The following is a 56746-nucleotide window of genomic DNA, read 5'->3' as shown; positions in this document are numbered from 1 at the left end:
ACTCGACGACTACGAGCGCAAGGCCCTGGTGAAGGACCTGACCGTGGCGTTCTACACGGGGCGGCGCGAAGCGTCACCGTGAACCGCCCTCCCGGAACAGCTTCCCTGGAGCAGCCCCCTGGAGCAGCCCTCTGATTGGTATGGACATGTCTTTGATATGGACACGGTCAACTGCCGCTCATAATCTGTGACTTGGTCTAGACCTGGAAACACCCCCACGTCCTCCAGGGAGCGGCAGCATGCGTAAAAAGACCAAGTGGTACGCGGCCGGCATCGGCCTCGCCACCACCGGCGCCCTCGTGCTCTCCAGTGGCGGCGCCACCGGCCACGGCTACACCGACCTCCCCGTCAGCAGGCAGAAGCTCTGCCAGAACGGCACCGTCACCAACTGCGGCGACATCCAGTGGGAGCCGCAGAGCGTCGAGGGCCCCAAGGGCTTCCCGTCGACCGGACCCGCCGACGGCCGACTCTGCTCGGGCGGCAACAGCAGGTTCGGCCGGCTCGACGCGGCCACCGCGCCGGGCGGCGGCGCCTGGCCCACCACCAGGGTGACGGGTGGCCAGAACTACACGTTCCGCTGGCAGTTCACGGCCATGCACGCCACCACCGACTTCAAGTACTACGTCACCAAGGCGGGCTGGAACCAGAACCACGCCCTGGCCCGCTCCGACCTCAACCTCACCCCGTTCTTCACCGTCCCCTACAACGGCCAGCGCCCACCCTCCACGCTCTCCCACACCGGACGCCTCCCGTCCGGGCTGAGCGGCCGCCACGTGATCCTCGCGGTATGGACGATCGCGGACACCGGCAACGCGTTCTACGCCTGCTCGGATGTCTCGTTCTGATCGCCCGAGGGTAGGTCCCGCGTACGTCACACGGGTTCCCCGGGAGACTCCGGCACCTGTCGTGACGTACGTGGGCTCCACGGTCCGATTTCTGAGCTTCCCTTGAGCTGAGCATGGCATCGGCCCGGGTAGAGTCCCCACGCGCCCCGACCAGGGCGCTTACCGGACTCGGGGGAGCACCCATGGACTTGATGTTCTACGCACTTCCTGGCGCGATCGCGATCGCGATCCTCTTCGCCGCCGCGCATGTGGTCCGTGGCTCGCTGCGGCTCAGGAGTGCCTGGAACAGCGGGCAGACTGCCGAGGGGCGCTGCCTGCGGACGTTCACCACGACCAGGGGCGGTGGCGAGACGCGGGTGTACACGGTCCGGCACCATGTCTTCGAGTTCACGGCGCAGGACGGCCGTCCCGTCCGTTTCGAGGAGGAGGGCTGTCCGGCGACGATCCTCGAGGGCGACTTCGTCACCGTGTACTACAAGGACGGCCAGGAGGCGGACGCGACGGCCAAGGCGCCGAGCCCGGTGGGGAACGCCACGAGCACGGTGGGGCAGCTGGCCTTCCTCGGGCTCGTCCTCGTCTTCTGTGTCGGCTTCATGATCACGTACCACCAGATGTCCACGGACACCACGTTCCAGATGCCGTAGCCCTCCATATTTGACGCTCAGTCAGCTACCTTGCGCCCCATGGACTCCAGGGGGCGTACCGTCGCCGAGCTGGTCGCCGCCCGTCGGCACGACCACCGGCCCGGGCTGTGGTTCGAGGACCGAGTGCTGACCCATCACGAGGTCGCAGGCGGGGCCGCCGCCCGCGCGGCGCTGCTTGCCGACCTGCTGCCGCCGGGCACCACGCCCCACCTCGGCGTCCTGCTCGACAACACGCCCGAATACCCCCTGTGGCTGAGCGCGGCCGCCCTCGCGGGTGCCGCGGTCGCCGGGATCAACCCCACCCGCCGGGGCCCGGAGCTGGCCCGTGACATCCTGCACACCGAGTGCCGGGTCCTGGTCACGGAACGGACCCACCTCCCGCTCCTCGACGGCCTCGAACTGCCCGGCATACGACTGCTGGTGACCGACACCCCGGCGTACGACGACCTCCTCGCCCCTTACGTGGGCGCCGAGCCCGACCCCACCCGGGCCACCCCCTCCCACCACCTCCTCCTCTATTTCACCTCCGGTTCCACCGGCGCCCCCAAGGCCGCGATCTGCACCCAGGGGCGGCTCGCGGCGGCCGGGCGGGCGCTGATGGACCGTTTCGGGGTGGGGCGCGAGGACGTGCACTACATCTGTATGCCGATGTTCCACGGCAACGCGGTGATCGCCGACTGGGCGCCCGCCCTGGCCGCCGGCGCCGGGACAGCCCTGCGCCGCCGCTTCTCCGCCACCCGCTTCCTGGACGACGTACGGGCGTACCGGGCCACGTACTTCACCTACGTCGGACGTGCCGTGCAGTACGTCCTGGCCACCGAGCCCCGCCCCGACGACCGTGACAACCCGCTGCGCATGGGCTTCGGCACGGAGGCCGGGGCCGTGGACGCGGCGGCGTTCGAGCAGCGGTTCGGGGTGCGGCTGGTGGAGGGGTACGGCTCGTCGGAGGGTGGGGCGGCGATCCAGTGGGCGCCCGGGACCCCGCCGGGCGCGATCGGCCGGGCGGCACCCGGCGACGACCTCGCGGTGCTCGACCCCCGGACGCGGGCCGAGTGCCCACCGGCCGTGTTCGCCCCCGACGGCCGCCTACTCAACGGCACCGAGGCGATAGGGGAGTTGGTGAACCGGGGACCCAACCCCTTCGAGGGCTACTGGCGCAACCCGGCCGCCGACGCGGCCCGCCGCCACGACGGCTGGTACTGGACCGGCGACCTCTTCTACCGCGACACCGACGGCTTCCTCTACTTCGCGGGCCGCACCGACGACCGACTGCGCGTCGACAGCGAGAACCTCGCCGCCGCCGTCGTCGAGAACATCCTCGCCCGCTACGGGCCCGCCGAGGCCGTGGCGGTGTACGCGGTGCCGGACCCGGTGGCCGGCGACCAGGTGATGGCGACGATCGCCGGTACCGCCTTCGATCCTCTGGACTTCGCCGCGTTCCTGTCCGCCCAGCCAGACTTGGGCACGAAGATGGCCCCCAGGTTCATCCGGCTCGTACGGCACATGCCCGTCACCGCCACCAGCAAGATCCAGCGAGCCGCCCTCCGGCGCGAGGGCTTCCGCTGCGCCGACCCGGTGTGGTGGCGACCGCCGGGCGAGACCACGTATCGCAGGCTCACCGAGCCGGACCTCGCGGGCCTGATCGCGCAGTACCTGGCCCGGGGCCGGGAGGAACTGCTAACCGGTTAAAGCGGTTACCAGTAGGGCTGACCATACCCCCGGGACGCCCCCTGAGCGGATGGCCGTCGCTCGCCGCCCCCGCCTACCGTGAGCGCATGATCCGAACGGTCGTACGTGACGTGCCGCGCTCGGTGGCGTATCTGCTGAGCGGTGTGCTGGTCGGCGCGCCCCTGATGGCGGCGCTCCTGGTGATGGGCACCCTCGGCCTCGCGCTGACCCCGGTCCTCGTGGGCCTGCCGCTGCTCGCCCTGGTCGCCCTCTCCGGCGTACCCGTCGGCGCCCTGGAACGACTGCGGCTCCGCCTCCTGGGCTCGGGGACCCCCACAGCCCCGCACACCACCCCGGCCGAACCCGGCCTCGCCGCCTGGGCCCGGCTGCGGCTGACCGAACGGGCGACCTGGCGGGAACTGGCGTACACCTTCCTGCTCGGCTTCCTGCTCTGGCCGCTCGATGTGCTCGTGCTGGTCGGGGCGTTGGGCGTGCCCGGGGCGCTGATGGGGGCGCCGCTGCAGCTGTCGGTCTCCGGCGGCGACACGAAGATCGCCAAGCTCTGGCTGATCGACACCTACGGCCAGGCCCTGCTGTGCACGGCCACCGGCACCGTCCTCCTCCTCGCCCTGCTGTGGCCGCTCGCCCTCTACGCTCGGGCCCGCGCTGCCCTTGCCCGGCTGCTGCTCGCCCCGAACGAGGCCGAGGACAGGCGGCGGCTCGCCGAGGTGACCAGGTCGCGGGCCCGGCTGGTGGCCGCCTTCGAGGCGGAGCGGCGCCGTATCGAACGCGATCTGCACGACGGGGCCCAGCAGCGGCTGGTCTCCCTGAGCATGACGCTGGGCCTGCTACGGCTGGACGCCCCGCCCGAACTGGCGGACCGTCTCGCGTCCGCCCATCGCGAGGCCGACCAGGTACTGGTCGAGTTGCGGGAGTTGATCCACGGCATCCACCCCCAGGTCCTCGCCGACTACGGCCTCACGGACGCCCTCGCCGACGCGGCCGACCGTTCCGCCGTACCGGTGGAGGTCGATGTGGACCTTCCGCGCTTCCCGGAATCCGTGGAGTCCGCCGCGTACTTCGCGGTCCGCGAGGCCCTCGCCAACATCGGCAGGCACAGCGGGGCCGAGCGGGCGTGGCTCGGCGGCCGGTACGAGGACGGGCGGCTGCGGGTTCAGGTGCGGGACGACGGGCTGGGCGGCGCCGACCCGTCCGCCGGGACGGGCCTCACCGGTCTCGCCGACCGGCTCGCCGTGCTCGATGGCACACTGTCCGTCCACAGCCCGGCCGGCGGCCCGACCGTCCTGTCCCTGGAGATCCCGTGCCCCACGCGCTGAAGATCGTGCTCGCCGAGGACAGCGTGCTGCTGCGGGAGGGGCTCGTCGGGGTGCTGGCCCGGTTCGGGCACGAGGTGGTCGCGGCGGTCGGGGACGCGGAGGCCCTCAAGTCGGCGGTGGAGTCGTACGGCCCCGATCTCGTCGTCACCGACGTACGCATGCCGCCCGGCCTGACCGACGAGGGGCTGCGCGCCGCCCTCGACCTGCGTGCCGCGAACCCGGCGCTGCCCGTGCTCGTCCTCAGTCAGTACGTCCAACGGGCCTACGCCGCCGAGCTGTTGGACACCGGCGACGGCGCCGGCGTCGGCTACCTCCTCAAGGACCGCATCGGTCAGGTCGAACAGTTCGCGGAGGCGGTGGAACGGGTCGCGGCCGGCGGCACGGTCGTGGACCCCGAGGTCGTACGACAGCTGCTGCGGCGCCGACGCGATCCGCTGGCGGCGCTCACCCCGCGCGAGCGGGAGGTGCTCGGACTGGTGGCGGAGGGCAGGTCGAACGGGTCGATCGCCCGCGAACTGGTCGTCACCGAGGCCGCCGTCGGCAAACACATCGGCAACATCCTGGGAAAGCTCGACCTGCCACCGGCCCAGGAGTCACATCGACGGGTACTGGCGGTGCTGGCCTACCTGAGGGCATAAGCAGAAGGCCCCTCGCCGAAGCGAGGGGCCTTCTTTCTGTGCGCCGCCAGGGACTCGAACCCCGGACCCGCTGATTAAGAGTCAGCTGCTCTAACCAACTGAGCTAGCGGCGCAGACTCTGTCGCTTTTCGCTTTCGCGGCTGGCGACAGAGAAAATACTACCTGGTCCGGAGGCGTGCCTTCGACCACCTAAACGTGATGTGGATCTCCGGACGGGCTCGGGCCTAGATCGCCAAGGAGAGCAGTACCGGCGCCGCTCCCCGGTTCAGCGTGTCCGCGGCCTCACGGAGCCTGTGCGCGTGTTCGAGCGGGAGGGAAAGGGCGAGGCAGCCCACGGAGGCGCCGGCCGTGATGGGGACGGCCGCGCAGACCGTGCCCGCCGCGTACTCCTGGAGGTCGAGCACCGGAACCGTCGGCGACTGGGCGTCGAGTTTGCTCAGCAGGACCCTCTCGTTGGTGATCGTACGGGCCGTGAGCCGGGCGGGCCGGTGGCGCGAGAGGTGATCGCGGCGGCCGTTCAGGTCGAGCTGGCCCAGCAGGCCCTTGCCGAAGGCGGTGGCGTGGGCGGAGGAGCGGAAGTCGACCCATTCGTGGACGGCCGGGGTCGCCGGGCTGTCGGCGCAGCCGGTGACATGGATCTCGCCGTCCACATAGCGGGTGATGTACACGGCGGCGCCCAGCGAGTCCCGCAGCCGGTCGAGCGTCCGCTGGAGCTGCTCGCGCAGGGCCTGGTCACGGCCGTGCGAGGAACCCAGACGGGTGAGGGCGGCTCCGGTGACGTAGGCGCCGTCGGCGGTCTGTTCGACGTATCCCTCCCGGCGCAGCATGCGCAGGAGCGCGGTCAACCGCTCGCTGCCGACGCCGGTCCGGCGGGCGATCTCGGCGTCGGTGACGCCACCTGCGTGCCGCGCCACCGTCTCCAGGACGCGCAGGGCGTCCTGGGCCGAGTGGTACGGCGCGGTCGGCTCGTGCTTGAGCGCCACGGTTTCCCCCTGCGCTTCTCGGGCCGTTTTTCGGACAGCTTGCCGTGTCCCACGATACGGGCCAAGAGGCGTAGGGGGAGGGGTTGTTCGCGAGAAAAACCGGACAGCTTCGAGCCCCTCAGCAGGTGGACCAGCACTCTGGCATATGCCAAAGGCATGAATTGGCGGGTGGACCTGGGGCGTTCCGGCCCGCCCGGGAGTATTCCTCCGTGTTAGGGCGACCACTTGGCGTAGTCGAACGCTCAGAGAACCGCGCCGAGGAATTCGCGGGTGCGTTCGTGCTCCGGCTCGCCGAAGATCTTCTCGGGGCTGCCCGACTCGATGACCTGGCCAGAATCGAACATCAGAACCTGATCCGAGATGTCCCGGGCGAAGTTCATCTCATGGGTCACGCAGAGCATGGTGATGTCGGTGGTGCGGGCGATGTCCCTGAGCAGGTCGAGGACACCGGCGACCAGCTCGGGGTCGAGCGCGGAGGTCACCTCGTCGAGCAACAGCACCTGCGGCCGCATCGCCAGGGCCCGGGCTATCGCCACCCGCTGCTGCTGCCCGCCGGAGAGCTGGGTCGGGTAGGCGTCGCACTTGTCGGCCAGTCCGACCAGGTCGAGCAGTTCGCGGGCGCGCGCCTCGGCCTCGTCCTTGCCGAGGCCGAGCACGGTGACCGGGGCCTCGGTGAGGTTGCGCAGCACGCTCATGTTCGGGAAGAGGTTGAACTGCTGGAAGACCATCCCGATGTTCCTGCGGACCTCACGGACCTGCTTCTCGTCGGCCGGGAAGAGCTTCTGCCCGCCGACCGTGATCGTGCCCTCGTCGGGCTTCGTCAGGGTCATCAGCAGCCGCAGGATCGTGGTCTTGCCGGACCCGGAGGGGCCGATGAGGGTGACGTGCCGACCCGTGTCGACCGAGAAGTCGAGGCCGTCGAGGACCGTCTGCTCGCCGAACCGCTTCGTCACGTTCTCGAAGCGGATCAGCTCGGTACGGTCCAGGGGACGGCCGGCGGGTTCTTTGATGAGAGAGGTGTCAGCGGACAAGACGTCGCTCCAGGGTTCGCAGAAGAAGGGAGGCCAGATAGGAGACGAGGACGAAGGCCACGCCGATGACCGTGAGCGGCTCGGTGAACCGGAAGGTCTGCTGGCCGAAGAGGCGGGCCTCGCCGAGCATCTCCAGGACCGTGATCACCATCAGCATCGGTGTGTCCTTGAGCATCGCGATCACGTAGTTGCCGAGGGCCGGTACGACCCGGCGGACCGCCTGCGGCAGGATCACCACCCGCCAGGTCCTGACGACCGGCAGGTTCAGCGCGGTGGCCGCCTCCCACTGACCGGCGGGCACGGCCTCGATACCGGCCCGGTAGACCTGCATCGTGTACGTCGAGTAGTGCAGCCCGAGGGCGAGTACACCGGTGGTCAGCGCGTCGAAGGCCAGCCCCCACTCGGGCAGCACATAGAAGAGGAAGAACAGCTGGACGAGCAGAGGCGTGTTCCGCACGAACTCGGTGACCGCCCCTACCGGCCAGCGCACCCAGCGGGACGGCGTGCGCATCAGCAGCGCCCACACCAGCCCGAGCACGAACGACACGACCGAGCCGAGGGCCAGCGCCTGGAGGGAGACCAGCAGGCCGTCCCGGAAGTGCGGCATGAAGTCGGAGACGGCGTTCCAGTCCCAGCTCATCACGCACCACCTCCGCCGCTCACGGCCCCTTCGGGCACGCGTACGGGCACCGTGGTCGCCCTCGACGGCACCTTGCCGACGCGGGCCTTCAGCCGGCGCTCCAGCCGCCGCATCCCCCGAGTGATCACGAACGCGATCGCAAAGTAGATGATCAGCACGTACGTGTAGATCTCCACGCTCTCCTGCAACGCCAGCCGGACCAGATGCGCGCTGAACGCCAGGTCACCCATGCCCATGACCGACACCAGGGCGGTGCCCTTGAGGAGTTCGACGAGCAGGTTGCAGAAGGACGGGATCATCTCCGGCACCGCCTGCGGCAGCAGGATCAGCCGCAGCCGCTGCCACGGGGTGAAGCTCAGCGCGATCCCGCCCTCGCGCTGCGCCGGATCCACCGCGTTGAGCGCCCCGCGCACGATCTCCGCGCCGTACGCCCCGTACGTCAGCCCGAGCGCCAGCGTGCCGGCCCACAGCGGCACCAGCTGCCAGCCGAAGGCGAGCGGCAGCACGAAGAACACCCAGAAGATCATGATCAGGGCCGAGGTCCCGCGGAACACCTCGGTGTAGAGCCCCGCGAGGAAGCGCACGACCCACAGCCGGTGGGTGCGCGCCACCCCGACGGCGAAGGAGACGGCGACGGCCAGCAAGGCGCCGAGGACGAGCAGTTGGAGGGTGGCCCAGACACCCCGCAGTACGAGTTCCCACAAGCCGGACGTCATGATCCGCACAACTCCTTCGCGGTCATGTCGGTCATCTCCGACCGGCTGAACCCGAAGGGCCGCAGCACACGGAACAGCTCCCCGCTCCGCTTCATCTTCCGCAGCTCGGCGTTGAAGGCGTCCCGCAGCCTTCTCTCGGTCCGCCGGAACGCGAACCCCCCGCCGTCCACATGCGGTTTCCCGTCGACGAGCGGCGCGAACGGCTTGGTCGCCTCCGCCTTGGCCGACTTCTTCACCACCTCCCGGACGGTCAGCGCCGTACCCGCGAACACATCGACCCGCCCCGCCTCGACGGCGTTCAGCCCGGCCACCTGGTCCTGCACGATGACGAGGTCGCCCTCGTCGTACCCCGCCTCGACGGCGTACGCGATCTCCGCGTACCCGGTCCCGGTGGCCAACCGGGCCTTGGCCCGCACGGCGTCGGCGTAGTCCCGTATCCCCTTGGGATTGCCCTTCTTCACGATGAACGCGTCGAGCATCTGATAATCCGGGTCGGCGAAGAGGACCTGCGCACAGCGCTCGGGGTTGATGTACATCCCGGCGGACACGACGTCGAACTGCTGGGAGTCCAGCCCCGGGATGAGCGATCCGAACTCGGTCGGCACGGGCTGGACGCGCGGGACGCCGAGCCGTTTGAAGATGACCTTGGCGAGTTCGGGCCCCTCGCCGGTCAGCTCGCCGTTCCGGTCGATGTACCCGAACGGAATCTCCCCCGCGATCCCGAGCCGCGCCACGCCCTGCGCCCTGAGTCTCTCCAGCAGATCACCCCCGCTCACGCCGGACGCGGTGGCCACGCGACTGCACCCACTGGCCCCGAGCAAACCGGCGGCGAGCACCGTGCGCCGCCCAACTGTTCCCTTTGGTGAAGTCATGGGCGCGCGGCTACCCGACACCATGCGATGTATTCACGCCAGGGGTCTGTTGTGAGGTTGGGCGCCCAAGCGGCCGGGGACGCAAAACACGGGGTGGCGCCCGGTTTTCAGGGGCGCGGGAAACTGCGCGAGCTACCACATCGAACCCGCACCCGCCACATCACCCGCGCCCCCGAGCCCTCCCGCGTCGGGGTCGAAGGGGCAGCGCCCCCGGAGGACGGGACGGGTAGGTGCGGCGGGGAGATAAGCCCCTCCCCCCACTCACCGCCCCGGCACATACCCCCGCCCCTTGTCCACCACGTTCGGCAACGCTCCCCCCGCCTCCCACACCCCGTACAACTCCACGAACTGCGCCGCGAGCTCATCCCGCCACCCCACCGTCCCCCCGCCCATGTGCGGCGAGACGATCAACCCGGGCACACCCCACAACGCATCGCCCACCCCCAACGGCTCGTCGACGAACCCATCGACCGCGGCCCCCGCGATCCACCGCTTCGACAACGCCTCCACCAGCGCCCCCTCCACAACCAGCGCCCCCCGCCCCACACTGACGAACCGCGCGGACGGCTGCATGACCCCGAACCGCCGGGCGTCGAACATGCCGTACGTCGCCTCCGTCAACGGCGCCGCCGCGACCACCCAGTCCGCACGCGCCATCAGCCGGTCGAGATCCTCGGGCCCGTGGACCCCGGGCCCCGCCACCCGCCCCACGACGGCGGTACGCAGTCCGAGCGCCCCGAGACTCCCGGCGATCGCATGCCCGACCGGCCCGGACCCCACCACGCACACCCGCCCGCCCGCCACCCGCAGCCCCTCCCGGGGCCACCACTCCCGCCGCCCCTGCGCCTCCCAGGTCCGAGGCAGATCCTTGGCCATGGCGAGGACGAGCGCGGCGACGTACTCGGCGACCGGCTGCTCGAAGACCCCGCGCGCGTTGGTCACCACCGTGTCGGACGCCGTCAGCTCGGGGCACAGCAGATGGTCCACGCCCACGCTCGCCGTGTGCACCCAACGCGGCCGGGGCCCCTCCCCGGGCCAGGCGTCCCGTACGGCGTGCGAGGCGAAGTCCCACACCAGCAGCACATCGGCGTACGGCAGCCGCTCCGCCAGCGTCGACGCGTCGGCATGCTCGACACGGGCCCGCCCGGTGAGCCGGCCGAGACGGGGGAGGGGCTCGGCGTCGAGAACGAGCAGCGTCGGTGGCATCGTTGCGGAAACCGCCCCTCGTACGCGTCGGGGATGTCGTCCGGGACATGGCCTGAGATGCGCCGATTGCCCACGCTCGCACCCGAACCCACCGTCGTCAACACGGAGTTGCGTACGTTCTGTGCCGCGTCACTCTCTCTGCGTGAGTCCGGCGGCGGTTCGCGCACGCCTCCGAGGCTTCCGGCCCACGTCCTGTCGGCCAACCAGGTGACCGATGGGGGCGGTACTGCGTCGGGTGGGTACCCGGGCGTCGGCCCGTATCAGGCTCTTGTGGACGGCCGGGGCTGTGGGCCGCCCGTACCGCCGTCCGTACCGCCGCCGGTACTGCCGGAAGAACAGGAAGGTTGCGCATGACCGCACTCGGATTCCTCTACCCGGGCCACTCGGCCGAGGACGACTATCCGCGCATCGAGCAGCTGCTGGGCAGCGACATCCGGGTCGACCTCGTGCACACGGAGCTCGGCGCGGACGCCCACCGCGTCGACGCCCTGGACGTGGCCGCCCTGCGCGAACTGGGCTCGCCCGAGCGCTTCGCGGCCGGCTGCGAGGCGTTGCGGCTGACCGGCGCGGAGGCCGTGGTGTGGGCGAGCGCCGGCGGCAGCTTCGTCCACGGTCACACCGGCGCCCGGAACCAGATCCGCGCCCTCGCCCAGGCCGCCGGCATGCCCGCCTCCTCCTCCGCCTTCGCCTTCGTGCACGCGGCCCGGGAGATCGGCGCGGACCGGGTGGCGGTGGCGTCGACTTACCCGGAGGAGGTGGCGCTTCTGTTCGCGGACTTCCTCGGCGAGGCAGGAGTCCCGGTGACCGCCGTACGCTCCGCACCACCCCCCACGGCGTCGACGGACCTGGCGACCTGGGGCACCGACGACATCCTCACACTCGCCCGCGCCGCCGACACCCCCGAGGCCGAGGCGATCCTCCTCCCCGACACGGCCCTCCACACGGCGGCCCACATCCCGACCCTGGAGAAGGAACTGTCCAAGCCGGTCCTCACCGCCAGCCAGGTCACGGTCTGGGAGGCGCTACGGCTGACGGACAGAAGGGTGAACGCCCCGACCCTGGGCGCGCTGTTCACAAGGGAGCCGCTGGTGCAGGTCTGACCAGGGGGTTCCAGGGGGTTCCAGGGGGGTTCCTCACCGCCATCGGATGAGCCCCGCGCCCCGTGCTTTTTCAGGGGCGCGGGGAACTGCGCGATCAACCCCGATGAACCGCAGCCGCCAACCCACCCGCACCCCGAGCCCGTCCCGCGGAATAAACCGGAGCCACCCTCCTGTTACCCCTGAGACGCACCCGGCACCCATCAGGAGGCACCCCCGTGGCCACAGACGAGATACGAGGCGAGGACGGAATCCGAGGCGAGACACAGGGCACCGCCCCCGTCCCCCTGTCCATCCTGGACCTGGTCACCGTGGGCTCCGGCCGCACCGCCACAGACGCCCTCCGTACCAGCGTCACCCTCTCCCGCCTGGCCGAGCGCCGCGGATTCCACCGCTACTGGGTCGCCGAGCACCACTCCATGCCGGGCGTGGCCTCCTCCTCCCCGGCCGTGATCCTGGCCCACCTCGCCGCCCACACCACCCGCATCCGCCTCGGCTCAGGCGGCGTGATGCTCCCCAACCACGCCCCCCTGGTCATCGCGGAGCAGTTCGGCACCCTCGAGGCCATGGCCCCGGGCCGCGTGGACCTGGGCCTCGGCCGCGCCCCCGGCACGGACGGCCCCACCGCCGCCGCCCTCCGCCGCACCCAGCGCCTCCACGAGGGTGCCGACGACTTCCCCGACCAGCTCGCGGAACTGACCCGTTTCCTGGACGACGACTTCCCCGACGCCCACCCCTACAGCCGTATCCACGCGGTCCCGGGCCCCATCCAGGCCACCTCGCCCGGCGGCGTCCAGTCCCGCCACCGCCCCCCGATCTGGCTGCTCGGCTCCTCCGGCTTCAGCGCCCGCCTCGCCGGAAGCCTCGGCCTCCCCTTCGCCTTCGCGCACCACTTCTCGGCCCGCAACACCATCCCGGCCCTCGACCTGTACCGCGAGTCGTTCCGCCCCTCCGCCGTCCTCGACGCCCCGTACGCGCTGATCGGCGTCTCGGCCCTCGCCGCGGACGACGAGAAGGAGGCCCGCCGCCAGATCATGGCCGCCGCCCTGAACATGGTCCGGCTGCGCACCGGCCGCCCGGGACTCGTCCCGACCCCGGAGGAGGCGGAGGCGTACGAGTTCAGCGTGGTCGAGCGGGACTTCATCGACTCCTGGAACGCCGACGTCATCCACGGCACCGTCGACGAGGTCCGCACCCGCCTCGACGATCTGCAGAAGCGCACGGGCGCCGACGAGTTGATGCTCACCACCCACGCCCACAGCCCGGACCTGCGCCTGCGCTCGTACGAACTGATCGCGGACGCCTACGACTTGCCCGACAGCGGTGGTGTTCAGGCCTGAGGGCAGGCCGCGGCCCCCAGCATCTCCGCGATCCGCTCCGGCGACACCGCGCGGGAGTACAGCCACCCCTGCCCGGTGTCGCATCCGAGCCGCCGCAGCCGGGAGGCCTGCGTGTCGGTCTCCACGCCCTCGGCGGTGACGCTCAGCCCGAGCCGGTGGGCGAGCTGGACGAGCGCCTCGACGATGATCTCGTCGGCGGCGTTCGGCTGCCCGTCGTCACCGGCGCCCTCCGCCGAGTCCTCGTACTGGAACCCCCGTACGAACGCCCCGTCCAGCTTCAGCACCGACACCGGCAGCCGGCTCAGATACGCCAGGTTCGAGTACCCCGTGCCGAAGTCGTCGATGGCGATGCGTACGCCCATGTCGCTGAGGGCCCTCAGCGCCTGCAGCGGCCGGCCGGCCGAGCCCATGAGTGCGGACTCGGTGAGTTCCAGCTGGAGCAGGTGCGGGGCGAGGCCCGTCTCCGCGAGGATCTCCGCGACGTCCGCGACCAGGTCGGAGTCCCAGACCTGGCGCACGGCCACGTTCACGCTGACGAAGATCGGCGCCCGGTCGGGATGGTCGATCTGCCAGCGCCGCGCCTGACGGCAGGCGGTGGCGAGGATCCACCGGCCGAGCTGGACGATCGAGCCGTCCTCCTCGGCCAGTGAGATGAACCGATTCGGCGCCAGGAGGCCGAACTGCGGATGATGCCAGCGGACCAGCGCCTCGACCCCGCGCACCTCGCCGTTCACCATGCGGACGAGCGGCTGGTAGTCCAGCTTGAACTCGCCCCGCCCGATGGCCGACCGCAGCGTGGAGGACAGCGCCTGACGGGTCATCCGGTGGGCGTTGCGCTCCGGGTCGAACAGCGTCCAGCGGGCCTTGCCGTCGGCCTTCGCCCAGTACAGCGTGGTGTCGGCGGCCTGCATCAGTCCGGTGGCCGTCGTGCTCGCCGACTGCCGCTCCACCACTCCGATCGAGGCGGAGAGGGTGAGCCGCTGCCCGGCCAGGTCGAACGGCGCCTGCAAGGCCCCCAGCACGGACTCGGCCAGATCGGCGAGCTGCTCGGTGCCGGTGGAGTCCTCGACCAGCAGCGCGAACTCGTCACCGCCGAGCCGCGCCACCAGCGGCGCCCCGGCCGCCGCGCCACCGGCCGTACGGCAGTGGCCCGCCTCGTCGGCGCACCGGGTGAGCCGCTCGGCGACGGCCGCGAGCAGCCGGTCGCCGACCCGGTGCCCGAGTGTGTCGTTGACCGCCTTGAACCCGTCGAGGTCCAGATAGACGAGCCCGATCCGGCCCGTCCCCGACTCCTCGTACGCGTCCCGCTCCAGCGCCGCCGCGAGCCGCTCGAAGAAGAGGGCGCGGTTGGGCAGCCGGGTCACCGGGTCGTGCATCTGCAAGTGGTGGAGCCTGGCCTGAAGTTGCCGCTGGCCGCTGATGTCGGTGACCGAAACCAGCACCGCCCGCTCCTCCTCGGGCAGCGGCGCCACCGAGACCTGGACCCACAGCGAGGTCCCGTCGGGATGTTTCAGCCGACGCGTACAGCGCAGCCGGGCCTGCCGGCCACGCAGCACCTCGCGGTACGCGTGCCAGGTGCGGTTGTCCGACGCGAGGTCCACCAGCTCGGCGGCGACCCGCCCCACCAGCGCCTCGGCTCCGCTCGCGCCCCCGGCGCCGAGCAGCGTGCCCATCGCCGCGTTGGCGCTGACGACCAGCCCCTCCCGGTCCACGACGGCCATGGCCAGCGGCGCGGCGGCGAAGGCGGCCGGACTTCGGGTGTCATCGGAGGAGGACAGTACCGGCACACGAACCGACACATCCATGTCACGCTCTGTAGTGTTCGGCCGGACGAGGTCTGCCGCGGGCGCCGGCCCTTGGGACGTTCCGCTCACCGTTCGCTCCCGCAGTGCACTCGTTCTTACGGATCTCATCTGTCTCGTCGGAGCGGCCGAACGAAGTATGTACGGCCGCTCAAGCCGTGTCCGTGCAGGAAAGTGTGCCGATCATAGAGGCTGGTCTCAGACCCTTCTAGCCACTCTCCAGTCTCCCTGAACAACGACCTGTTCCGACAGATCGTTTCTGCCCCGAGCTGGACGGCTTCCCTCCATCGCCGATCGCTTGTGACGTTCCGTGAGTGTCCGGGGTGTCGCCGTCCGGGTGTCCTCTGATCTCCCCCCACTCTTCTGGCGTAGGCAAACAGGGCAAAGTAATACAAGTTCACACAGTCTGGACGCGGTGTCTCCATGATCCCCAAGACCCGTATCCGGAGGTCTCCGTGCCGCGTCCGCTCCCCTGGAAGGGGCTCCTCGGTGACCGGGCGGCGCCCTCTCTGCGCAGCACAGCGGCCATGTTCACCTCCCTGACCGCCCTCGCCGCGACCTCCCTGATCGCGGCCCCCTCGGTCGCCGTACCCCTGTCCGCGGCGTGCGCGCTGAAGCGGACCGACGCCCACCATTCGGAGGGCGTCGACACCTGGAACGCGGCCTATCCGCGCCCCACGCGCACGCTCGACGCCGTGCTGGTGTTCCTTTCTTTCCCGGACGCGAGCCCGCTCACCACTCCGGCCGAGCTGACCGCCGATCACTTTCCGGCCACCAGTCGTTTTTTCGACCGCGCCTCGTACGGAAAGTTCGCGCTCCGTCCGCATCCCCGCACGGGCTGGCTGCGGATGCCGCGGCCGTCCACGGCGTACGCGATAAAGCGCGACTGGAACGGGGCGGACCGAGCCGCCTACCTCCGGGACGCGCTCGCGACGGCGGACCCCCATGTCGACTTCTCCCGTTTCGACATCGTGTACTTCGTCGCCGACCCGCACGCGCCGGGTGTCGACTCGGACGCCACGAAGGTGGTGAACCTCGACACCCCGCTGCGGGTCGACGGCACGGACCTGCGCCGGATCGTCACCGTGTTCGAGCGACACCCCCCGGACCGCCTCGTCCTCGCCCATGAGACGGGCCACGTCTTCGACCTCCCCGACCTCTACAACCGCCCCGTCGACGGCAAGGGCGACTGGGACACCCATGTGGGCGACTGGGACCTCATGGGCAGCCAGTTCGGCCTGGCCCCGGACCTGTTCGCCTGGCACAAGTGGAAGCTGGGGTGGCTGGAGGGGCGACAGGTGGCGTGTGTACGGGGGGCGGGGAGCACGCGGTTGACGTTGGAGGCGGTGGGGGTGGGGCCGGCGGCAGCGGGGTCGGATTCCGGGGCAGGGTCAGGGCCGGGGTCAGGGCCGGTGGTGGCCGGGGCGGGGGAGGCGTCTGTTGTGGGGGTTGCGGGGATGGGGGGCGGATCGGGGATGGGGGGCGGGTCGAGGTTGGAGGGTGGGCCGGGGATGGAGGGTGGCCCGGGAGAAGGACGGGGCCCGGGAGAAGGACGGGGCCCGGGAGAAGGACGGGGCCCGGGAGAAGGAGGGGGCTCGGACCTGGAAAGGGCTCCGGTCTTGGAAGAGGTTCCGGGCCTGGAAAAGCCCGCTGGGCTGGAAAGCGGCGCGGAGGCGGTAAGCGGAGCGGAGGCGGTAAGCGGAGCGGGGATGCAGAGCGGCCCGAGGCTTGCGAGCGGAGCGGGGTTGGCGAGCGGATCGGGGTTGGCAAGTGGTCCCGGGGTGGAAAGTGGCCCGGGGTCGGCAAGCGGGCCCGGGCTGGCAAGCGGCGCGAGGCTGGAAAGGGGCCTGGGACTGGAAAGGGGCCCGGGTCTGGAGGAGGGCGCGGCGTCTGTGTGGGCCCCCGGCTCGGAGTGGGGCACGGCCGACACCGGGGCCGGGGCCGGGGCCGGGGCCTGGGCGGCGGCCGGGGCGCAGACCTTCGGCGCCGGGAGCGGTACGAAACTGGCGGTCGTCCGCACCGGGCGGGACACCGTCCTCGCCGTCGAGGCGCGGGGCGCGGTCGGCAACGACAGGTCCGTCTGCACGGAGGGCGTCCTCGTCTACCGGATCCGCGGCGGCGCCGAGTCCGGTGACGGCCCCATCGAGGTCCTCGACGCCCACCCGAACACCGAGGCCTGCTGGGAGGAGTCGGTCTACCCGCCCCTCGCGGACGCGCCGGTCGCGGTCGGCGAGAGCTTCACGGTGCCGGGCGAGGGCGTACGGGTGACGGTCGAGGGTCGTACGGGATCGGGTGCGTGGACCGTGAAGATCACGACGGGCGCGTAGACGCGGACAAGCGAGAAGCCCCTCGCTTCCGCGAGGGGCTTCCCGTGTCGTGCGCCGCCAGGGACTCGAACCCCGGACCCGCTGATTAAGAGTCAGCTGCTCTAACCAACTGAGCTAGCGGCGCCTGCTGACGTCGTAGACCTTAGCACCCTGATCGGCGGGAGGAAAAATCGATATCCGCACGGTCGCGGACGCCCTCTCGCGGGCCGCCCGGACGGCCGCCCAGAGCAGAACCTCGGGCCCCGGAAGCCAGGGCCGACGGGTGTCGGGGGCGACGAGCCAGCGGGAGTCGAGCCGCGCGAAGGGCTCCGGCGGGCCGCCGGGGGTGTCGTCGACGCCGCTCGTGTCGCTCACGGCCGGGACGGTGACCGCGTCGCCGACGCCGTGACAGAGCAGCGGGGGAACGGCGCCGGCGCGGCCCGGTGCGCCCCACTCCTCCCACGCCAGCAGTGTGGGGAGGCGCTGGGCGGTGCCGGGGGCGGCGAAGAGCAGCATTCGCCCGCGGTACACGGCCACGGGCCCCGACCCGGGGCCCTCGTCCCAGAGGTGATCGAGCATCCGCCGCCCGAAGATCCCGGGAACGCTCACGACATCGAACACGGCTCCGCAAGGCAGCACGACCGGCGCCGTCGGCTGCTCCTCCCATAAGGCCCTGGTACTCCGCGGATACGTTCCTGCCGAGGCCAGCCAGGCGGCCCCCTCCGGGGTGAGCCGGTCGTGCGGACAGGTACTCGGATGACTTCCACCGCTGCTCATGCACCTAGATCTACAGTCCGTGAGCACCCGATTCCCATGGGTTGCGAGAATTTGGGACACCAGGGAGGCAAGTGGGGTATCTTGCCGCCCGGCATATGCCATCCGCACGCGCGAGACAGTGAAACGGGCGCCCAGCAGCTCGGGCCGCCGTCCTCTTCGTCCTAGCCGCAGGCATTCGTGCCGCTCGTGCCGCTCGTGCGGCACGGGTGGGTACGGCGGCACCCCATGAGCGCCGGGCCGCCCGACCCACCCCCCGGCCGGCACCAGCCGCCGGGTCACTCGAAGCTGAGGCTCGCTTCCGCCCCGCCCCGCTCAGCCCCGGCGCCGGGCGCCCAGCAGCCAAAAAGACCAACGTCGCAGCCAGAAGACCAACGTCGCAGCCAGAAGCCCAACGTCGCAGCCAAAAGACCGGCGCTCCAGCCAAAGGACCGGCGTCTCAGCCAAAGACCGCCGCCGGAGCCAAAAGACCGGCGTCGGCCCAACTACAGCTCAGGCCCACTGCCCTCCCGCCCCCGCAGAAGATCCCGACCGAACTCGACCATCTTCTTCGCGTAGTCCTCGGTCCACTCCGCGCGCTCGCCGATGTCCGCCGCGGTCAACCGATCGAACCGCCGAGGATCGGCCAACTGCGCCGCGGCCATCGCCTGGAACTCCACCGCACGGTCCGCCGCCGCCCGAAACGCCTGCGTCAACTCCGTCGCCCGGGCCAGCAGCGCCCGAGGGTCGTCTATCGACTCCAGATCGAAGAAGTGCTCGGGATCGGCGGCCACCTCCGTGGGCTCGAAGAGCAGGGGCGCGGGGCGTAGCCGCGGTTCGTTCCGACGCGGCGTGTGCTCCGCCATGTCTTCTCCTCCTCGTACGACGGTTCTGTGGACCCGCCTCCCGAGGGCGCCCAGGCTGCCGGGGCTTTCGGCGGAAGGTCCACCGTCCATTGTCTCGTGGCCGCGCAAGTGGGCATCGGCCCTGTGACCGACACCACCGGCCACCACCCGACACCCCCCAAGAGATCCACGCCCCCACAACGCCCCTCACGCCCCCGGTACTCCCGCACCCGGGGACCCACACGCCCGGGGACCCAGACGCCCGCTACGCCCGCCCCCACACCACCCGATGCTTCGCCAACTCCGCCAGCACCGCGTGATTCGCCTCCCAGCCGTCCGGGAACTTCACGGTCACCCCCAGCTGCACCGGCTCCGTCGACGGATGGTCGTCGAGCAGCTCGGTCACACCCGCCCGGCACACCACGATGCACGCGTGCCGATGCCGGGACGCGAGCACGCACAGCCGACCGGTCTCCAGGTGGAACGCCGTCGCGTCGGGGCGCCCGGACAGCGGGTGCAGGACGACCGTGACGTCGTACTCCCGCCCCTGCAACCGGTTCGCCGTGTCCACGACCACATCCGCGACCCCCAGCTCGGCCAGCGCGGAGCGCACCGCGGCGGCCTGGTCCCGGTGTGCCGTGCCGACGGCGATCCGGTCGGCCGTCAGCGGCACGGGCTCCTCCGACCGCTCGGAGGTCGCCGCCCCACCACGGTCCACGAGCCGCCGTACGACCTGCGCGACCGCCCGTACCGCCTCGGGGTCCGTCCGGGGTGTGTGCCGCGCGGGCAGCTCCAGCAGGCCCCACCCCGACTCCGCCGCCTCGTCGATCACCCGGTCCGGGCCCGAGCCGTCCGACGGCACCGCGAAGGCCAGCCGCCGGTCCCCGTGTCCCGTACCGCTGCGGAACGGCGTGAACGGATAGAACGCGTCCGAGACCAGCGGCGCCGCCGATGCCGGGAGCCGCCACGACACCGGCAGCCGGTGCTGCGGCAGCTCGGGATTGTGGGCCAGCAGCGTCGTCACCGCCGAGGCCGACGGGTCGTACGACAGCCCTGCCCACTGCTCGCTGCCCACGATCGCGAACGGGTCCAGCTGCCCGGGGTCGCCCACGAACAGCGCCCGCTCGAACAGCCCGGCCACGGCCAGCAGCGCGTCCGACCGCATCTGGTACGCCTCGTCGACGATCGCGTGCCGCCACGGCTCGACGCCCTTGACGTGCGCCCACTTCGCGGCCGTGGAGATCACGACGTCCAACCCGGCCAGATCGCCCGCCTTCGTCGACTTCCGTACGTTCGCCAGTGCGTCCAGCGCCTTGTCGTACGGGTCGCTGTCGCTGCTGTGCAGTCGGCCGACCGGCAGGTCCGGGTCCTTCTCCGCGAGGCGGATCACCAGGTCGTCGACCTGCGCGTTCGTCTGCGCGATGACCATCAACGGGCGTCCGGCGGAGGCCAGTTCGAGCGCCGCGCGCACGACGAGGGTCGACTTCCCCGCACCGGGCGGCGAATCGACGACGACGCCCCGCGCGTCGCCGTGCAGCGTGTCGCGCAGGATCGCGTCGGTGGCGCGGCCGGCCGCTGCCCCGGGATCGAGCACGGCCTCGGCGGTGGTCACAACACGTCCTCCTCGGTCACCGGGTCCGGCAGCGGTACGGCGTCGGACTCACCCGGCGGCCCGCCGTGCGTCCACGGGGTCTCCTCCGGATCGGGCAGCTTCGCCCCACCCCGCTGGTCGTGCTCGAAGAGGGTGAAGCAGAGCAGATCCCCCTTCTCGGGCACGGACCCCGCCTCCGGCTCCTTGCCGCGCCCCATCTTGTCCATGATCCGCAGCACCAGCAGCCCGCCGTCCGGGCCGTCGCCGTCAGCGGCCTCGTACCCGACGAACTCCGCCGTCTGCGGCTTCCCGCCCAGCGAGCGGAACACCTTCGCCCGCTCCCCGAGATGCGGCCGGTCCTGCGTCCGTACGGTGACCAGCGGCCGGGGGCTCGGCCGCTTGCCCTCGCTGTACGCCATCACGACATCCGTGACCTCGCCCGCGAAGGCCTCCCCGGTGAGCCGCCGCCCGGCCATCACCAGCGGGTCGTCCAGGGCCTCCTGGGCGTCCAGCCGGGCCTGTTCGCGCTCCCGCGCGGCCAGTTTGTTCGCGGCGGTGACCGCGTCGTCGAGGCGCGGCTGCGGCGGCTCCCCGGCGACGATCCGGTCCCGGTGGCCGGTGAACGACCAGCGGTCGCGGGTCCACCGGTCGGCCGCGTGCGCACCCTCGGGCAGGGCGCGCAGCAGGTCCAAACCGTGCCAGACCGCGTCCCAGGTGGGCCGGGTGCGGCTCTCCACCAGGGCGCGGATCTCCCGCTCGGCGGCGGTGAGTTCACCGAACCGGTCGTCGGCCTCCAGACCGTCCTCGGCCGCTGCCAGGGCGAGCCGCGCGCGGTCGTAGCGCTCGATGGCCGGGGCCAGCAGCTTGTTGTCGAACGCCGGGTCGGTGGCGGGACCGGCCGGGGGCCACAGCAACTGGCCCTCGGCGTCCCGCGCCAGCTCGGCCCGGCGCGCCGCGGCCTCGCCCGATTCCCCCTCCGGGGGGTCGATCCAGGCGAGCAGCGACCCCAGGTGCTGGTCCTCCACCCCGGACTGCCCGGTCGCCCAGTGCCGCGACAGCAGGTCGGTCAGGGCGAGCAGCAGCGAGGAACCCGGCACCCGTGCCCGCTCCCCGAAGTGCGTGAGCCACCGCCCGAGCAACGGCACCCGGGGCGGCGCCGGATGGGGCGCCTCCGGGTCCTGCTCGGCGGTGCGCCGAAACCGCATGGAGCGCCCGAGCAGCCGTACCAGGTCGACGCCCGTGCGGCTGGGCACGATCAACTGCGGGGCGTCCGCGCACAGTTCGACCTCGACCTTGACGCGCTTGCCGGTCTCCGGATCGGTCTCGTTGCGCTCGGCGGCCTCCACCGCGTCCGCGTACCCGTCCACGTACGGCAGCACGATGTCCGCCAGCTCGGCCAGGAACGCGAACCGCAGGTCACGGTCCCGGGGCTGCGGCACGACCAGCAGGCGCGGCGCGTCCCGGTCGGTGCCGACGAGCGCGCCGAGCGGGGCGCCGGCCTCACCGGCGGTCGTGAGCGGCACGAACACGAGCGGGTGGTCGGACAGATGGCGGTGCCGGACCGTGGCGGCGGGCTGCGCACGGCCCGTACTGACGGCTTCGAGCCGGGCGAGGGTGGCGATCAGCGACACGGGACACCCTCCAGGACCTCGCCGGCCGTGCCCAGCGCCTCCGCGCGCAGCTCGGCCGCCCTTCTGAGCGCCGCGACCGCCGGATCCTCCGGGTCACCGGCCCTGCCGTGGGCCGCCGCCAGGACGTCCTCGACGGTGGTCAGCCCGCCCAGCTCGGCCCGCGCGGCCCGCCCCAGGGACGTCACCGCGCCCTCCGCGCGCGACCGCGTCCGGCAGTGGAAGGCCAGCTCGCAGGCGGCCAGGCACTCGGGGGCGTAGGCGGCGGGCAGCGCCTCGACGGCCGTGGTCAGCTCCTCCTGCGGGAGGTCCGGGGCGAAGCAGGTGCCCTCGGGCAGGGCGTCCGCGATCTCCTCGATACGCGTGAGCCGCGTCAACTGCCGACGCGTCACCGCCCGCTGCTTACGGACGTCCACGGCGGCGGCCGTCGGGAGGTTGGTGAAGTCCTTGGGGCAGACGAGCAGCACCCGATGCCGCACCTCGGGCGCCGGGTCGAGCCTGGCGGCGACCTCCTCCAGCGCCAGCACGTACACGGCGGACTGCCGGGCCGCCGCGCCGACCTTCGCCGGGTCCGCCGAACCGTCCAGCATCGGGAAGGACTTGATCTCCACGACCGTCCAGGTGCCGTCGGGGTGCACCACCACCGCGTCCGGCTCCAGGAACGCGGGGGAGCCCGCGACGTCCAGCGCCAGCATGGGGTGGTCGAGCAGCGCCCAGCCGCCGGCCTGCGAGGCCTCCCGCAACGCCAGCGCCGTACGGGCCGCGCGGCCCTCGGGGCCGACGGCGGCCAGGTCGGGCACCGAGGCCCCGACCGGTGGCTCGGCGCCCGGGTCCAGCCGCTCGTGCACCAGGCGCAGCAGCTCCGCGCCGCCGTCCGCCTTGACCCGGGCCTCGAAGGCGTTGCCCCGCATGAAGGCGAACTGTGACTGGCCGAAGGCGGAGGGCGAGCCGATGGCGCTCGCCAGCACCGCCTTGTTCACCCCCGCGCCGTCCAGCAGCGCACGCCGCTCGCAACCCGGGTTCGCCGCGAGCGCGGCGAGGGCGCGCGCGTCCAGCGCCTTCGGCGCGACATCGGGTCCGCGCAGCTCAGCGAGCCGGTGCCGGAGCGCCGTCCCCCGCGTCCGTGGGGGCGGCACCCGGCTCGGTTGCTGTTGCGCGCTGCCGTGGAATTCGCTCACCCGGGGAAGTCTGGCACCCACCACTGACAATTGGGGAAACCGTGCCCACAGAGGCACCTGCGACCGGGGTGACCGGAGCCGCCGCACGCCCCCCGGCCGCGGTGCCGGCCGACACCCCGAGCCCGAGCCCGAGCGCGACCCGGCACCGGTCCGCGATCCGCAGCACCACCGGCGTCAGCAGCAGACCCACGCCCATCACGGCCGCGCCCGCCGCCGCGTCGAGGAAGTAGTGGTTCGCCGTGCCCATCACCACGAGCGTGGTGATCAGCGGGTACGCGACGGCCGCGATCTTGGCGAGCCGTGTGCCGCCGTACCGCCAGAGCATCACGCCGCACCACAGCGCCCAGCCGACGTGCAGGCTCGGCATCGCCGCGTACTGGTTCGTCATGCCGCCGAGGCCCCGGGGAGCGCTCGCCTCGCCGCCCCACCAGCCCCACGAGCTGTAGTGGGCCATCGTGTCGACGAAGCCGTACGCCGGGTCGAGGAGCCGGGGCGGGCAGGTCGGGAGCAGGGTGAAGCCGATCAGGCCGATGAACGTGGAGGTCATCAGCCAGGTGCGGGCGGCCCGGTAGCGCACGGTGTGGGACCTGAAGAGCCACACCAGGAGCACGGGCGTCACCAGGTAGTGCAGTGACGCGTACCAGAAGTCGGCGGGTATCCCTATCCAGGGTTCACGCGTGAACAGGCGGTTGAGCGGATGCTCGGCGTTGAGCCACAGGGCCTTCTCCACGCGCAGGATCGCGAGTCCATGGTCGATGGCGCTCGACGTGTCGCCGCGGGCGAGCAGTCGGCCGCCCGAGTACGCCCCGTACACCAGCAGGATCAGCGGCAGCTCGGTCCACCAGCGGAGCCGCGTCCGTGGCGCCTGTGGCGCTGCCTCGGTAACCGGTGCGTCTATCGCATCGGCTGCCTCGGTCTGCGGCATCCGATCGCCCCCCTATACGTGTTGTGTGTAGCGCGTGTGACGTGTGTGGTGCTTGTGCAGGACGTTGTCCAAGACGCCGAGATCGCCTCTCGGGTTGCCACAGGACAGCGTGCGCGATGATGGACACATCCGCCCCCGAATTCTCCCTTCTCTCAGAAGGCTCCTGAAAGGCCCCCCATGGCACCGCGCATCCTGCTGGCCCGACACGGACAGACGGAATGGTCTCTGCTCGGGAAGCACACCGGCAGGACGGACGTCCCTCTCATCGAAGAGGGCCGTCGTGGCGCGAAACTGCTCGGCGAGCGCCTGCACCGGGCGCCGCTGGACGGCCTCCTCGGGGTCGAGATCCGCACGAGCCCGCTCTCACGCGCGCGTGAGACCTGCGCACTGGCGGGCTTCGGCGACCGGGCGACCGAGTGGGACACGCTGATGGAGGTGGACTACGGCGCGTACGAGGGCCTCACCCCGGCCGAGATCCAGGCCGTCCGCCCCGGCTGGCTGATGTGGCGCGACGGCGTCCCCGAAGGGGAGACCCTCCAGCAGCTCACCACGCGCGCGGACGAGGTGGTCGCGTGGGCGCGCAGCGAGGAGCGTGACGTACTGGTGTTCGCCCATGGGCACATCCTGCGGTCGATAGCCGCGCGCTGGCTGGGCCTGGGGATCGACTTCGCGGCCCGCGTGCGACTGAACCCGACGTCGCTGTCGGTACTGGGCTGGGCGTACGGCGACCCGGCGATCGAGTCGTGGAACGACACGGGGCATCTCGCGTAACTGCGGGCATCGTGCCGCTGGGGCGGCTCCCGTCCCAGAGAGAGCGGCACCCGGCAGGCGCCGGTGAGCGAAGCCGCCTGAGCGAAGCCGCCCCGAGCTCGGCGCAGCCGCCGGGCACCCGGAAACCAGGGCTACGTGCTCCGCGCAACCCCCGCATGCCGCTCCAGGAACGCCGACACCCCGGACGCCCGCCGATGCGGCAGCAACACCCGCGCGGTCCCCGCCAGCATCGTCTGCACCCGCGACGACTGGACCTCGTCCAGCAGATCGAGCACCCGCATCCCGGCCGCCGCCGCCTCGTCCGGCCGCCCCCCGCGCGCGAGATCGTCGGCGAGCTCGGCGGTGTACAGCGCGATGTTCCGCGTGAAGTGCGGATCCTGGAGCCCGGCCGCGCGACGGGCGTGCCGCGCCGCCCGCGGCCAGTCGCCCAGCGTGGACCAGCACTGCGCCTCCAGGCCCTCCAGCTCGGCCTCCCCGTAGAAGCTCATCCACTCCGGATCGGCGTCGGAGACACCCCGCCCGTACAGCGCCTTCGCCCGGGCCAGCGCCTGCTCGCAGGCGGTGCGGTCGGCGAGCCCCGCCCAGCCGCCGGCCTCCCTGAGGGCCAGCAGCGACATCAGCCGCGCCGACCCCAGCGGCCGGGCCACCCGCTGCGCGGCCTGCGCGGCCCGTACGGCCTCACGTGGCCGCCCCGCGTCGCGCGCGAGGAACGCGGTGTTGCAGAACGCGTGCGCCTCCAGGGCGGCGTCGCCCGACATCCGGGCCGTGGCCAGGGCCTCCGCGTAGTGCGAGCGGGCGTCGTCGAACCGCCCCGAGTCGTGCGCCAACCAGCCCACGGAGATGGCGAGTTCGCCCGCCCCCGCGTACAGCCGGTCGGTCGTCGTCTGTCGGGTGGTGCCCGCGTCGAGCAGCGCGTACGCCGTCCGCAGCGGTGCCGCGGCCCTGCGGTACAGCCCGTCCGCCCCGTGCCGGTCGTCGAGCACCCGGATCTTGCGTACGGCCGCTTCGAGGGCGCCCGCCTCGGCCGTACCCGCCCGGTGGACGGACCGGCCCGTGGCCGAGGCCGTGCCGGAGAAGACGAAAGGGCCCAGCGAAGCGGCCGCCATAGCGGCGGTACCGCCGGTCATGAATGCGCGACGTTGCACGTCGCTCTCCTCGTGGTCCTGGTACGTATCCCGAGAGCCGCGCGTGTAGCCCGTGTCGTCCCGCGGGTCGTGCGTGTCGTACATCTCTTGCGTGTCATACGGCTCGTGAGCCCCGTCCGTCTCACCTCGCGTCCCGTGCGAGGTGTGCGAGCGGCTTTCGATGTGAGGCGAGGGCGCCTCGTCGGAGCCGCGCGCCCCCCGGCCGCGTACCTCCGCGCGGGGCGCGAACCCCAGGTCGGTGAGGGTGCGGCCGGGGAACATATGCAGGAACACCCGCTCGTAGGCGTAGTTGGGGCAGCGGATCTCGCCCGCCTCGACCCGCCCGACGTACCGCGCGTCACAGCTCACCCGCTCGCCGATCTCACGCGCGGCCCTCCGTACCGCCGCGGCGAACTCGCCAGGCGAACGCTGCCCGCGCAGCTGTCGGAAGGCGAGATTCGGCTGCTGTGGTCGGGGGGACTGGGACGAGGTCACCGTTGACGACGCCATGGCCGGGCCCTCTCTCGCGAACCGTCGAACCGTGCCGGATTGAGGGTGACTTGTCCGTGTGGCGCACGGTTGGTTCACCTGTGTCCGGCGGGGCAAGAACGTACCCGCCCGATCGGGGTCGCCACGCAAGGTTTAGCTACAAACCGGATATGTCATCCAGGATCTGCCATGAACTGCCATCCTTTGCGGCGCAGTTTCGCCGTAGCCGTTGACGGTCCCGCGCGTTGGGCATCGTGGACCGGGAGCCGCCCGAACCCCCGATCCGCATGCTGGAGCCGGAGGGGGCTGTACGTGTGTTGGAGGCCCGGATGAACAACGTCGAACCCCGGAACAACGTCGAACCCCGCAACACCGACGCCGGTACGCCGTCGGAGGCCGCGCGCCACTGGTCGACCCCCGAGCCCCCCTCCCCGCCCCCGCAGTCGCCCGCCGAGTGCGACCTCGTGACCGTCCCCGCCCGCCAGGGCCTGGAAGCGGTCGACATCCTCCGCCGCGGCGCCCTCGACACGGTCGGGCCCGACATGGCCGTGGGCCCCGTCCTGCACGACGACAGCTGCCACACCCTCGGCTTCATCGTCCCGCCCGGCACCGCCGACGCCTGGGACGTCCCCGGCAGCACCTGCACCCAGAGCGACGGCCGGGGCGCCGTCCTCGCCCCCTCCGACGGCGCCGACTGGCTCCTCCCACCCGCCGAGGCGGACCTCGCGACCGACCCGGCGGTGCTCCGGGCGGCCCTCGGCGAGGCGGCCCGGCTGATCGAGGCGGCCGACAACCGCCAGTAGCCACCACCGGTGAGCCGACGCCTCCATGGGCGTCGATAATGGCCGTGTGGGCAGGTCGAAGAAGGCGCAGGCGCAGTCGGGCGGCGCGCGGCGCGGGCAAGCGGTCGAAGCCGTCGTGGAGGCGGTCGACGGGGGGCTCGCCGAGCTGATCCCGGACCGGGACCGGGCGCGCGCGTGGACGCTGCTGGTCGACGGCGCCCCGCAGTCGCACGTCGACCTCGACGACCCCTCGTACCTGTCCTTCGAGTACCAGCGCCGCCTCGGTCATGTCATAGACCTCGTCGCCCCGCCGGGCCGCCCCGTGCACGCCGTACACCTCGGCGGCGGCGCCCTCACCCTCGCCCGGTACGTCGCCGCCACCCGCCCCCGCTCCACCCAGCAGGTCGTCGAATGCGACGCGGCTCTCGTCCAACTCGTCCGCCGTGAACTGCCGCTGGACCCCAACGCGCGTATCAGGGTGCGATCCACGGACGCCCGCGAAGGCCTCGCCAAGGTGCCGGACGGCTGGGCGGACCTGCTCGTCGCGGACGTCTTCAGCGCGGCGCGCACCCCGGCGCACTTGACGTCGACGGAGTTCCTGACGGACGTACGCCGGGTCGTGAAATCCGGCGGTGTCTACGCCGCCAACCTCGCCGACGGCCCCCCGCTCGCCCATCTGCGCGGCCAGATCGCCACCGCGGCCGCCGTCTTCCCCGAGCTGGCGCTGGTCGCCGACCCGACCGTGCTGCGGGGCAAACGATTCGGCAACGCGGTCCTCGTCGCCTCCGACCATCCGCTGCCCCTCGCCGAACTGACCCGCCGCGCCGCCTCCGACCCGCACCCCGGCCGCGTCGAACACGGCAGGGCGCTCCTCGACTTCACGGGCGGGGCCACACCCGTGACGGACGCGGCGGCGGTCGCCTCGCCGGCGCCCCCGTCGTCGGTGTTCCGCTAGGGCCTGTCGTCGCGCGGCAGACGGGAATCTGACGACAGGCCCTGGGCCCTGTCGTTTCAGAAGTCCTGGACGTCCACGCGGGGCGCGCTGTCGTGCCAGGTGCAGAACACCGACACCCGGTCCGCGCCGGAGGCGAAGTCGACCCGGATCCAGGTCTCCGTCTTCCACACCTGCATCGACCAGCCCGAACCGGGCGTGGCCGACACGAGGGTCGCGTACGCCTCGCCGAGCGAGAAGACGACCCGGCCGCCGTCGGTGTCGTAGCTCTTGATCCGGCCGGAGGGGGTGGGACTGGGGCGTGCCGTGGCGGACTCGGCGGCCGTGGGGCGGGGCGTCGGCGTACTCGTGCGGTTCTTCTCGGGGCGTCTCGTGCCCGGTGACGGCTTCGGGCTTTTCGTGGGCGTGTCGAGCACCGGTGCCGCCGGGGCCGTGGCGTCGGCGGCCGTGATGGGCAGGGCGCGGGGCGGGTCGTAGGCGGTGCCGGCCAGCACCGTGTGGACTCCCCACCACGACAGCGTGACCGCCGCGCCCGTGGCGAGCAGCCAAGCCAGTAGGTGGAGGAGTCCTCTGCGCATCGCGGCCATAGTGCCCCACGAGCCCCACGAGTGTCGTGGGTTGGGGCCTGCGCGGGCCTGTGGACAGGGGCTGTGGAGGAGTTGTCCACAGGCTCGGACCGGCCTCGCTCGCATGGCGTACGGTGCGGCGCATGGCAAGTGTGCTCGTGGTCGAGGACGACCAGTTCGTACGCTCGGCGCTGATCAGGCATCTGACGGACGCCGCACACACCGTGCGCAGCGTCGGTACGGCCCTGGAAGCGCTGCGCGAGGTCGCCCACTTCCGCTTCGACGTGGTGATCCTCGACCTCGGACTGCCCGACCTCGACGGCTCCGAGGCGCTGAAGATGCTGCGCGGCATCACCGACGTACCGGTGATCATCGCCACCGCGAGGGACGACGAGACGGAGATCGTCAGACTGCTGAACGCGGGCGCGGACGACTATCTGACCAAGCCGTTCTCGGTCGAGCACCTGTCCGCGCGGATGGCGGCGGTACTGCGCCGCTCGCGCGCCTCCACCGGCGAGGCACCCCCGTCCTCGGTCATCCGCGTCGGCGGCCTGACCATCGACCCACTGCGCCGCCAGGCGGAGTTGGACGGCGTACGACTGGACCTCACCCGACGAGAGTTCGACCTCCTCGCGTTCCTCGCCGGGCGACCGGGCGTGGTCGTACCACGCAAGGAACTCCTCGCCGAGGTCTGGCAGCAGTCGTACGGGGACGACCAGACCATTGACGTTCATCTGTCGTGGCTGCGGCGGAAATTGGGCGAGACGGCGGCGAAACCGCGCTATCTGTACACCGTGCGCGGGGTCGGAGTGAAGCTGGAGCCACCGGGAGCGGGGTCGCGGCCATGAGGTGGGCGCTGGTCAAGGTGTGCGTGGCGGTGACGGCGATGGTCGTGGTCGCCTTCGCGGTCCCGCTCGGGCTGGTCGTCAAGGAGATGGCACGGGACCGGGCCTTCTCGAACGCCGAGCGGGAGGCGGCCGCGATCGCCCCGGCGCTGTCCATCACCACCGACCGGGAGCAGTTGGAGCGGGTCGTGGCCTCGGCGGGGTCGGACGACGGGATCGCGGTCCACATACCGGCCGGCGGCAAGGGGGAGGCGATCGACCTCGGGCGGCGCCGGGCCTCCGTCAAGGACATCGCCACCGTGCGCGAGCTGGGCCGGGCGTCCACGGCCGAGGTGCCCGGCGGCTCCGCGCTGCTCCAGCCCACCGCGCTCAGCTCGGGCCGGATAGCGGTCGTCGAGGTGTACGTCCCACAGGCCGCGGTGAGCAACGGCGTGGCCACGGCCTGGGCGGTGCTCGCCGGGGTGGGCGTCGCGCTGGTCGTCGGCTCGGTCGCGGTGGCCGACCGGCTCGGCGTACGCATGGTCGGGCCGGCCCGGCGGCTGGTGGAGAGCGCGCACGACCTGGGGGAGGGGAAGTTGGGTGCGAGGGTGCCCGAGGAGGGGCCGAAGGAACTGCGCCGGGCGGCGGTGGCGTTCAACGCGATGGCCGATCAGGTGGTCCAACTGCTGGCGAACGAAAGGGAGTTGGCGGCAGACCTGTCCCATCGGCTGCGCACGCCCCTCACCGTGCTGCGGCTCAACGCGGCCTCGCTCGGTGACGGTCCTGCCGCCGAGCAGACCCGGGCGGCGGTCGAGCAGTTGGAGCGGGAGGTCGACACGATCATCCGTACGGCCAGGGAGGCCAAGCCGCAGACCGCGGCGATCGGGCCCGGCGCCGGGTGCGACGCGGCCGAGGTGGTCCGGGAGCGGATGGCGTTCTGGTCGGCGCTGGCGGAGGACGAGGGCCGCAAGTGGCGGGTGGCCGGGGTCGAGCGCCCGGTCCGCATACCCGTGGCCCGCCCCGACCTGGCCGCCGCCCTCGACGCCCTGCTCGGCAATGTCTTCCGGCACACGGCGGAGGGCACGGCCTTCGCCGTCGATGTGCACGACGCCGAGGACGCGGTGATCGTGCTCGTCTCCGACGCGGGCCCCGGCATAGCCGACCCCGAGGCGGCGATCGCCCGCGGCCGAGGCTCCGGCACCGACGGCTCCACCGGTCTCGGCCTGGACATCGTGCGCCGCCTCGCCGAGTCGACGGGCGGGGACGTACGGATCGGCTCGTCGGTGCTGGGCGGGACCGAGGTGCGGATATGGATCCAACTGGGTGGGACGGCGCCGGTGCGTAGGGGGCACCGGGGCGCGGTACGGCGGCGGTGGCGTGTATCCAGCCCGTCCGGTGTTTGAGGGGACGAGGCCGACGGTCGACAAAGGGGGGCTTGGAGAGGGGGACCAGGGGGGCGCAGAGCCCAGGAACGGGCCGGTAGGGGCAGGACGACGGGTAGGCGCCCGGCGGATAGGGGCGGCGGGGGCGAGTGAAACCGCTCAGGACCACCCGGCCGGTCAGCGGCGGAACAGCGCGGTCCACAGGAACGGCTCGCCGAACGTCGCCGAGTCGGACGGTTCGTCGTGCATACGGCGGAGTTCGAGTTCGGTGAGGTCGGAGAAGACGTGGCGGAGGGAGTCGGGGGTGTAGGCGAGGCCGCCCTGGAGGCCGGTGTGCCGGTAGAAGGCGGCGTCCGGGAGCTCGGAGCCCATGGCGCCGGCGGCGAAGCAGGTGAGGGAGAAGTGGCCGCCGGGAGCGAGGAGCCGGTCGAGGAGGGCGAGATAGCTGACGCGGCGGTGGGGCGGAAGGTGGTGGAAGCAGCCGGAGTCGTGGATCAGGTCGTAGGGGCCGGTCAACGCGGTCGAGGTGAAGGCGTTGCCGCAGTGGAAGCGGATGGCGCTCGCCGCCTGTTCGCCGGCCTCGGCGACGCGTTCCCCGGCCCAGGCGATGGCGGTGGGGGAGAGGTCGATCGCGTCCACCCGGTAGCCGCGGGCGGCCAGGTGGAGGGCGTTGCGGCCGGGGCCGCAGCCGAGGTCGAGGGCGCGGCCGCGTGGGGGGACCAGGCCGCGGTCCAGGTAGGAGACCAGGTTCTCGTCGGGCTTCGACACGAAGAACGGGACCGGTCTGGAGCGGTCGGCGTAGAAGCCGTCCCACCAGGACGCGCCGTCCGCCGTCCAGCGGTCGGCCTCGGGTGCGAACAGGCCGTCCATGAGGCTGAGCACGTCGTCGATCGTACGGATGTTCCGGTCCGCGTCGCGCATGTCGTCCGGTTCCCCTCTCGGTAGACGGGAAATCTAGCGGCGGATCGGGAGGAAGGCCAGGTCGGAGGGGGTGGGGGGAGGGGCGGGAGGGGGTGGGGGGAGGGGGACCGAGCAGAGGCAGGGCCCCGGGGCCCCAGGCCCGCCCTTCGGCCCTCCAAGCCCCCTTCGCGCGCCTTGACGGGGGCCTCCTGGGATCGGGGCGGCGTACGTTCCGCGACCGCGACCCCGTCCACCGGCAAACCACCCCCCACACCTTCGAAAGCCGTATACGAGCAACGGCACCGCAACAACCCCCGGCCCCTCCCCGCCCACATCGCCACTGTGAGTCGCCGCACGCTTCGAGCGCGCGGACAGGAGGGTCATTGAGGGGTGGGGTCGGGGCATCGTGCCCGGTGGGGCTTCTGTGATCGTTCCCAGTCGATCACGCCCTCCGCCCTACTGGTTGCCGTAGGACCCCATACGTGTCGATTACGTTTCGACAAAGGGCGCCTTCACCTCTTGACGCATGACCGGACATACGGCTGGTATTGCGCCCACGATGTTCGGTCGAGTCGATTTCTGGTCGCTTTCGACGAGACGTGGCGCATTTTCTGTCACACATTGGCCGAACCCCTGTCGTCAGGAGCCGTTCATGCAGCACACTCCCTCCGGTCTCTCTATCCCGGGCCCCAGCCGCCGCACCATGCTGCGCGGCATAGGCGGCGCCGCCGCGCTCGGCGCCGGCATTCCCCTGCTCAGCGCCTGTGGCGGCAGTGACACGTCTGCCGACCCGAAGACCGTCACTCTCGGCTCCAACGCCTCGGACGCGGTGCCGAAGAAGGCGTTCGCCGAGATCTACGCGGCCTTCAAGAAGCAGTCCGGGATCACGGTCGACGTGAACACCAAGGACCACAACACCTTCCAGGAGCAGATCAACTCCTACCTGCAGGGCACGCCGGACGACGTGTTCCACTGGTTCGCGGGCTACCGCATGCAGTTCTTCGCGAACAAGGGTCTGGCCACCCCGATCGACGACGTGTGGAAGACCATCGGGGGCAACTTCCCGGACGCGATGAAGAAGCTCAGCCAGGGCGAGGACGGCAAGTTCTACTTCGTGCCGCTGTACACGTACCCGTGGGCGCTCTTCTACCGCAAGAGCGTCTTCAAGGAGAAGGGCTACGAGGTCCCGACCACCTGGTCCGACTTCATCGCGCTGTGCAAGCAGATGAAGAAGGACGGCCTGGTGCCGATCGCGTTCGGTGACAAGGACGCCTGGCCCGCGCTGGGCACGTTCGACCAGATCAACTTCCGTACCAACGGCTACGACTTCCATGTGGAGCTGATGGCGGGCAAGGCCTCCTGGACCGACAAGCGGGTCCGTGCGGCCTTCGACAACTGGGCCGAGATCCTTCCCTATCACCAGGACGGCGCGGTCGGCCGTACGTGGCAGGACGCGGCGCAGACCCTGGTGTCGAAGAAGGCGGGCATGTACCTGCTGGGTACGTTCGTGGGCCAGCAGTTCACCGACAAGGCCGACCTGGACGACCTGGACTTCTTCGCCTTCCCGGAGATCGACCCGGCCTACGGCCAGGACACCGTCGAGGCCCCCACCGACGGCTACATGCTGAGCAAGTCCCCGAAGAACAAGTCGGGCGCGGTCAAGCTGCTGGAGTTCCTGGGCACGCCGGAGGCGGAGCAGATCTACCTCAAGGCCGACCCGAACGTGGTGGCCGCCTCGACCAAGGCCGACACCTCCTCGTACTCGCCGCTGCAGAAGAAGGCGTACGAGATGATCAACGGGGCGAAGAGCCTGACGCAGTACATGGACCGTGACAGCCGTCCGGACTTCACCTCCACGGTGATGCAGCCGGCGCTGCAGAAGTTCATCCGCGACCCCAAGGGCGTCGACAGCCTGCTCTCGTCGATCGAGCGCCAGAAGAAGACGATCTTCGCCTCCTGATGACTTCCGAGATGACCACCGACACGAACGGCGAGAACCCGGAGGCGGCCTCTGTGCCGCCTCCGGGCGCGGGCGCGCCGCCCGTCGCCAAGACGGCCGCCAAGGCCGCCAAGAAGGCCCCCAGGGGTCACCAGCGCCTGCTCACCCGCCGCGACCGGCTCACGCTGGGCGTCATGGCGGGCCTGCCGACGATCCTGCACATCGCCCTCGTCTGGCTGACGGCTCTCGCCTCGATCGCGTTGGCCTTCACCACCTGGGACGGCATCGGCTTCGACTCGATCAAGTGGGTCGGCCTGGACAACTTCAAGGAGCTGTTCAGCACCAACCCCCAGTTCTGGCCGGCGGTCGAGCACAACATCGTCTGGTTCGTCGTACTGATCCTGATCCCGACCCCGCTGGGGCTGTTCCTGGCCGTGCAGCTGGACAAGAAGATCCGCTTCAGCCGCGTCTACCAGACGGCGTTCTTCCTGCCCGTCGTGATGTCGCTGGCCGTCATCGGCTTCGTCTGGCAGCTGGTCTACAACCCGGACACGGGTCTGATCAACAGCGTGATCGGCGCCAACAAGCCGGGCCACTACATCGACTGGATCGGCGACCCGGACCTCAACCTCTGGGCCGTCCTCGTCGCCGCGTCCTGGCGCCACGCCGGCTACATGATGATCCTCTACCTGGCCGGTCTGAAGGGCGTCGACCCCTCCCTGCGCGAGGCGTCCTCGCTCGACGGCGCCAACGAGTGGCAGACGTTCAAGAACGTCATCTTCCCGACCCTGCGCCCGACGAACACCATCGTCCTGGTCGTCACGATCATCGAGGCGCTGCGCGCCTTCGACCTGGTATGGGTCTTCAACGGCGGCGCTCAGGGCACCGAACTGCTCTCCATCCTGGTGACGGACAACATCGTCGGCGAGTCCAGCCGCATCGGATACGGCTCCGCGATCGCCGTCGTCCTGCTGCTGATCTCCCTCGTCGTGATCATTCCGTACCTGGTGTCCACCTTCCGGAAGGAGCGACGGTCATGAGCGCCCCCACGTTGCCCGTCAAGGCTCGTACGCCGATCCGCCCCGCCCGGGTCCTCCTCCACGTCTTCCTCGCCGGCACGGCACTGGCGTGGCTCGCGCCGCTGCTCTGGGCCCTCTACGCGGCCCTGCGCCCCTACGGCGAGACCAGCACCAAGGGCTATGTCTCCTGGCCCGACAAGCTGAGCCTGGACAACTTCACGAACGCGTTCACGCAGTCGGACATGTCGCACTACTTCGGCAACACGCTGATCATCGCCATTCCCGCGGTGCTGCTGACGCTGTTCCTGTCGTCGATGGTCGCCTTCTACGTGAGCCGCTTCGACTTCCGCCTGAACCTGTTCCTGCTGCTGGTCTTCACGGCCGGCAACCTGCTCCCGCAGCAGGTCATCATCACCCCGCTCTACCGGCTCTATCTGCTGATCGATCTGCCGGGCATCACGATGAGCGGCAAGCTGTACGACTCCGCGCTCGGCCTGGTCCTGATCCACGTGGCGTTCCAGTCCGGCTTCTGCGCCTTCGTGCTCAGCAACTACATGCGGATGCTCCCGCACGAGCTGACCGAGGCCGCGCTGGTCGACGGCGCGTCGGTGTGGCGGATGTACTGGCAGATCGTGTTGCCGCTGTGCCGCCCGGCCATGGCGGCCCTCGGGACGCTGCTCTCCATCTGGATCTACAACGACTTCTTCTGGGCCATCGTCCTGATCTCCACCGGCGAGAACATGCCGATCACCTCGGCGCTCAACAACCTCTCCGGCCAGTACTTCACCGACCCCAACCTGGTCGCCGCCGGCGCCCTGCTCACCGCGATCCCCACCCTGATCGTCTACTTCGCGCTCCAGCGGCAGTTCGTGAGCGGCTTGACGCTGGGCGCCAACAAGGGCTGAGGTCCGACGAGGGCCGAGGTCCGACAAGGCTGAGGTCCGACAAGGCTGAGGCTCGCTTTTTCGGGCTGACGCCCACTTCTTGAGAGAGAACCACCGTGCACCACCCCTTCACGTCCGTGGCATCCGTGCCCGTGGACATCCGTACGGCGAAGGTCCACGAGGAGGGCTGGCAGTCCTGGAGCCCCAGCGGCGCCTACGCCCTCGACGCGACCCCGTACCGCCCGACGAACGACAACTGGGCGACGGTCTGCTACCGGCCCGGGGTCACCGTCCCCACCGGGACCTTCCAGGGGGAGGGCCTGCTGGCACTCGACCCGGGAGACGGCTCGCCGGTGCGTCTGTGGGCCGCGGCGGACCCCGTCCACGAGGTCCCGTCCATCCGCCTGGTGGTACGGGACGGGGGTGAGGTGGCGGAGGTGAGCGCCGACGGTCCGGTGAAGGAGTGGACGGGCGCGGACATCCAGTCGGTACTGGGCGAGTGGGCCTCCCAGCTGGGGCTGGAGGCCCCCCGCCCGGCGCCGACGGTCTGGTGCTCTTGGTACGAGTACCCGGCGGAGTTCACGGGCGTGGGCCGCCTCTGGGTGAACGACCCCGACTGCTTGATGGCCCGCCCGGCCGTGGAGACACGGGAGCCGTGGGCGGCACACCTGGAGGCGACGGGCGGCCTGATGGCGTCCAGCGACCGCCTCCTGTCCCTGGACGACTGGGGCGTGGCCACGACACGCCGTCTGCTGAGCGGAGCCGCGGCATGAAGCGCGAACCACGTGAACTGAACGTCCCCGGCATCGCGTACGGCGGCGACTACAACCCCGAGCAGTGGCCCGAGGAGGTCTGGGCCGAGGACGTGCGTCTGATGCGCGAGGCCGGGGTGAACATGGTCAGCGTCGGCATCTTCTCGTGGGCGCTGCTGGAGCCGGCCGAGGGCGAGTACGACTTCGCCCGCATGGACCGCATCCTCGACATGCTCTACTCCCACGGCATCGCAGCGGACCTGGCGACGCCGACGGCGGCACCGCCCGCCTGGTTCTTCAAGGCCCACCCCGAGGCCCTGCCGGTGGACAAGGACGGCCGGACCCTCTCGTACGGCAGCCGCCAGACGTTCTGCCCGAGCAGCCCCGCGTACCGCGAGGCGGCCCTGCGCATGACGAGGACGCTGGCCGACCGCTACGCGGAGCACCCCGCGGTGGTGATGTGGCACGTCCACAACGAGTACGGCTGCCACAACGGGGAGTGCTACTGCGACGAGAGCGCGGCGGCGTTCAGGGTCTGGCTGCGGACGAAGTACGACAACGACCTCGCGGCGCTGAACGACGCCTGGGGCACGACGTTCTGGAGCCAGTGGTACTACGACTGGGACGAGATCATCCCGCCCCGCGCGACGGGAGCGGTCCCGAACCCGACCCACCAGCTGGACTGGCGCCGCTTCTCCAGCGACGCGCTGCTGAGCCTGTTGAAGGCGGAGCGCGAGGTACTGCTGGAGGCGGCCCCGTCGATCCCCGCCACCACCAACTTCATGGTGATGCACAACTTCGACAAGCTGGACTACTGGCGCTGGGCCCCCGAGCTGGACATCGTCTCGAACGACCACTACCTCCAGTCGACGGACCCCGAGTCGCAGATCGACGTGGCGCTGAGCGGCGACGTGGTCAGGTCCCTGGCCGGCGGCGCCCCCTGGCTGCTGATGGAACACTCCACGGGCGCGGTGAACTGGCAGCCCGTCAACAGGGCCAAGACGGCGGGCGAACTGCGCCGCAACGCGCTGTCCCACGTCGCGCACGGCGCGGACGGCATCGCGTACTTCCAGTGGCGCGCGGCCAAGGCGGGCGCCGAGCAGTGGCACTCGGCGATGCTGCCGCACGCGGGCACCGACAGTCAGATCTGGCGTGACGTGGTGCGGTTGGGCGCGGACCTCAGGTCGCTGTCGGAGGTACGCGGCAGCAGAGGCGTGGCCGAGGTGGCCATCACCTGGGACTGGGACGCCTGGTGGGCCCTGGAACTCCCCTCCCAGCCGAGCGAGAAGCTCCGCTTCCAGGACCTGATCCGATCCTGGTACGAGCCACTGTGGCGAGCGGGTGTACCGGTGGACTTCGTACGCCCCGACGCGGACCTGTCCCGGTACAAGCTGGTCCTGGCCCCGAGCCTGTACCTGGTGGACGACGAGTCCGCGGCGAACCTGACGGCCTTCGCGGCGAACGGCGGGTCACTGGCCGTCGGCTTCCACAGCGGGGCGGTGGACGAGAACTGCCACATCCGGCTGGGCGGCTACCCGGGAGCGTTCCGGGAGACCCTGGGCGTCCGCACGGACGAACTGTTCCCGCTGCTGCCGGGCGAGTCGGTGACCCTGAGCGGCGGAGGCACGGCCACGCTGTGGTCGGAGCGGGTTGCCCTGGCGGGCGCGGAGACGGTGGAGTCGTACACATCGGGTCCGCTGGCGGGCGTACCGGCGGTGACTCGTCACGCCCACGGCTCGGGCACGGCGTGGTACGTGGCCACACGCCCGGACCCGACGACACTCGCATCGCTGCTGGACCGCATCCGCGCGGAGGCGGGCGTGAAGTCGGTACGCGAGACTCCCGCGGGCGTGGAAGCCGTACTGCGCCGGGGGCCGGACGCCGACTTCCTCTTCCTGATCAACCACGGTGGAGTGGAGGCCGACGTGGAGGTCGCGGCGGATGCGTCCGAACTCCTGACCGGCAAGAACATCGACGGCGGCGCGGTGCGGATCGCGCCGGGCGAGGTGGCGGTCGTACGCGAACCGCGCTGACGACAGACTGAGGCATTCCAAGGCCGTGGCTCGGAGCATGAGTGAGCCACGGCCTAGGGCTGTCCGCGGACGAGCACCTGGCCGAGTACGAACAGCGCAAGGGGCCGATCTCCACGGGCGAGCAGGAGCGGGCACGTCGCGTCTTCGACGAGGTGTTCGCCGAGGAGGGCCGGTGGCCCGCCGCAAGCCGAGCCACGAGGGCACCCTCGTCCTGGACTGTGAAGGCCTGTCCAAGCTGGTCGGCGACGACGAGCCCGTCGTCGTGCTCGTCGTGCTCGTCGCCGAGGCGCGCAAGCGGGGCATGGAGGTGGCCATCAGCGCGCTGACGATCATCGAGGCGGTCCATCGCCGAACGGACAGGGCCCGGCTCGCACGGGTCCTCTCCGGCATGCGGATCGTTCCCATCGGGGACGAGGAGGCGAGGGCCGCGTCGGCCATGCTGATCAGCGCCGGTCTGCATGGTCACAAGTACGCCGTCGACGCGGCCGTCGCCGAGACGGCCCTGAGACAGCACCGGCTGGTGGTCATGCTCACCTCGGATGTCGACGACATCACGAAGCTCTGCGGGGACAGGTACGGCTGGTCGCCATCTAGTCCGGCCCTAACCGGGTTTGATGCTGGAGAGCTGTACGAGCAGCAGGACCACGCGGTATGCCTCGGCGAAGTCGGTTGCGGTGAAGGCGATCGTACGACCGTCCTCGGCGCGTGAGACACCTGGCACTAGTGTCGCCAGATCAACCGTGAACGGGTTGTAGAGGTCGACCTCGACATCAAGCCGTCCGGCAATGGTCAGCGGCGGAACCAGGGCACGCTGTGTGATGGCTTCGGCGGCGGCCCGACGCAACCGCTCGCGGGCTTCCTCCGGGTGCAGGGCTATGGCGGCGGCCTGACCGAGGGCTTGTTTGACCTCGACGGTGACCGCAGAAGGGACTAGATCACGCAGTTCGGCGCAGGCTGTGTCGTCGCCACTGAGTAGTACAACCGGTACGCCCAAGTGCCCGGCCATGGCGGCGTTGAGACCGATCTCGCCCATGGGACGTCCGGCCACACGCACGTCCAGGATGCCGTCGCTCATGGTGTGCGCCAGCACGGCCGGCCCGCTACCGGCACGGGCGTGGTAGCCGACGAACAGAGCAGCGTCCGTGTGTTCGTCGAGCCCGCCGAGCATGCCCAGTGGGCGCGGCTTGCCACGAACCAGATGGGCTCGCCGGTCAAGCTCCTCCGGCAGGAGGTTGCGGAAAGGTCCGTGCGCGTCGGCGACCCAGACCTCGGCAGTGGGTTCGGCGTCCAGGACTCCGGCGATCACGGCGTTCGCCTCGGCCGTCATGAGCGCCCGGCCTCGCTCGTAGTCGTAGCCGGCCGGATTCGTCTCGGTGGGATGCGAGACTGCCGAGACGCCCTCCATGTCGACAGAGATCAGCAGCTTCATGACTCACGACCGAGGGCCCCGGACCTCACCGCGCGTAGCAGGCCGGCCAGCGCGCCGGGCGTGGTCGTGGCGGTCTCGTGCGGACGGTCGCTCTCGCGGAGGTGGATGTGTCCGGTATCCGTGGTCGTCGCCGCCAGCTCCACGCACTCGCCCTCCCCGCCCGTGCTGAACGACGACTTCTGCCAGACGAGTTGAGGTGGCATGGCGGGGGTCCTTTCAGAGGGTGTACATCACATGTTGGAGCAGACTCAGGGAGTCGCGGGACTCGTGTGACTCCGGAGTCGATTCCGGGTCCACAGGGGCCAACGCCAGCTCCGAGAGCCGCTCGAACATTTTCGCGTACTCGTCGAGTTGGGCTCCATCCCACAGGAACAGGGACTTCGTCGGATGCTCCAGGTAAACCGTGTCCAGTTCGGGTACACCGCCGCCGAAGATGACAAACGAGCGACTGTGCGCCGAGTAGATGCCCGCCTCGAACGGATACACCTGCACGGTCACGTTGGGCAGCCGGGAGAGCTCCATCAGCCGGAGCAACTGCCTGCGCATCACCGCCGGTCCGCCCACCTGGGTGTGGAGCACGGATTCATGGATGATCGCGCGGTACGACACCGGTGAGCGGCCCGTCAATACGCGCTGGCGCGCCAGGCGGAACTCGGTGTAGCGGCCGACGCGTTGAGGGTCCGCCTCCGTCGTGCTGAGCACGGCGTGGGCGTACTCCTCGGTCTGGAGCATGCCCGGGATCACCATCGGGCCGTGCGTACGCAGGACGGTCGATCGGGATTCGAGTTCGACCAGGTCTCGCGCCGCGGGTCCGATGGTGTCGCTGAACTCCCTCCACCAGCCCTTGCCGTTCTCCTGGGCCATCGCCATCAACCCGTCGAAGTACGGCCCGGGCGGGCAGCCGTACTCGTGGAGCACCTTGTAGAGGCGGTTGCGGGACACGTCGATGCGCCCGGTCTCGATGTTGCTGACGCGGGCGCGGTCCGCGTCCAGGATGGTCGCCGCCTGCTCACCGGAGAGGCCGGCGCGTACGCGCAGTTTGCGCAGCTCCGCCCCCAGCCTGCGTTGACGTTCGCTGGGATTGCTCCTGGGTGCCATGTCTGTCCTCCAAAGCACGCAGTCTGCCGACCGCAACAGCCAGGAGTCACCGTGCTTTTGGTGTGTCACCCACTTAGGTGACGTCATCGGTAGAAGCTTGCGGCAAAGGAAAACATTTCCCTACCGTCTGCATCAAGCTACTCACCTCGCGTCACGAGGAAGCACCCCCGGCCTCAAGCCACTCCCAGGAGCCCTGGACCTGGTCACCGCGTGCACGCCCACCCCCACTGAACGGAATCCACCCATGGACGTATCCCTCGTCTTCCCACCCCACCCCGCCTGGGTGCGCCCCGCCCGCGAAACCGTCCGCACCCTCCTCGCCGCCTCCGACTACCCCGAACTCACCGACGCGGCAGTTCTGTTGACCTCGGAAGCCGTCACCAACGCCATCAACGCCTGTGCGGCAAAGGGCTGCACCACCCCCGTCACCCTCCGCGCCGGCTGGCCCGACCCCGCCCGCCTCCGCGTCCTCGTCCACGACGAGGCCCCGGGGCTGCCCGTCGGCCGAGTCGCGAGCGGCGATGACGAGGACGGGCGGGGCATGATGCTCATCTCGTACGGCGCCGACGCCTGGGGCGTATGCACGCACGGCCCGGGGCGCGGCAAGGCGACCTGGTTCGAGTTGGGGTCGGGCAACCTGCAGGAAGCCCGGGAGGTCCATTCCTGGCCAGGATGCTGATCCGCCCGCGCCGTCCCCACGGATACCTGGACCACAGCCGGTAATTGGGGGCTCTCCCCCCATGCGCCCCCACCCCTCCCCTCCCAGGATGGATCACGGCAAGACCAGCCCGTGTTCATCAGGGGGAAGAGGAGGGGCATTGAAGACCTCAATGCGTAGAGCGGTACAGGCCGGCGTCACGACCGTCGTGCTGGGCACGGCCACCGTGCTGTCGGCAGGACAGGCGCACGCGGCGACCGGTGTGAGCGTGAACTCGGTTCGTATCTTCGTCAACGCCGCGGCGGGGAAGGCGAACACCCTCGAGGTCACCCGGTCCGGCAACACCGTCACCATCTACGACGGCGGCGACACCGTCACCGCGGGATCCGGCTGCACCCAGGTCGACCGCTCCACGGTCACCTGCCCGTACGGCAGCCGCACCCTCACTCTCGACATGGGGGACCTGGGCGACATGGTCCTCGTGAAGGGCAACCTGCCCGCCAACATCAACGGCGGCACGGGCGACGACATCATCACGATCGACTATGCCGCCACCGCGAAGACCTTCCTGAACGGCGACGGCGGGCACGACACCGTCTTCGGCGGTGCCGGGGCCGACACCATCACCGGTGGCGCCGGAGACGACACCATGTTCGGCAGAAGCGGCGACGACACCCTGGACGCCGGTGACTTCACACCCGGCAACGACCGCTCCTACGGAGACGCCGGCACCGACACCTGCACCGGGGACGTCAACGACCTGAAGGACAGCTGCGAGCGCTGAGCGACCCTCCCATCGACCGGCGGGGACCCCGTGAAGGGTCCCCGCCGCGCCCCCGAACCGCCCCGCCCCTACGCCGTCGTGGCCAACGGCGGCAACGCCCCCGTCTTCGCCGCCTGCCCGTACCAGTACGCGCTCGACTTCGGCGTACGAGCAAGCGTCCCGTAATCCACGTACACCGCCCCGAACCGCTTCCCGTACCCGTACGACCACTCGAAGTTGTCCATCAGGGACCACAGGTAGTAGCCCCGCACATCCGCCCCCTCGGCGATCGCGCGGCGGACCGCCCGCAGGTGGCCGTGCAGGTAGGCGATCCGCTCCGGGTCGTGGACCCGGCCCTCCGGGTCCGGCTTGTCGTCGTAGGCCGCGCCGTTCTCCGTGACGTACAGCGGCAGGCCCGGAGCCTCCCTCGTGTACCGCATGATCAGTTCGTGCAGGCCCGTAGGGTCGATCGTCCAGCCCATCTCCGTACGGTCGCCCGGAGTCTGGTGGAAGGCGACGTCGTCCGCGGCCGGCCACGGTGAGTGGTCGCTCTTGCCGTGCCCGTCCGCGCGCGGACCGGCGACCGACGGGTCCACCGCGCCCACCAGCGTCGGCGTGTAGTAGTTCAGCCCCAGCGCGTCCAGCGGCTGGTTGATCACCGTCACATCGCCGTCCTGCACGAACGACCAGTCCGTGACCGACGCGGTGGCCGCGAAGAGCGTCTCGGGATACGCGCCGTGCAGCATCGGACCGTGGAAGACACCGTTCGCCAGGTCGTCGATCTTGCGGGCCGCCGCCAGGTCCTCCGGAGAGTCCGAAACCGGCCGTACGACCGACGAGTTCAGGCTCACCGCCACGTTGTTACGGGAGGGCATCGAGGCCCGCAGGGCCGAAACGCCCAGCCCATGCGCCAGGTTCAGGTGGTGCGCCGCACGCAGCGACGCCGCCGGGTCCGTACGCCCCGGCGCGTGCACCCCTGAGCTGTAGCCCAGGAACGCGCTGCACCACGGCTCGTTGAGCGTGATCCACTGCTCGACCCGGTCGCCGAGCGCCTCCCCGACGATCTGCGCGTACTCCGCGAACCGCAGCGCCGTCTCCCGCTCCGGCCAGCCGCCCGCGTCCTCCAGCTCCTGCGGGAGGTCCCAGTGGTAGAGGGTGACCGCCGGCTTGATGTTCTTCGCCAGCAGCTCGTCCACCAGGCGCCGGTAGAAGTCCAGACCCTGCTGGATCGCCGGCCCCCGGCCCGTCGGCTGCACCCGCGACCAGGAGATCGAGAAGCGGTACGAGTTCAGGCCCAGCTCGGCCATGAGCGCCACGTCGTCGCGGTAGCGGTGGTAGTGGTCGACAGCGATGTCACCGTGCTCGCCACCGGCCGTCTTGCCCGGAGTATGGCTGAAGGTGTCCCAGATCGAGGGCGTACGGCCGCCCTCCCGCACCGCACCCTCGATCTGGTACGCGGACGTCGCCGCGCCCCAGAGAAAGGCGGGAGGAAAGGTCACGGGCGTCGTGGGCTCAGGCATGGAAGCGCTCCCATAAGTGGTCGTGGAGACCGACGGAGGATGGGTGGGGGGAAAGAGGGAGGTGAGGAACGGGGGTCGAGGCGGCGCTGACCCGACCCCCGGAGAAGACGAACGCGAACGAACCTGGGCCTCAGCCCTTCACCGCGCCCTGCATGATGCCTCCCACGATCTGCTTGCCGAAGATCGCGAAGACCAGGAGCAGCGGAAGCGTGCTGAGCAGCGCGCCCGCCATGATCAGGGCCTGGTCGGGGGTGTACCCGCGGCCCAGGCCGGCCACCGCGACCTGCACGGTCGGGTTGCCCAGCTGGGTCAGGACGAGGAACGGCCACAGGAAGTCGTTCCAGGTCTGTACGAACATCAGCATGCCCAGGACGGCCATCGCGGGCCGCGCGGCCGGGAACACCACGTGCCAGATCACCCGCCAGCTGCTCGCGCCGTCGACGCGGGCCGCCTCGATGATCTCGTCGGGCAGTGCCTGGATCAGGTACTGCCGCATGAAGAACACGCCGAACGCGCTGACCAGCGAGGGCAGGATCACCGCCTGGAGCTGGTCGGTCCAGTCGAGCTTGGCGACCATCATGTACAGCGGGATCACCTGGAGCTGCGGCGGCACCATCATCGTGCCGATCACGATCAGCATCAGGGCGCCCCGGCCCCTGAAGCGCAGCTTGGCGAAGGCGAAGCCGGCGATCGTGGACAGGAAGACGATGGTCAGCGAGGAAACGCCCGCCACGATCGTCGTGTTGAGGAACGCCTCGCCCAGATTGGCGTCGCTCCAGGCCACTTCGAGCTTGTCGAAGAGGTTCGCGCCGAACCAGAACGGCGGCGGGGTCTCCGCCAGCCGCGCGTTGTCACGCGATGCCGCGACCGCCGTCCAGAACAGCGGGAACAGCGAGACGAGGGTGAACACGGCGAGGATGATGTACGCGACGGGCCCGGCGTGGTGCTGCCCGCCCGCGCGCGCCGCCTTCAGGCCGCGCCTGCGCTTGCCGTTCTTCGGCGGCTCGGGGACCGCGTCGGCCGGGGGTTTGGTGAGTGTCGTCGTCACGGCCGGTCTCCTAACTACTGGCGCGCAGCCGGCGCGAGATGACGTAGTTGATGATTCCGACCACGATGAGGATCAGGAACATCGTCCAGGCGATGGCGGAGGCACGGCCCAGGTGCTGGTTCACCCAGCCCTGCTCGTACATGTACAGGCCGAGCGTCTGGAACTGGTGCTGCGGGCCGCCGGAGGCACCCTTGTTGGCGTCGAACATCAGAGGCTCGGCGAAGAGCTGCGAGGCGCCGATGGTCGACACGACGACGGTGAACAGGATCGTCGGGCGCAGCGACGGCAGCGTGACGTGCAGGAACTGCTTCCAGCGGCTGGCGCCGTCGAGGGCCGCCGACTCGTACAGGTCCTGCGGGATCGCCTGCATCGCGGCCAGGTAGATCAGCGCGTTGTAGCCGGTCCAGCGCCAGATGACGATGGACGAGACGGCGAACTGCGCGTACCACTTGTCGTTCTGCCAGTCGATGTTGTCGACGCCGAACATGCCCAGGAACCAGTTGATCATGCCGTAGTCACGGCCGAAGAGCAGCACGAAGACGAGGGACGCCGCGACGATCGACGTGGCGTACGGCGCGAGCATCACGACCCGGTAGAAGGTCGAGGCGCGCAGCTTGTAGTTGAGGAGGTGCGCGATGCCCAGCGCCATCATCAACTGCGGGACGGTCGAGATGATCCCGATGGTGAAGGTGTTCTTCGCCGCGTTCCAGTAGAACTCGTCGTCGAAGATCCGGGTGTAGTTGCGCAGCCCCGCCCACTCCATGTCGGTGGGCGCGGTCAGCTCCACCGTGTGCAGCGAGGCCCACGCCGTGTAGACCAGCGGGAACATGCCGAACGCGAGGAAGAGCAGGAAGAACGGCGAGACGAAGGCGTACGGGCTCCAGCGCACGTCGCGCTGCCAGCGGCGGGACAGCCGGGCCCGCTTCCTGATCGTCTCAGGGGACTCGACGGGCGGACCGGCCGGGGCCGCGCCCCCCTCCTTGGCGGGGGGCGCGGCGGCGGTGTCGTGCCGGGTGGCCATTACCGGTCACTTCTCCAGGTTGTTGTCGATGGTCTTGACCGCGTTCTCCCAGGCCTCCTTGGGCGACTTGCCCTGGGTCACGAGGATGACGCCGTTGTCGGTCAGGCCCTGCTGGATGATCTGGTCCTTCGGGCCGACCACCTGCACCGGGAGCTCCGCGGCCAGCGGCGCGTAGATCTGGCCGATCGGGGCGTCACCGGTCATCTTGTTCTTCGCGTCCTTGACCAGCGGCAGGTCGTACGCGGCCTGCGCGGTCGGGAAGCTGCCGCGCTTGGAGAAGAGCTTCGCCTGCTGCTCGGGCGCCGTCAGCCAGGCGGCCAGCTTCGCGGCCTCCTTGGCGTTCTTGCCCGACTTCGGCACGGCGAGGAAGGAGCCGCCCCAGTTGGCGGCCTTCGGGGGCGCGGCCACGTCCCACTTGCCGGCGCTCTCCGGCTTCGACTTGCTCTCGATGTAGCCGAGCATCCACGGCGGGCAGGCCATCGCGGCGAACTTGCTGTTGGAGATCGTCGTCTCCCAGGCCGGCTGGAACTGTGTCTGGTTGCCGACCAGGCCGTCCTCGGCTGCCTCGGCCGTCAGGTCGAACGCCTTCTTGACGGCCGGGTTCGTCTTGTAGATGACCTTGCCGGAGGAGTCGTAGAACCGCTCGTTCTCACTGCCGATGATGGCGTTGAACAGGCCGCCGGGCGAGTCCATGAAGGTGGTGCCCTTGGGGGCCTTCGCCTTGTAGTCCTTGCCGGCCTCGACGAGCTTCGCCCAGTCGCCGGTCCACAGCTTGCCGACCTCCTCGCGGTCGGTGGGCAGACCGGCCGCCTCGAACAGGTCCTTGCGGTAGCAGATGGCCATCGGACCGACGTCGGTGCCGAGCCCGATCGTCGAGCCGCTCTTCGCGGTTCCCTGCTGCCACTTCCAGGGCAGGTAGTCGCTCTCCTTGCCGTACTTCGACAGGTCGAGGAACTTGTCGGAGTAGTTGTTCACCACCTCGGCGATGTTGCCGACCTCGATGCCCTGGATGTCCTGCAGGCCACTGTTGGTCGTGAGGTGGTTGACCAGCGGCGGGTAGTAGTTCTCGTTCCGCTCGATCACGGTCTGGTCGATGTCGATGTCCGGGTGGAGCTTCTCGTACTCCTTGTACAGACCGGCCTCCTCGAAGCCGAAGCTGCCGAAGAGCCCCAGGGTGATCTTGGTCTTGCCGCCGCCGCTGCCCGACGACGTGTTGTCCTCGTCCTTGCCGTCGTCGGCACAGCCGGCCAGCAGCCCGGCGCCCAGCGACGCGACGGCCGCGAGGACCACCACCCTGCGGGCGGATCGGGTAGGTGCTCGCATTGCGTCCTCCTGTTGCCCTGACGTGCCGACCCCCCGGCCAACTGTCTTGCTGGGCCCGTTAGTTCATGCTGCGGCTCGGGCGGGGAACGTGCGGGATGTGTAAGTGCCAGGTACCGTGGGAGCGCTCCCACAAGTGATGTGTTGAAGAGTCGTCGGTTCGTGCGGGGGTGTCAAGGGAGCGGACGTGGCGAGATGCGTTCGGTTATCGGGCTGTTAACTAACGCCGGGGCCGGGGTTCGAGCCTGCCCGGAAGAGGGTGCCAGGGCACGTCGAAGTCGGCCGGTCGGGGCGCCGGCGAGACCGCCGGGACACGACGCCGGGCGCCGCGTGCACGACCGGGGCGGCGGCCGTACGACGGATGACCCGGAGGCTGTACGACGGATGACCGGGAGGCGGTAAGGCGGACGACCGGAGGCGGTACGGCGGAGGGCCGACGGTTGTCCCAGGCCGTACGGCGGATGACCGGGAGCGTTGCCGAAGAACTTCCCGAAGGCCTCCCCGAGGGCCTTCCCGGAGGCAGTACGAGGATCAGGACTGTTAGATTCCACGCCAGCGCGGTGTGAACGGGAGGCGACCATGGTGGCAGGCCACGGGGCACGGGGCCGGAGCGGTGGGCGGCCGACGTTGGAAGAGGTCGCCGCACGGGCCGGAGTGGGCCGGGGGACGGTGTCCCGGGTGATCAACGGCTCGCCCCGGGTCAGCGACGCGACCCGCGCGGCGGTCGAGGCGGCCGTGGCGGAGCTCGGTTATGTCCCGAACACGGCGGCCCGGGCCCTCGCGGCGAACCGCACCGATGCGATCGCGATGGTCGTGCCCGAGCCGGAGACCCGCTTCTTCGCGGAGCCGTACTTCTCGGACATGCTGAAGGGCGTGGGCGCCCAGCTCTCCGACACGGAGATGCAGCTGCTCCTGATCTTCGCAGGCAGCGACAGGGAGAGGGAGAGGCTGGCCCAGTACCTGGCGGCGCACCGGGTGGACGGCGTCCTCCTGGTCTCCGTCCACGCGGACGACCCGTTGCCCGATTTGCTGGCGCAGCTGGAAATCCCGGCGGTGATCAGCGGCCCGCGCTCCGAGCAGGAGACGCTCCCGTCGGTCGACTCGGACAACTACGGCGGCGGCCGCTCGGCGGTGGAACACCTGATCGGGCGGGGCCGCGGGCGCATCGCCACGATCACCGGCCGCCTGGACGTCTACGGCGCCCAGCGCCGCATCGAGGGCTACCGCGAGGCCCTGGAGGACGCCGGTCGGGAGGTCGACGAGCGACTGATCGTCCCCGGCGACTTCACGGAGGAGGGCGGCCGCAGGGCGATGACGGAACTGCTGTCCCGCTGCCCCGACCTGGACGCGGTCTTCGCCGAGTCCGACGTCATGGCCGCCGGCGCCCGCCAGGTCCTCCGCGAGGCCGGCCGCCGTATCCCCGACGACGTGGCCCTGGTCGGCTACGACGACTCCGCGATCGCCCGCCACATGGACCCGCCCCTGACGAGCGTCCGCCAGCCGATAGAGGAAATGGGCCGCGCGATGATCGACCTGCTCCTGGACGAGATCGCGGACCGCCGCCCGGCGGTCTCACGCGGCCTGGAACGACGACAGGTGGTGCTGCCGACGGAGCTGGTGGCACGGGATTCCTCATGAGCGACCGGACCGACGTGGACGAAGAGCAGCAGGCAAGACGCGACGACGTCGACCACGAACTCATCGAGGCCGCGGCCGAGGTCGCCCGCACCCGCTGCCGCGGCGACAACCACACGATGGCGGCGGCGGCCCGCACCCGCGACGGCCGCATCGTCACCGCGCTGAACGTGTACCACTTCACCGGCGGCCCCTGCGCCGAACTGACCCTGATCGGCACGGCGGCGACCCAGGGAGCGTACGACCTGCGAACGATCGTCGCGGTAGGGGACCGCGACCGAGGAGTCGTCCCTCCCTGCGGCCGCTGCCGCCAGGTGTTGCTGGACTACTTCCCGACCCTGAGGGTCATCGTCGGCACACCGGACGGCCCCAGAGCCGTCCCCGTCACCGACCTCCTCCCCGCGAGCTATGTGTGGGCGGACCACCAGCTCGACGCCGAGTGACCGGTGACGACGGACAGCTCAACGGCGGAGTGGGCGCAGAGCCATCCTCTTCTGGGCGTGGACGGGATCGACGGCGACCCGGCGACCTACCTCGCCCGCATCGGCCACGTATTCCGTGTCTTCGACGCGCAGGACTCCGGCTGTGTCTCCTACGGCGTCCGTCTCCCGGGCACCGGTGAGCGGTGGTTCGTGAAGACGGCCGTCACCGGGCCGGGCCGACGTGCGTTGGAGCGGGCCTGGGCCTTCCACCGGGCCGTCCGGCATCCGGTGATCGTCCCGCAGCTGCACCGGATCGAGGGCGGCCGGCCGGCCGTGGTGCTGCCCTGGCGGGACGGCGAGGTGCTGTACCACCCCGGCGAGCGCGGGCCCGGCGACCGTACGACCCCCGGCAGCCCCATGGCCCGCTTCCGCGCGCTCCCGCCGCACCGCGTGCACGAGGCCTTCGCCCGCGTCCTGGACGCCCACCTCGCGGTCGAGGCCGCCGGTCACATCGCCGTGGACCTCTACGACGGCGCCCTGCTCCACGACTTCGCCGCCCACCGGATGCATCTCGTCGACCTCGACGAGTACCGCCCCGGCCCCTTCGTCCTCGACGCCGACCGCCTCCCCGGTTCCCGTCGCTTCATGGCCCCGGAGGAGTTCGAACGCGGCGCCGTCATCGACACCCGTACGACCGTGTACGCCCTCGGCCGCACCGCCCGCCTCCTCCTCGACGCCGGCGACGAGGAGCGAGCCTGGCGCGGCACGGCGGCCCAACTGGCCGTACTGGCCCGGGCCACACGCCCCGACCCCCGCGAACGCTTCTCAGGCGTACGGGAGTTCGCGACCGCGTGGCAGTCGGTGACCGGGATGTCAGTGCCGGAGTGACAGCTCCCAGCGGATCTCGTCGTCCTGCCGCTGAGCGGTCGGGGTCAGGCCCGCCGCCGCGGCCACGGCGGCCGAGGCCCCGTGGCCCGGGTGGATGTGCGCGATCACCTCGGTCACGCCCTGCTGCCCGAGCCACCCGACCAGCGCCCTAGCCGCCTCGGAGGCGAGCCCACGCCCCTGCCAGGGCTTGCCCACCACCCAGGCGATCTCCGCCCGACGTCCGGTGATCGTCGCCTGGACGGTGCCCGCGAGCCGGGACTCCTCGCGGAGCCGGAGCACCCAGTTGCACCAGGAGACGGCGGGATCGGGCGAACCCGTGACGAGACGCTCGTAACGGGACCGCAGGTCGTCCGGCGAGAGCGGGGCACCGCCGATGTACGTGTGCAGCTCCGGGTCGGACAGGACGTCGGCCATCTCCCCCGCGTGCTCGACGCGGAGGGGGAGGAGGTCCATGCGGGCGGTACCCATGGAGTCGGTTCGCATGACGGCTCCTGTCTGTGGCGTCCCCGGGCCGAAACGACATCAGGCCCCGATCCGCCGAAGCGGATCAGGGCCTGATCACCAAGGGTGAGTGACGGGACTCGAACCCGCGGCATCCTGGACCACAACCAGGTGCTCTACCAGCTGAGCTACACCCACCATGACCGGCGGTTCTTCCGAAGGTTTCCCTGACCGGCCGAGAAAAAGTGTACAGGGTCCGAAGGGGTGCTCGCGCACACGTTTCCGCGGGGGCGCGCCGGGGCCCTCGCGGGCCCCGGGACGGGGGCTACTGCGCCGCCGGTAGAACGTGCTTCGCCGCGATCGTCCTGGCCGTGTCCGAGTCGGGGCCGGGCTGCGGGACGAAAACCGCCTCGCGGTAGTAGCGCAGCTCCGCGATGGATTCACGGATGTCGGCCAGCGCCCGGTGATTGCCGTTCTTCTCGGGGCTGTTGAAGTACGCCCTGGGGTACCAGCGGCGGGCCAGTTCCTTGATGGAGGAGACGTCCACGATCCGGTAGTGGAGGTAGTCCTCGAGGGTGGGCATGTCACGGAGGAGGAAGCCCCGGTCCGTGCCCACCGAGTTACCGCACAACGGGGCCTTGCCCGGTTCCTTCACGTGCTCCCGTACGTACGCCATGACCTGCTCCTCGGCGTCCGCCAGCGTCGTGCCGCCGGGCAGGGCGTCGAGCAAGCCGGACGCGGTGTGCATCGTGCGCACCACCTCCGGCATGGTCTCCAGCGCCGCGTCCGGCGGGCGGATCACGATGTCCACCCCCTCCCCGAGCACATTCAGCTCGGAGTCGGTCACCAGCGCTGCCACCTCGATGAGCGCGTCGTCCGACAGCGAGAGGCCGGTCATCTCGCAGTCGATCCACACCATGCGATCGTTCATGTGTCTCACCTTACGGCCCGTGACAGCCGTACGGCCCGGTCCTGCACCTGGAGGAACCAGGGAGGACCGGGCCGTACGAGCACTACCGGACGCCTGCTACGGGGCGCTGCGCTGGCCCGGCAGGCGGCCCATCGCGTACAGCTCCGGCTTGGCGCCGTCCGACGACAGGGATGCCGACGCCGCCAGCGCGCTCGCCGCGGCGCGACGGGCCTGGAGCGGCACCCCCGGGGCGTGCTCCTGGGACATCGGCGGGCCGGACGCGCTGTGCGGACCGTCGTGGTGGTCGCCGGGCTTGTCGCCCTGCGGACGACGGGCCCGGTACGCCGCGCGGTACGCCGCCGGGGACGAACCGAGCTGGCGGCGGAAGTGGCCGCGCAGCGCCACCGGCGAGCGGAAGCCGCAACGCCCCGCGACCTCGTCCACCGAGTAGTCCGACGTCTCCAGCAGCCGCTGTGCCTGCAGCACCCGCTGGGTGATCAGCCACTGCAGCGGCGCGCTGCCGGTCAGCGACCGGAAGCGGCGGTCGAACGTACGACGGCTCATATAGGCGCGTGCCGCCAGTGTCTCCACGTCGAACTGCTCGTGGAGGTGTTCCAGCGCCCAGGCGACGACCTCGGCGAGCGGGTCGGCGCCGATCTCCTCCGGTAAAGACCGATCGAGATAGCGCTCCTGGCCGCCCGATCGACGCGGCGGGACCACCAGACGGCGGGCGAGCGCGCCGGCCGCCTCGTTGCCGTGGTCCGTCCGCACGATGTGCAGACATAGATCGATTCCGGCCGCGGTCCCGGCCGAGGTCAGTACGTCCCCGTCGTCCACGAAGAGTTCTCGTGGGTCGACGTGGACGGACGGATAGCGCTTGGCCAGCGTCGGCGCGTACATCCAGTGCGTGGTGGCCGGTCTGCCGTCCAGTAGTCCGGCGGCGGCCAGCACGAAGGCGCCGGTGCACAGCCCGACGATGCGGGCCCCCTCCTCGTGCGCACGACGCAGCGCGTCGAGCGCCTCCTCCGGCGGCGGCGAGGTGATCGAACGCCATGCGGGCACGACCACCGTGCCCGCACGTGAGATCGCCTCGAGGCCGTTCGGTGCGGTGAGTTCCAGGCCCCCTGTGGTCCGCAGCGGGCCGTCCTCGCCCGCGCACACCAGAAGGCGGTAGCGCGGTACGCCGGCGTCCTGGCGGTCGATCCCGAACACCGAAAGTGGTATAGAACTCTCGAAGATGGGGCCGCCGCTGAACAGCAGCACCGCGACGATCTCCTTGCGGCGTCGCCCGGAGAGTTTCCGGGCCGCGGCATCCGTCGCGGCGGTGGAGTCGTGGCTCATCCTGCTAAGCCCCCCTCGGTGGTCGCGGCTCCTCGGTTGTGTCGCTCCTGCACGTTTCCCCTTGGTCCTGCACGAGTCCCCCGCCGTAAGACAGTCATGATCGAATCTACTGTGTCCCGTGGTGCCGGCGTGACCAGATCGCCAACCGGCACATTGTCGACATGGCAACTTGGCGTAAAGCATTCGATCACGAAGCGTTGCACTCGTGGGCCGTGCAGGGAAGTACGCCTCGTCCCAGTGGCTGGTCCACGTAGGGTGCGCGCGGCCTCTGGACCCCTTTCAGTGCAGGTCGAACCGGGCGTGGAGGGGTGTCCGGCCAAGGGATGTGCAGGTGGCCGAAGTTGGCTGAAAAGATACGGGCGCGTGCGCGGAAACCGGTCAGTCGCCCGGCGTACCCGGACCGGGGTGGCGACCGCCCCTGTGCGCCCCGGAGCCGGTGCGTCCGTGGCGGCCGCGGTGCGGGGGGCGTTCCTCGGCCAGGAGGCGGGCCGCGCCGCGCTCGGACTGGCGCAGCAGGACCCGGCAGACACCGGTGACGGCGGCCAGGCCGAGCGCGGCGCCGGCCGCACCCGCCAGCGAGGTGCCGTACCAGACGAGGACGACGGGGACGAGGACGCAACTGAAGGCGGCCCACCGCACCACGTCCGTCGCGGTGTCCGCGCGGTCGGGGGAGGGGGCGCTCTCGCAGGGGTCGGCGGGGGGCTCGGCGGTGCGGGGCGTACGGGCGGTCTCGGGGGCGGATGGGGGCGCGGTACGGGGTGCGGGCACGGCGTGCTCCCTCTGGCTCCCTCGGCGACGTTTGACTGTGCTTGCGGGGGGTTCAACGCGTGTTCGAGCGGTCGGTCACTGGTTCCGCCCGGTCGGGTTGCCGCCGGGTGGACGGGAAGGGTCCGGTCCGCGCCCCGATCCTGTGGAAACCGGCTGTACGTGGCAGCAACCATTGCGTTACTGGGCGGTGCTCGTGCATGCTCCCTGGAACCCCGCGCAGCCGGTGCGGGTTCTGGGCTCAAGGAGGCGTGCGGCCGTACCCTTGGGGGTATGGGGTTGGGAAGATGATTCCCGGACACAGCTCCGCCGCACCCTGACGTCCCATTCACGTCGTCCCCACCCACGAGGATCCAAACGCCGAGACACCCATGGCCGGTCACGAATTCTTCGAACCCGCGGACCGCAAGCGGCGGCCGGTAGCCGATCCCACGGCGACCGACCCGCTGGCGGCAGAAGAGGCACGCCCCACCTGCGACCCCGCCTTCAAACACGGCGTCGTCGTCGGTTTCGACGGCTCGACGTCCAGTGAGCGCGCCCTCGCGTACGCCATCGGCATGGCCCGCCGCTCCGGCTCGGGCCTGATCATCGTGCATGTGGCCAACCGGCTGCCCACGACCGTGTGGGCCGGCTGTGAGCCGCCCGTCTTCGTCGACGTCCCGGACCACCGCACCGAGGTCCTCGGGCTCGAACTCGCCTGCGCGGACTATCTGGCCGAGGTGCCCTGGATCCTCGTCGAGCGCGGCGGTGACATCTGCCACGAACTCGAAGAGGTGGGGCGGGAGTACGAGGCCGACGCGATAGTCGTCGGGTCGACCCACGGGATCGTCGGGCGCATCTTCGGCTCCGTCGCCGGGCGGCTCGCCAAGCGGGCGAAGCGGCCGGTCATCGTCATTCCCTGACGCCCGGTTGCCCGTTGGCCCTCTCCGGCTCCCTGACTTCCCGAAACGCGTAAACCTACTGGCGCGTAGAGGTGTTTGTGCCCTTGTGAAGGGCATAACCCGATCGCCGTACAACTGCACACGCACGAAGGGAGCCCGCCGTGGACAATGACGTCGCCGCGGGAAGTGCCGGAAGCACCGGAAGCACCACCTCGATCCTCGGCCAACTCGCGCTCGGCCTCACTCTGTTGGCGTTCGGACTCGGTCACACCCGAGTCGTCGACGGCCTGACGGAAGCCGACGCCGTCTCTCTCGCCACCTACGTCGGTGGCGTCACCCTGTTCGTCGCCGGTCTCCTCGCCTTCCGTGAGCGGGACGCCTTCACGGGTACGGCGTACTCCGGGCTCGGCGCGCTCTGGTTCACCTGGGCCGCGGGCGCCGGTGACACCGTGTCGGACAACGCGGCCGGGCTCTTCCTGCTCCTCTTCGCACTTGTCGCCCTCAGCCTCGCGCTCGGGGCGCCCGCGTCCGCGACGCTGACACGTGCCACGTATGCGCTGCTGTTCGTGGCTCTTCTGCTGCTGGCCGTCTCGGAGTTCGGTGGCGGGGCGGCTCTGGCCAAGGCCGCCGGTTGGTTCGCGGCGGTCGGCGGGCTGGTGGCCTGGTACGCGGCGACCGCGGCGTTGGCCCACTGGCCGACTGTTCTGCCGAAGCGTGCTGCCGGTCGGGGTGTGACGGCCACCGGCTGAAACGGCAGCGCATGCCGGGGAGTCGGGCGTCCCCGGTGAACATGGGCGGACCCCCCGTGCCGGTGGCGCACGTGGGGGTCCGTTCCGTTGTCCTGCCTGGGCGGGAGCGTGGGGGCTGGTCGCGCCCACGCGGCGGAGCCGCATATCGATACGGCCCCGCGCCCCCGAAAGACGGCGGCTACTCCACCGTCACCGACTTCGCGAGGTTGCGCGGCTTGTCGATGTCCCGGCCCAGGGACAACGCCGTGTGGTACGCGAGGAGCTGGAGGGGGATGCCCATCAGGATCGGGTCCAACTCGTCCTCGTTCTTCGGGACGACGATCGTCTGGTCGGCCTTCTCCTGGCACTCGTGGGCCACGGCGAGGATCCTGCCGCTGCGGGCCTTGATCTCCTCCAGGGCGGCGCGGTTCTTCTCCAGGAGGTCGTCGTTCGGCACGATCGCGACCGTGGGGAGCGCCGGCTCGATGAGGGCCAGCGGGCCGTGCTTCAGCTCGGAGGCGGGGTAGGCCTCGGCGTGGATGTACGAGACCTCCTTGAGCTTGAGGGAGGCCTCGCGGGCCACCGGGTAGCCACGGACGCGGCCGATGAAGAGCATCGAGCGGGCCTCGGCGTACTCCTCGGCCAGCTTCTTGATCTCGTCCTCCTGCTCCAGCATCTCGGCGATCTGGCCGGGAAGCTTGCGCAGGCCCTCGATGATCCGCTTGCCGTCGCGGACGGACAGGTCACGGGTGCGGCCGAGGTGCAGGGCGAGCAGCGCGAAGGCCACGCAGGTGTTGGTGAAGCACTTGGTGGAGACGACACAGACCTCGGGGCCCGCGTGCACGTAGATGCCGCCGTCCGCCTCGCGGGCGATCGCCGAGCCGACCACGTTCACCACACCCAGGACCCGGGCGCCCTTGCGCTTCAGCTCCTGGACGGCCGCCAGCACGTCGTAGGTCTCGCCGGACTGGGAGACGGCGATGTACAGGGTGTCGGGGTCGACGACCGCGTTGCGGTAGCGGAACTCGGACGCCGGCTCGGCGTCGGCGGGGATGCGGGCCAGCTCCTCGATCATCTGGGCGCCGATCATGCCCGCGTGGTACGAGGTGCCGCAGCCGAGGATCTTCACCCGGCGGATCTGGCGCGCCTCGCGGGCGTCCAGGTTGAGGCCGCCGAGGTGCACGGTGGAGAACCGGTCGTCGATACGGCCGCGCAGCACGCGGTCCACGGCGTCGGCCTGCTCGTGGATCTCCTTGTGCATGTACGTGTCGTGGCCGCCCATGTCGTACGAGGCCGCCTCCCACTCCACGGTGGTCGGCTCGGCCGTCGTACGGGTGCCCTCGGTGGTGTACGTACGGAAGTCGTCGGCCTTGAGGGTGGCCATCTCGCCGTCGTCGAGGGTGACGATCTGGCGGG

The 56746-nt window shown here is 70.8% G+C and carries 54 protein-coding genes, 3 tRNA genes and 1 pseudogene (2 of these 58 only partly in view); 27 read left to right on the top strand and 31 right to left on the bottom strand.

The genetic code is table 11. The annotated features are described in order from the left end of the window. The 6 genes from SGFS_RS23310 to SGFS_RS23285 form a co-directional block, all read left to right on the top strand. On the top strand, positions 1-82 hold the final stretch of the coding sequence (locus tag SGFS_RS23310; RefSeq protein WP_286253051.1) for an SPFH domain-containing protein. 1154 nt of this gene lie to the left of the window's left edge; the window shows 82 of its 1236 coding nt (coding positions 1155-1236); its start codon lies off the left edge, out of view; its stop codon occupies positions 80-82. A 157-nt stretch (positions 83-239) separates the two neighbouring features. After that, positions 240-845 (top strand): lytic polysaccharide monooxygenase auxiliary activity family 9 protein, encoded by a 606-nt coding sequence (locus SGFS_RS23305; protein ID WP_286253049.1) that lies wholly within the window; start codon positions 240-242, stop codon positions 843-845. 182 nt (positions 846-1027) lie between these two features. After that, entirely contained in the window at positions 1028-1489 is a 462-nt protein-coding gene (locus SGFS_RS23300) for a DUF3592 domain-containing protein (protein ID WP_286253047.1), read from the top strand. A gap of 39 nt (positions 1490-1528) precedes the next feature. Then, on the top strand, positions 1529-3178 hold the full coding sequence (locus SGFS_RS23295; RefSeq protein ID WP_286253046.1) for an AMP-binding protein: 1650 nt from the start codon (positions 1529-1531) through the stop codon (positions 3176-3178). A gap of 86 nt (positions 3179-3264) precedes the next feature. Continuing rightward, entirely contained in the window at positions 3265-4494 is a 1230-nt protein-coding gene (locus SGFS_RS23290) for a sensor histidine kinase (RefSeq protein ID WP_286253043.1), read from the top strand. Further along, a complete protein-coding gene (locus SGFS_RS23285; RefSeq protein ID WP_286253041.1) occupies positions 4479-5132 on the top strand; it encodes a response regulator in 654 nt (217 codons plus the stop codon). The genes SGFS_RS23290 and SGFS_RS23285 overlap by 16 nt, the downstream gene beginning before the upstream one ends. A gap of 39 nt (positions 5133-5171) precedes the next feature. On the opposite strand, the gene SGFS_RS23280 is transcribed toward SGFS_RS23285, so the two are convergent. The 7 genes from SGFS_RS23280 to SGFS_RS23250 form a co-directional block, all read right to left on the bottom strand. After that, positions 5172-5245: transfer RNA gene (locus tag SGFS_RS23280), tRNA-Lys, on the bottom strand. Between the two features lie 111 nt (positions 5246-5356). Further along, the gene (locus SGFS_RS23275) at positions 5357-6115 is read right to left on the bottom strand and encodes an IclR family transcriptional regulator (RefSeq protein ID WP_286253039.1); all 759 of its coding nucleotides are present in this window, start codon (positions 6113-6115) and stop codon (positions 5357-5359) included. 242 nt (positions 6116-6357) lie between these two features. After that, positions 6358-7146: an ectoine/hydroxyectoine ABC transporter ATP-binding protein EhuA gene (ehuA, locus tag SGFS_RS23270; protein WP_286253037.1), complete on the bottom strand. Its 789-nt coding sequence runs from the start codon at positions 7144-7146 to the stop codon at positions 6358-6360. After that, positions 7136-7786: an ectoine/hydroxyectoine ABC transporter permease subunit EhuD gene (gene ehuD / locus SGFS_RS23265; protein ID WP_286253035.1), complete on the bottom strand. Its 651-nt coding sequence runs from the start codon at positions 7784-7786 to the stop codon at positions 7136-7138. The genes ehuA and ehuD overlap by 11 nt, the downstream gene beginning before the upstream one ends. Then, positions 7786-8502 (bottom strand): ectoine/hydroxyectoine ABC transporter permease subunit EhuC, encoded by a 717-nt coding sequence (gene ehuC / locus SGFS_RS23260; protein ID WP_286253033.1) that lies wholly within the window; start codon positions 8500-8502, stop codon positions 7786-7788. Before ehuC ends, ehuD begins: the two co-directional genes overlap by 1 nt. Beyond that, on the bottom strand, positions 8499-9398 hold the full coding sequence (gene ehuB, locus SGFS_RS23255; RefSeq protein ID WP_434027905.1) for an ectoine/hydroxyectoine ABC transporter substrate-binding protein EhuB: 900 nt from the start codon (positions 9396-9398) through the stop codon (positions 8499-8501). Before ehuB ends, ehuC begins: the two co-directional genes overlap by 4 nt. A gap of 237 nt (positions 9399-9635) precedes the next feature. Continuing rightward, complete coding sequence (locus SGFS_RS23250) at positions 9636-10580, bottom strand: D-2-hydroxyacid dehydrogenase (protein ID WP_286253031.1); 945 nt, start codon at positions 10578-10580, stop codon at positions 9636-9638. Between the two features lie 350 nt (positions 10581-10930). Between SGFS_RS23250 and SGFS_RS23245 the strand changes: the two genes are divergently transcribed. Beyond that, entirely contained in the window at positions 10931-11680 is a 750-nt protein-coding gene (locus SGFS_RS23245) for a maleate cis-trans isomerase family protein (RefSeq protein ID WP_286253028.1), read from the top strand. 215 nt (positions 11681-11895) lie between these two features. Then, a complete protein-coding gene (locus SGFS_RS23240; RefSeq protein ID WP_286253026.1) occupies positions 11896-13017 on the top strand; it encodes an LLM class flavin-dependent oxidoreductase in 1122 nt (373 codons plus the stop codon). Here SGFS_RS23240 and SGFS_RS23235 read toward each other — a convergent pair. Next, a complete protein-coding gene (locus SGFS_RS23235) occupies positions 13008-14891 on the bottom strand; it encodes a putative bifunctional diguanylate cyclase/phosphodiesterase (RefSeq protein ID WP_286253025.1) in 1884 nt (627 codons plus the stop codon). The genes SGFS_RS23240 and SGFS_RS23235 overlap by 10 nt on opposite strands. 383 nt (positions 14892-15274) lie before the next feature. Between SGFS_RS23235 and SGFS_RS23230 the strand changes: the two genes are divergently transcribed. After that, the gene (locus tag SGFS_RS23230) at positions 15275-17146 is read left to right on the top strand and encodes a M6 family metalloprotease domain-containing protein (RefSeq protein ID WP_286253024.1); all 1872 of its coding nucleotides are present in this window, start codon (positions 15275-15277) and stop codon (positions 17144-17146) included. A gap of 50 nt (positions 17147-17196) precedes the next feature. Here SGFS_RS23230 and SGFS_RS23225 read toward each other — a convergent pair. The 7 genes from SGFS_RS23225 to SGFS_RS23195 form a co-directional block, all read right to left on the bottom strand. Next, positions 17197-17270 (bottom strand) — tRNA-Lys (locus SGFS_RS23225). Continuing rightward, positions 17261-17902, bottom strand: a complete 642-nt coding sequence (locus SGFS_RS23220; RefSeq protein ID WP_286253023.1) for a bifunctional DNA primase/polymerase — start codon at positions 17900-17902, stop codon at positions 17261-17263. The genes SGFS_RS23225 and SGFS_RS23220 overlap by 10 nt, the downstream gene beginning before the upstream one ends. Positions 17903-18384: 482 nt before the next feature. Next, the gene (locus tag SGFS_RS23215) at positions 18385-18744 is read right to left on the bottom strand and encodes a hypothetical protein (RefSeq protein ID WP_286253021.1); all 360 of its coding nucleotides are present in this window, start codon (positions 18742-18744) and stop codon (positions 18385-18387) included. Between the two features lie 244 nt (positions 18745-18988). Next, on the bottom strand, positions 18989-20335 hold the full coding sequence (locus tag SGFS_RS23210) for an AAA domain-containing protein (RefSeq protein WP_286253019.1): 1347 nt from the start codon (positions 20333-20335) through the stop codon (positions 18989-18991). After that, positions 20332-21945: a hypothetical protein gene (locus SGFS_RS23205; RefSeq protein WP_286253017.1), complete on the bottom strand. Its 1614-nt coding sequence runs from the start codon at positions 21943-21945 to the stop codon at positions 20332-20334. Before SGFS_RS23205 ends, SGFS_RS23210 begins: the two co-directional genes overlap by 4 nt. Beyond that, complete coding sequence (locus SGFS_RS23200; RefSeq protein WP_286260022.1) at positions 21936-23078, bottom strand: hypothetical protein; 1143 nt, start codon at positions 23076-23078, stop codon at positions 21936-21938. Before SGFS_RS23200 ends, SGFS_RS23205 begins: the two co-directional genes overlap by 10 nt. Continuing rightward, positions 23029-24045 carry a phosphatase PAP2 family protein gene (locus SGFS_RS23195; RefSeq protein WP_286253016.1) on the bottom strand — a complete coding sequence of 339 codons (1017 nt, stop codon included), beginning with the start codon at positions 24043-24045 and terminating at the stop codon, positions 23029-23031. The genes SGFS_RS23200 and SGFS_RS23195 overlap by 50 nt, the downstream gene beginning before the upstream one ends. 177 nt (positions 24046-24222) lie before the next feature. On the opposite strand from SGFS_RS23195, the gene SGFS_RS23190 reads away from it, so the two are divergent. Then, positions 24223-24816 (top strand): histidine phosphatase family protein, encoded by a 594-nt coding sequence (locus SGFS_RS23190; RefSeq protein ID WP_286253015.1) that lies wholly within the window; start codon positions 24223-24225, stop codon positions 24814-24816. A 131-nt stretch (positions 24817-24947) separates the two neighbouring features. Here the strand turns inward: SGFS_RS23190 and SGFS_RS23185 are convergent, their stop codons facing one another. Further along, positions 24948-26450, bottom strand: coding sequence for a hypothetical protein (locus SGFS_RS23185; protein ID WP_286253011.1), 1503 nt, complete (start codon positions 26448-26450; stop codon positions 24948-24950). 308 nt (positions 26451-26758) lie between these two features. Here SGFS_RS23185 and SGFS_RS23180 point away from each other — a divergent pair, with 308 nt between their 5' ends. Together SGFS_RS23180 and SGFS_RS23175 are read left to right on the top strand one after the other, a co-directional pair. Beyond that, the gene (locus SGFS_RS23180) at positions 26759-27232 is read left to right on the top strand and encodes a hypothetical protein (RefSeq protein ID WP_286260021.1); all 474 of its coding nucleotides are present in this window, start codon (positions 26759-26761) and stop codon (positions 27230-27232) included. A 46-nt stretch (positions 27233-27278) separates the two neighbouring features. Continuing rightward, a complete protein-coding gene (locus SGFS_RS23175) occupies positions 27279-28166 on the top strand; it encodes a spermidine synthase (protein WP_286253009.1) in 888 nt (295 codons plus the stop codon). A gap of 56 nt (positions 28167-28222) precedes the next feature. On the opposite strand, the gene SGFS_RS23170 is transcribed toward SGFS_RS23175, so the two are convergent. Then, a complete protein-coding gene (locus SGFS_RS23170; RefSeq protein WP_286253006.1) occupies positions 28223-28741 on the bottom strand; it encodes a hypothetical protein in 519 nt (172 codons plus the stop codon). A gap of 131 nt (positions 28742-28872) precedes the next feature. Here SGFS_RS23170 and SGFS_RS23165 point away from each other — a divergent pair, with 131 nt between their 5' ends. Beyond that, positions 28873-29577: a response regulator transcription factor gene (locus SGFS_RS23165; protein WP_286253004.1), complete on the top strand. Its 705-nt coding sequence runs from the start codon at positions 28873-28875 to the stop codon at positions 29575-29577. Then, a complete protein-coding gene (locus tag SGFS_RS23160; protein ID WP_286253002.1) occupies positions 29574-30956 on the top strand; it encodes a sensor histidine kinase in 1383 nt (460 codons plus the stop codon). Before SGFS_RS23165 ends, SGFS_RS23160 begins: the two co-directional genes overlap by 4 nt. Before the next feature lie 156 nt (positions 30957-31112). On the opposite strand, the gene SGFS_RS23155 is transcribed toward SGFS_RS23160, so the two are convergent. Next, positions 31113-31856, bottom strand: a complete 744-nt coding sequence (locus SGFS_RS23155) for a class I SAM-dependent methyltransferase (protein ID WP_286253000.1) — start codon at positions 31854-31856, stop codon at positions 31113-31115. A 631-nt stretch (positions 31857-32487) separates the two neighbouring features. Here SGFS_RS23155 and SGFS_RS23150 point away from each other — a divergent pair. The 6 genes and pseudogenes from SGFS_RS23150 to SGFS_RS23125 all read left to right on the top strand — a co-directional run bounded on the left by SGFS_RS23150 (position 32488) and on the right by SGFS_RS23125 (position 39056). After that, positions 32488-33795, top strand: coding sequence for an ABC transporter substrate-binding protein (locus SGFS_RS23150; protein ID WP_286252998.1), 1308 nt, complete (start codon positions 32488-32490; stop codon positions 33793-33795). An 11-nt stretch (positions 33796-33806) separates the two neighbouring features. Continuing rightward, positions 33807-34814, top strand: a complete 1008-nt coding sequence (locus tag SGFS_RS23145) for a carbohydrate ABC transporter permease (protein WP_286252995.1) — start codon at positions 33807-33809, stop codon at positions 34812-34814. Then, the gene (locus tag SGFS_RS23140) at positions 34811-35698 is read left to right on the top strand and encodes a carbohydrate ABC transporter permease (protein WP_286252993.1); all 888 of its coding nucleotides are present in this window, start codon (positions 34811-34813) and stop codon (positions 35696-35698) included. Before SGFS_RS23145 ends, SGFS_RS23140 begins: the two co-directional genes overlap by 4 nt. Before the next feature lie 95 nt (positions 35699-35793). Continuing rightward, positions 35794-36450 carry a hypothetical protein gene (locus SGFS_RS23135; protein ID WP_286252991.1) on the top strand — a complete coding sequence of 219 codons (657 nt, stop codon included), beginning with the start codon at positions 35794-35796 and terminating at the stop codon, positions 36448-36450. After that, entirely contained in the window at positions 36447-38462 is a 2016-nt protein-coding gene (locus SGFS_RS23130; RefSeq protein WP_286252990.1) for a beta-galactosidase, read from the top strand. The genes SGFS_RS23135 and SGFS_RS23130 overlap by 4 nt, the downstream gene beginning before the upstream one ends. Positions 38463-38634: 172 nt before the next feature. After that, a pseudogene (locus SGFS_RS23125) lies at positions 38635-39056 on the top strand (PIN domain-containing protein). Positions 39057-39063: 7 nt separating this feature from the next. Here SGFS_RS23125 and SGFS_RS23120 read toward each other — a convergent pair. From SGFS_RS23120 to SGFS_RS23110, 3 genes are read right to left on the bottom strand one after another with little or no spacing between them, the layout of a single operon-like run. Next, entirely contained in the window at positions 39064-39891 is an 828-nt protein-coding gene (locus SGFS_RS23120) for a M55 family metallopeptidase (RefSeq protein WP_286252988.1), read from the bottom strand. Next, positions 39888-40094: a DUF397 domain-containing protein gene (locus SGFS_RS23115; RefSeq protein ID WP_286252987.1), complete on the bottom strand. Its 207-nt coding sequence runs from the start codon at positions 40092-40094 to the stop codon at positions 39888-39890. The genes SGFS_RS23120 and SGFS_RS23115 overlap by 4 nt, the downstream gene beginning before the upstream one ends. A gap of 13 nt (positions 40095-40107) precedes the next feature. Continuing rightward, positions 40108-40989: a helix-turn-helix domain-containing protein gene (locus SGFS_RS23110; protein WP_286252985.1), complete on the bottom strand. Its 882-nt coding sequence runs from the start codon at positions 40987-40989 to the stop codon at positions 40108-40110. A 244-nt stretch (positions 40990-41233) separates the two neighbouring features. Between SGFS_RS23110 and SGFS_RS23105 the strand changes: the two genes are divergently transcribed. Together SGFS_RS23105 and SGFS_RS23100 are read left to right on the top strand one after the other, a co-directional pair. Further along, on the top strand, positions 41234-41668 hold the full coding sequence (locus tag SGFS_RS23105) for an ATP-binding protein (protein ID WP_286252984.1): 435 nt from the start codon (positions 41234-41236) through the stop codon (positions 41666-41668). A gap of 151 nt (positions 41669-41819) precedes the next feature. Then, complete coding sequence (locus SGFS_RS23100) at positions 41820-42431, top strand: calcium-binding protein (RefSeq protein WP_286252983.1); 612 nt, start codon at positions 41820-41822, stop codon at positions 42429-42431. 68 nt (positions 42432-42499) lie between these two features. Here the strand turns inward: SGFS_RS23100 and SGFS_RS23095 are convergent, their stop codons facing one another. The 4 genes from SGFS_RS23095 to SGFS_RS23080 all read right to left on the bottom strand — a co-directional run bounded on the left by SGFS_RS23095 (position 42500) and on the right by SGFS_RS23080 (position 47322). After that, a complete protein-coding gene (locus SGFS_RS23095; protein ID WP_286252981.1) occupies positions 42500-43930 on the bottom strand; it encodes a GH1 family beta-glucosidase in 1431 nt (476 codons plus the stop codon). 130 nt (positions 43931-44060) lie between these two features. After that, the gene (locus SGFS_RS23090) at positions 44061-44978 is read right to left on the bottom strand and encodes a carbohydrate ABC transporter permease (RefSeq protein ID WP_286252980.1); all 918 of its coding nucleotides are present in this window, start codon (positions 44976-44978) and stop codon (positions 44061-44063) included. A 10-nt stretch (positions 44979-44988) separates the two neighbouring features. Beyond that, on the bottom strand, positions 44989-45999 hold the full coding sequence (locus SGFS_RS23085; protein WP_286252979.1) for a carbohydrate ABC transporter permease: 1011 nt from the start codon (positions 45997-45999) through the stop codon (positions 44989-44991). 6 nt (positions 46000-46005) lie between these two features. Continuing rightward, a complete protein-coding gene (locus SGFS_RS23080; protein ID WP_286252978.1) occupies positions 46006-47322 on the bottom strand; it encodes an ABC transporter substrate-binding protein in 1317 nt (438 codons plus the stop codon). A 579-nt stretch (positions 47323-47901) separates the two neighbouring features. Here SGFS_RS23080 and SGFS_RS23075 point away from each other — a divergent pair. The 3 genes from SGFS_RS23075 to SGFS_RS23065 are packed head-to-tail and all read left to right on the top strand — an operon-like array spanning position 47902 to position 50264. Further along, a complete protein-coding gene (locus SGFS_RS23075; RefSeq protein ID WP_286260020.1) occupies positions 47902-48957 on the top strand; it encodes a LacI family DNA-binding transcriptional regulator in 1056 nt (351 codons plus the stop codon). Then, the gene (locus SGFS_RS23070; protein WP_286252977.1) at positions 48954-49397 is read left to right on the top strand and encodes a cytidine deaminase family protein; all 444 of its coding nucleotides are present in this window, start codon (positions 48954-48956) and stop codon (positions 49395-49397) included. The genes SGFS_RS23075 and SGFS_RS23070 overlap by 4 nt, the downstream gene beginning before the upstream one ends. A 57-nt stretch (positions 49398-49454) precedes the next feature. Further along, positions 49455-50264, top strand: a complete 810-nt coding sequence (locus tag SGFS_RS23065; RefSeq protein WP_286252976.1) for a serine/threonine protein kinase — start codon at positions 49455-49457, stop codon at positions 50262-50264. Here SGFS_RS23065 and SGFS_RS23060 read toward each other — a convergent pair. The 5 genes from SGFS_RS23060 to SGFS_RS23040 form a co-directional block, all read right to left on the bottom strand. After that, positions 50250-50747, bottom strand: a complete 498-nt coding sequence (locus tag SGFS_RS23060; protein WP_286252975.1) for a GNAT family N-acetyltransferase — start codon at positions 50745-50747, stop codon at positions 50250-50252. The genes SGFS_RS23065 and SGFS_RS23060 overlap by 15 nt on opposite strands. A gap of 83 nt (positions 50748-50830) precedes the next feature. Beyond that, positions 50831-50903: transfer RNA gene (locus tag SGFS_RS23055), tRNA-His, on the bottom strand. 127 nt (positions 50904-51030) lie between these two features. Further along, positions 51031-51636 (bottom strand): oligoribonuclease, encoded by a 606-nt coding sequence (gene orn, locus SGFS_RS23050; RefSeq protein WP_286252973.1) that lies wholly within the window; start codon positions 51634-51636, stop codon positions 51031-51033. A gap of 96 nt (positions 51637-51732) precedes the next feature. Beyond that, the gene (locus tag SGFS_RS23045) at positions 51733-52956 is read right to left on the bottom strand and encodes a helix-turn-helix domain-containing protein (protein WP_286252972.1); all 1224 of its coding nucleotides are present in this window, start codon (positions 52954-52956) and stop codon (positions 51733-51735) included. Between the two features lie 378 nt (positions 52957-53334). Then, the gene (locus SGFS_RS23040; protein WP_286252970.1) at positions 53335-53724 is read right to left on the bottom strand and encodes a hypothetical protein; all 390 of its coding nucleotides are present in this window, start codon (positions 53722-53724) and stop codon (positions 53335-53337) included. Between the two features lie 368 nt (positions 53725-54092). Between SGFS_RS23040 and SGFS_RS23035 the strand changes: the two genes are divergently transcribed. Then, positions 54093-54623, top strand: a complete 531-nt coding sequence (locus SGFS_RS23035; RefSeq protein WP_286252968.1) for a universal stress protein — start codon at positions 54093-54095, stop codon at positions 54621-54623. A gap of 140 nt (positions 54624-54763) precedes the next feature. After that, positions 54764-55351 carry a GPR1/FUN34/YaaH family transporter gene (locus SGFS_RS23030; protein ID WP_286252967.1) on the top strand — a complete coding sequence of 196 codons (588 nt, stop codon included), beginning with the start codon at positions 54764-54766 and terminating at the stop codon, positions 55349-55351. 178 nt (positions 55352-55529) lie between these two features. Here SGFS_RS23030 and glmS read toward each other — a convergent pair whose 3' ends face one another. Next, positions 55530-56746, bottom strand: partial view of a glutamine--fructose-6-phosphate transaminase (isomerizing) gene (gene glmS, locus SGFS_RS23025; protein ID WP_286252966.1) — the 3' portion only. It continues 601 nt past the right edge of the window; only the last 1217 of its 1818 coding nucleotides appear in the window; the start codon falls outside the window, past its right edge; its stop codon occupies positions 55530-55532.

It is taken from the genome of Streptomyces graminofaciens, assembly GCF_030294945.1.
Classification (GTDB): Bacteria; Actinomycetota; Actinomycetes; order Streptomycetales; family Streptomycetaceae; genus Streptomyces; species Streptomyces graminofaciens.
The sequence above is the reverse complement of the archived record's forward strand: the minus strand, read 5'-3'. Positions and strand labels throughout refer to the sequence as shown.

Bases quoted from the DNA above. Each gene is read 5' to 3' on its own strand.
- SGFS_RS23130 (WP_286252990.1), top strand. From the start codon at position 36,447: ATGAAGCGCGAACCACGTGAACTGAACGTCCCCGGCATCGCGTACGGC.
- SGFS_RS23295 (WP_286253046.1), top strand. From the start codon at position 1,529: ATGGACTCCAGGGGGCGTACCGTCGCCGAGCTGGTCGCCGCCCGTCGG.
- SGFS_RS23180 (WP_286260021.1), top strand. From the start codon at position 26,759: ATGAACAACGTCGAACCCCGGAACAACGTCGAACCCCGCAACACCGAC.
- SGFS_RS23080 (WP_286252978.1), bottom strand. From the start codon at position 47,322: ATGCGAGCACCTACCCGATCCGCCCGCAGGGTGGTGGTCCTCGCGGCC.
- SGFS_RS23085 (WP_286252979.1), bottom strand. From the start codon at position 45,999: ATGGCCACCCGGCACGACACCGCCGCCGCGCCCCCCGCCAAGGAGGGG.
- SGFS_RS23120 (WP_286252988.1), bottom strand. From the start codon at position 39,891: ATGAAGCTGCTGATCTCTGTCGACATGGAGGGCGTCTCGGCAGTCTCG.
- SGFS_RS23195 (WP_286253016.1), bottom strand. From the start codon at position 24,045: ATGCCGCAGACCGAGGCAGCCGATGCGATAGACGCACCGGTTACCGAG.
- SGFS_RS23095 (WP_286252981.1), bottom strand. From the start codon at position 43,930: ATGCCTGAGCCCACGACGCCCGTGACCTTTCCTCCCGCCTTTCTCTGG.
- SGFS_RS23035 (WP_286252968.1), top strand. From the start codon at position 54,093: ATGGCCGGTCACGAATTCTTCGAACCCGCGGACCGCAAGCGGCGGCCG.
- ehuC (WP_286253033.1), bottom strand. From the start codon at position 8,502: ATGACGTCCGGCTTGTGGGAACTCGTACTGCGGGGTGTCTGGGCCACC.
- SGFS_RS23290 (WP_286253043.1), top strand. From the start codon at position 3,265: ATGATCCGAACGGTCGTACGTGACGTGCCGCGCTCGGTGGCGTATCTG.
- SGFS_RS23245 (WP_286253028.1), top strand. From the start codon at position 10,931: ATGACCGCACTCGGATTCCTCTACCCGGGCCACTCGGCCGAGGACGAC.
- SGFS_RS23215 (WP_286253021.1), bottom strand. From the start codon at position 18,744: ATGGCGGAGCACACGCCGCGTCGGAACGAACCGCGGCTACGCCCCGCG.
- SGFS_RS23250 (WP_286253031.1), bottom strand. From the start codon at position 10,580: ATGCCACCGACGCTGCTCGTTCTCGACGCCGAGCCCCTCCCCCGTCTC.
- SGFS_RS23140 (WP_286252993.1), top strand. From the start codon at position 34,811: ATGAGCGCCCCCACGTTGCCCGTCAAGGCTCGTACGCCGATCCGCCCC.
- SGFS_RS23190 (WP_286253015.1), top strand. From the start codon at position 24,223: ATGGCACCGCGCATCCTGCTGGCCCGACACGGACAGACGGAATGGTCT.
- SGFS_RS23105 (WP_286252984.1), top strand. From the start codon at position 41,234: ATGGACGTATCCCTCGTCTTCCCACCCCACCCCGCCTGGGTGCGCCCC.
- SGFS_RS23165 (WP_286253004.1), top strand. From the start codon at position 28,873: ATGGCAAGTGTGCTCGTGGTCGAGGACGACCAGTTCGTACGCTCGGCG.
- SGFS_RS23150 (WP_286252998.1), top strand. From the start codon at position 32,488: ATGCAGCACACTCCCTCCGGTCTCTCTATCCCGGGCCCCAGCCGCCGC.
- SGFS_RS23110 (WP_286252985.1), bottom strand. From the start codon at position 40,989: ATGGCACCCAGGAGCAATCCCAGCGAACGTCAACGCAGGCTGGGGGCG.
- SGFS_RS23060 (WP_286252975.1), bottom strand. From the start codon at position 50,747: ATGCGAACCGACTCCATGGGTACCGCCCGCATGGACCTCCTCCCCCTC.
- SGFS_RS23220 (WP_286253023.1), bottom strand. From the start codon at position 17,902: ATGAGCAGCGGTGGAAGTCATCCGAGTACCTGTCCGCACGACCGGCTC.
- SGFS_RS23070 (WP_286252977.1), top strand. From the start codon at position 48,954: ATGAGCGACCGGACCGACGTGGACGAAGAGCAGCAGGCAAGACGCGAC.
- SGFS_RS23155 (WP_286253000.1), bottom strand. From the start codon at position 31,856: ATGCGCGACGCGGACCGGAACATCCGTACGATCGACGACGTGCTCAGC.
- orn (WP_286252973.1), bottom strand. From the start codon at position 51,636: ATGAACGATCGCATGGTGTGGATCGACTGCGAGATGACCGGCCTCTCG.
- ehuB (WP_434027905.1), bottom strand. From the start codon at position 9,398: ATGGTGTCGGGTAGCCGCGCGCCCATGACTTCACCAAAGGGAACAGTT.
- SGFS_RS23160 (WP_286253002.1), top strand. From the start codon at position 29,574: ATGAGGTGGGCGCTGGTCAAGGTGTGCGTGGCGGTGACGGCGATGGTC.
- SGFS_RS23185 (WP_286253011.1), bottom strand. From the start codon at position 26,450: ATGGCGTCGTCAACGGTGACCTCGTCCCAGTCCCCCCGACCACAGCAG.
- SGFS_RS23045 (WP_286252972.1), bottom strand. From the start codon at position 52,956: ATGAGCCACGACTCCACCGCCGCGACGGATGCCGCGGCCCGGAAACTC.
- SGFS_RS23145 (WP_286252995.1), top strand. From the start codon at position 33,807: ATGACCACCGACACGAACGGCGAGAACCCGGAGGCGGCCTCTGTGCCG.
- SGFS_RS23305 (WP_286253049.1), top strand. From the start codon at position 240: ATGCGTAAAAAGACCAAGTGGTACGCGGCCGGCATCGGCCTCGCCACC.
- SGFS_RS23115 (WP_286252987.1), bottom strand. From the start codon at position 40,094: ATGCCACCTCAACTCGTCTGGCAGAAGTCGTCGTTCAGCACGGGCGGG.
- SGFS_RS23170 (WP_286253006.1), bottom strand. From the start codon at position 28,741: ATGCGCAGAGGACTCCTCCACCTACTGGCTTGGCTGCTCGCCACGGGC.
- SGFS_RS23300 (WP_286253047.1), top strand. From the start codon at position 1,028: ATGGACTTGATGTTCTACGCACTTCCTGGCGCGATCGCGATCGCGATC.
- SGFS_RS23100 (WP_286252983.1), top strand. From the start codon at position 41,820: ATGCGTAGAGCGGTACAGGCCGGCGTCACGACCGTCGTGCTGGGCACG.
- ehuD (WP_286253035.1), bottom strand. From the start codon at position 7,786: ATGAGCTGGGACTGGAACGCCGTCTCCGACTTCATGCCGCACTTCCGG.